The organism is Dyadobacter bucti, from assembly GCF_005869225.1.
Lineage (GTDB): Bacteria > Bacteroidota > Bacteroidia > Cytophagales > Spirosomataceae > Dyadobacter > Dyadobacter bucti.
In genome coordinates, this window is the sequence record NZ_SWFP01000003.1 from 1 (window position 1) to 57671 (window position 57671).

Sequence of the window (57671 nt, forward strand, 5' to 3'; positions counted from 1 at the left end):
AGCCAACATTCTCGTTACTTCCTGCTTAAACTCAGCATCATAACTCTTTCGGGTTTTGCTCTCTTTCTGAACTCCCATTTTGCATCATGTTGTGCAAAAATGTGTGCCGCTTTCGGGAGCCACCTCAAACAAGTATTCAGAATAACAAAATAATTAAAGCTCCTAGTTTGATGGAACTAAAGGTATCATCGATTTTATTGACAATAAAATATATAACTGTTTATAATTCAATGTTTAAGGTAAACTTCATTCGGGTTGCAAATAATTCTTTATTGCACGAATGTCTTCTTTCAAAAGCTCTATACTTCGAACGTGATCTTTTAAGATCGAAATTTGACTATCTTTTTCGGCTAACAATCGGATAAAGAATTCTGAATTAGGCAAGAACCTTTGATTCGGTATTGTTTGCTCTTTTCCATTCTCGGCAAGTAATTCCGTCAGGGAAATTTCTAATATATCCGCAAACTGATGAAGCTGGTGCATAGACGGTTGTATCTTTCCCGATTCTATTTGCGAATAATTGGATTGAGACATTCCTGTTTTCAGTGCCATATATGATTGTTTTACTCCCATTTTTTGTCGAAAATAACGTAGTCTTTTAATAAGGGTGGTCATTGCGGAGTTGTTAAAGGGTTGAAGAAGTTTTGTACGACTTAGGTAAAAATGCGATTTGTAACCCGATTGCTACTTATATTCTTATATATTTTTATTTTATATTTATTTAACGGTGTGAAGCATCGCGAAAAATATCTATAAGACTTTCTATATTGAAGATTTTTAGTTACCGATGGAGACTGACTTGGAAATTGACTATTCCCGAATCTTTGACTTGGAGCACCGTGCTTTTTTATTTTGCGGGCAGCTTTTTGGTTAGCTGTTGATGAAAGTTTCTGTCAAAACACGGTATTCATAAAGTCGTGCGGAGGAAGTTCACGGGAATTTTGATATTAGTATCGGTTTAGATGAGCCTGGGAACAAGAAAATATCAGAATGCACATTCCTGGCTTTCCGTATATTCTGGGCACGATGGATATTCCTGGCCAAATCACAATCCTAGAAAGTAACAAAGTAACGGCAGGCAATGGCGCAGTATACAGTTTGAAGCTGGCGGAAGTCAGTAATCCTGTCAGTAAAGGCTCAGGCATCCGCTATTGGTATCCCGACTAAAACCTTCCTTGTGCATTCCCCATTGAGATAATCTACCGCATGAACTGCAATAGCCTTTCCCTGATCAGTCTTAAGATTTTTGGAGATCTGATTATAACTTCTTTTGCCATCCGTCAGGATTTCAATAGCCTCTTCATAGCCCTCCTTAATTGCTGCGTTGCTTGAAACATGGATCTGTGGGAGTGCGAGTTTGCCGTAAATTAGGTTTATCGTGTGTTCGATCTCATCTTTCGTCGGCGAATGATGCTCGAAATCTTTTTGTTCTGACGAATTCATTTTACTTGTCAGGGGAATTGGTGAACAAAGTTTGATTGGAGCCGATGGACTTGATTTGAAATTACTAATATACTTGAATAGCGATGTATCCGGGTATAACCAGTCCTTGAGTTTTCTAACATTTACATTGTTTATCATTCATTAATCAATCTCTGATTGTATTGACCGCGCCGAAAAAAATCTTTTATCAATTTCCCGGTTTCAAAGGTCAGCCTGATGCCTGAGACCATTTTATTATTCAGAAAGGAATATGAGATGCCCAATAAAGCCCAGCCAGAGCAACTGCTCGACAGAAAAACGGCGGCGCGTTACCTGCGCGTATCACCCGGTACGTTAGCCGTTTGGGACTGCACAAAACGCTATGACCTTCAGCCACTCAAAGTAGGACGATCGGTGAGGTACCGGTTATCGAGCCTGGATAAATTTATCGAAAGAAATCTAATCCGATAAAAATCGGGAAAGAAAAGTTCTTCGAAAACTCTTCTTTCCCTGGGTCCGGTACCACCATATCCTTGAGAGAGCATAATGAATACAGAACTTGCTAAATCTATAGCTATTTCCGAAATATTGGGCAAGCTTAATATTTCCCCGGAAAATCCCGGTAAAAAGGAGCTTCGGTATTTCTCCCCCTGGCGAAATGAGAAAACACCCAGCTTTTATGTCAATGTTGACGAAAATATCTGGTTCGACCATGGGGAGGGGATTGGGGGCGGGCTCATCAAGTTTGCCAGTACTTACCTGGAACGCCTTGGGGAAAATCACACCAACGCAGACGCGGTACGGTGGCTGACAAACTTATCTGGCAGCTTTCCAGACTGCCAGATATTTGATCCAGTCCGAGAGAGAAACGCCGAAAAGAAAGACAGCGCCCTGGTTCTGAAATCAAACCGGCCAATCACGCATCTGGGGCTCATCCGTTACCTTGAAAAGCGGGGCATCCCGCTCAGCCTTGCCAAACAGAATTTTCGCGAAATGCATGTGGTCAACCGGAACACCGGCAAGCGGATTATTTCCTTAGGCTTCGGCAATGAAGACGGCGGTTTCGAATTGCGAAACCCGATGTTCAAAGCTTGCCTGAGGCCCAAGGCCATCAGTTTTATCCGTGGCAAAGTGGCCAAGCCTGAAAGCATCCATTTGTTTGAAGGGTGTATGGATTACGTTTCCGTCATTGCCCAACTGAACGGCAAGCCTTTGAAAGGGGACGCGATCGTTCTGAATTCCGTGGCCCTGCTTAAACAGGCGATGGCTTATATCCACAAATACGGCTACCGCACCGCTTACAGCTGGATGGACAATGACGCTGCCGGGAAAAAAGCAACCGCTGTGCTAGCGGAATTCTTAAAGGAGGAAGAGTGCCTGACACACGTCAAAATGAACAACGTTTATGCGCCCCATAAAGATGTGAATGCCTGGCATATGCACCAGTTGAAACTTTCGTGACCGTTACCAGATAACTAATCTCCCCGGTTAGCTGATACTGCATTGGTGATTTTCGACGGTTCAGGTCAATTCTCCATAAGGCAGGTCAGGATTAAAGGACGGTGATTTACCCGCCGCGCTCGTTGCACCAACAACAATTTTCGCCTGGCTTCGCCATTCCCCGCCCAACCAAAATTCTTGCCGGTTTCACTCGCTATGACGCCGGGTTGATCAATCTCCGTAATCCTAACCTACTGAGAATTGAAATGAACACTTCTATCAAAAAGACCACAAAGCGATCAGCAAAACAAAAGGAGGCTAAATTGACAAACGAAGGCCAATCTCAAAATGACATCTATTCGCGCGTCACAAACAAAATACTCTCTGACCTTGAAAAAGGCAATTTGACCTGGCGTAAGCCCTGGAATTCCGAATATCTCTCGGGATATGTCATGCGTCCCTTACGGTTTAACAACGTCCCCTACACCGGCATTAATACGCTGATGCTCTGGGGGACTGCCGCAGAAAAAGGCTATGCCTTGCCGCACTGGATGACTTTTAAACAGGCTCTCGCGATGAAAGGCTGCGTCCGTAAAGACGAGAAGGGCACCCAGGTCGTTTATGCCGATACACTTATAAAGGAACATGAGGAAGAAGGGGACACTAAAATCAGCAAGATACCGTATCTGAAATGTTATATAGTCTTCAACGTATCGCAAATTGAAGGTTTGCCAGAAGCATTTTACAAGCTTCCGCAGCCCTCCAAGGCTAATCCTGAGCAGCGCAGCAAAGAAATTGGAGACTTCTTTGCCCAGACCAAGGCGGATATCTACGTCGGAAGCCAGGCTTCTTATAGCCAAAGCACTGACAAAATCCAGATGCCGCCATTCGAAAGTTTTGAAACAGCTGCCGGATATTACGGGACACTCGCCCATGAATTAACGCACTGGACCAAGCATCCGAAACGGCTGAACCGTGATCTGGGCCGCAAGCACTACGGTGATGAAGGCTATGCCGAAGAAGAGCTTGTTGCAGAATTAGGCGCATGTTTCCTTGCTGCCGACCTTGGTTTTGAACCGATGCCCGAGCAGCAGCATGCCGCTTATATCCAGTCTTGGCTGAAAGTCCTCAAAGACAACAAGCGTTTTATCTTCTTTGCGGCATCTCATGCGCAAAAGGCAGCCGAATACATTCATGGCCAGCAATCCCGCCAAAATTGTGTTCCCGCATAAGCTAAGCTTCGGCAAAACGTATCAAAGCGTTTTGCCTTAGGATGCTGGCAGCGTCTGGAAACGGTGCCAGCTATTTACCACCCACCCAAGAAAGGAAATAACAATGAGCAGCCAAAATGAGCCAAACCCGAAAAAGCCGACCCATACCGTTTATTTCGTGCGCAACAAGGAGGGCATTGAAAAAGCCGAATGGATTAAAACAGGGGTAGCCTGGGAGCATAGCGACCATGAAGGACTTAATCTTTCCATGGATTGCCTGGGGCAGAAAGTTTCACTGACCGTCCGTAAGAACAAACCGAAACCGGAATAAACTGGCAGCCAGGCAAGTGAGAATTTGCCTGGCCATCATTTCTAAATTCATTGTACCGGTTAGCTTACAGAACGGAATTTAATATTGGAATAAATCCTTTTTTATGGATTTATTCCAATATATTTGAGCGGTTGATTTTGAAAAAAATGAAAGAGGTAAGATATATTATCGTATCGGAAGAAATGGTCTGGCTTTATTATTATGATGAATATAAATCCAAACATTTCAAAGAGCTTTTACGAAAAGAAGCACGGGAATTCATCAAAGAGCTTCAGGCCACAACCAACTCATGAAAGAAATTATCAAAACGCTTAACAATGCTATCATTCAGCTTTGGCCTGAAGCAGTATTGCTTGCGCGTCATCAATCGAATTCGGCGGAGCCAGCATCGTACTGGTATTTGCCAAATCCCTGGGCACTGGAGCTAATCAGGATTTTCCCCAGATGGGAGTGGCAAAGCTTTTATCTTTCCTGCTTTCGCAGTCCGGACCGGGAAACGCTTGAGGTATTCACGCGTGATCTGCAACGGTTTGGCAGCGACATATTGATGCTTCCCTACGGGCTGCAGAATATGGAAGTCCATCTCACAGAAGCGGGCTTTTTGATCAACAAAGTTGGCATTGTAAATACCCAAAATTCAACACTGGTGACCAGCAGCAATCAGCTCATTTCCTATGCTGCGAACGGCTTTGAATAGGATGCGGTTCATCAATCAGTCTTTTCATCAATCCCCTTCCTTTATTTGTTTTTCAATGCTTCCGTTATGACCTTTTCCTTCCGGTCATGGTTGGTTCGCGTTGCCGCAACTTTCCCAAGTAAAGTGTTCGAATGTGGCACGCACATTTTTGTCTGTAGATCACCAGCCAAATCTCCTTTCTTTCTTTGTTTTTAAATGATGTCAGCATGACCCGTCATGCCGTGATACGCTTATCCCTCTTTTTCGTTGTAAGAACGAAAAAGCTCTGGCGACTTCGTAAAAAAGTAGACGCTGCGCATCGATTTTTTTACTTCGGGGAGCTTTCACATCATCACAGGTCCTTTTGGCTTTCATCATTAACAACAAAGAAAGGAGATTTGATGATGACCTCTGATGAAACAATTGATAACCCTTCCGCACCGGCTTCTCATAAGATTTTATTACGTTGGTTCCCAAACGTAAACCAATCGGCAGTATTTGACAGAATTGGTTTGGGTTGGGAATGTGATCAGGCTGGAATAATTCGCATACGATTTCTTGTTTTGGACAGCGTGGCTAATGCATTGGTCGAAGAAGTTCCGATAGAAATATCGCCCGCGATGAACGGGATCCAAAAATTCTTATCGAGTGCCGAACAGCGTGAAAAGCCGTCGCACGTGGTGAAAATGCGTGACACTATTATCGGTATAGGTTGGAAAATAGAGTTTAATCAGAACCTGAACTTAAGGCTTCTTGTCATGGGACAAATCGTTCATCTGGTGATTGTGAAATTTTGAGTAGAATGGCTGTCTTGTTGTAATTTCTTATAAAACTACTTAATAAAACAGATGTCGATACGTAATCAAGAGTCGGGCTATCCTACATCCGATTATCGGAGCCGAAATTTTTCAGGCGTGTGGCAAAAGCACTTTATAAATGAATATGTTGATAAAACGGCTAAGGTGGGCCTAGAGGCCGCTGTCACGGAAATGGCAAATTACAAGACTGAGCATTTTCCGAAGCTTTTATATAAGTTTTTTGGTCCCTCGCATCACAGCTTGGTAAGTTTGGAAAACAATCTACTGTGGTTGAATTCTCCCCGTTCCTTCAATGACCCTTTCGACAGCTATGTGTGCATTGAAAGGATGACTTTTATAAAAAAGTATATCTTAAAGGAATTGGAAAAAATGCGTCTTATAAATAAAGAAGGAAGTATTGATACTCTCTCGAATAAAGAAATGTGGGAGATAAGGCATTCATACTCAGAAGAGGAGATTTGCCGACCAGGAAATTACTATTTGAATAGAGAATATTTCGGGAAGGTATTGAGCAGTGTTCTTTCAGGCAAGAGCGAAAATTTCAAAATATTGATTGAGAACCTGGAACTGGAAGCAAGGCAGGCATTTAGAAAAACAATCAATGCCATACGGGAGGTGGACGTAAGAATTACTTGTTTCTCCAATTTTGAGGACGAGCAAGAACTTGCGGCAAATACAACAATGTGGTCTCACTACGCCAGTAACCATACTGGATTTTGCATCCGATATTCTCTCGAGAAGACGTCCGATTTTGTAAAGACTGGCTTGTTGCCAGTAAAGTATACCAGTAATGTCCCTACATTGTCTGTTCCAAACATCCTGGAAACTCTTAATAGTAATCACAAATTCAGTTCTAACTTAAGCATAGCGAAAGCATCCAAGAAAGCATTGATCACAAAGTCTGCGTTTTGGAGCTATGAAAAGGAATGGCGACTGATGGTAGAAAACGAGCGGGTGGATTTATTAAATAATAATTGTATTGCCTTTCCGTATGCCGAGGCAATTTTTATGGGGTGCCGCATTGAAAGTAGTTTGAAATATCATCTGGTCTCATTTGCAGAAAAAAGCAACCTGAAAGTTTTTGAAACACGGCCAAACGAGGAACGCTTTGTGCTTGATATTTTTGAAACTGATCTTAATAAAGTGAAGGAGGATACATGGATTGATGAAGTTTTGCTGGAAATCGAGGGGACTGAGGATGAGCAGCGTTTGTACCGTAATAGGCTGTATAAGAGGCGATATGATCAAAATCGTCAATCTTGAACTTTTTCTTCCCGCCATTTTTTGTTCGTGGACTAAGCGAAATTTGCCGAATATAGAGCAGGCGTTGTTCGTCTGTAGATCACCCGCCAAATCCCGTTTCCTTATTTGTTTTCAAATGATGTCAGCATGACCCGTCATGCCGTGATACGCTTATCCCTCTTTTTCGATATAGAACCGAAAAAGCTCTGACGACTCCGTAAAAAAATAGATGCTGTGCATCGATTTTTTCACTCCGGGGAGCTTTCCCGTCAAGACGGATCCTTGTGTGCTTCCATCATCAACAAAAAAGAAAGGAGATTTGATGAACAATCAAAACAAGCCTATCCGTAATGTTCCTTCGCAAGCCGTCTCTGTTAAAATGCCGCCAGGGGCCGAGGATTTACCTGCCACCGTCCAACTCGCGATAGCAAAGGAAATACTCTATGAAATGATCATGTCCAATGATCCTTCTATTATATTCGGCGACGAGCAATAGCACACACGTAAAGCCTGACAGACTCAAATCTGCCAGGCTTTATATATGTTTCGATGCTTCAAGCACGGGAGCGGTTCAAACAAACTTTTGCTTTTTTATAAATACGCTCCGGGCAATAATTATTTCAGGCGGTATCTGAATCAGGCCGGTGGACAGATCTAAATGAACCCGGCCTTGGTTTGTCCGGCGGCGTAATCCTTGCTTTTCGAATGTCCTTTCAGATATTGCAAGCGGGGGGCATCAGCCTTCTGCATCATTTAAGGGCAAACTCTTTTATTCAATGGGCTATTCGGCAAACCATGGCTTTTCAGCTTTTAACGGATGGCTTTTTAAGGCAGTCATTTGGTCAGTCATCATCAAATCTGTTTTCTTTTGCCAGTTGATTGATGATGTCAGCATAGTTCAACAGTCGTGATGGCGCTTATCCCTCCATTTTATGAAATAAAATGGCTCTTCGACTCATAGAAAAAAATAGTCGGCAAGCGCCGATTTTTTTCTATTCGGGGAGCTTTCCCTCCTTTTTGAACTCTTTTGCTTCCATCATCAACAACAAAAGAAAGGAGATTTGATGATGACTGACCAAACTGAAAACAAACCTAAAAAGCCAACCCATTCTGTTTACTTCGTGAAAGACAAAGGCACTGAAAAGCCCGAATGGATCAAGACCGGCGTTGCCTGGGAACACGGCGATGCAGAAGGGCTTAACCTTTCGCTCACTGTCATGGGCCAGAAGGTTTCGGTCACGGTTCGCAAGAACAAACCGCAGGCTGAATAAATAAGTGATCCGGGCAGGTCTAAAGCCTGTCCGGATTTTATATGTATTTTTTAAAATATGGCTTCCGGTAGGTTTTAGCAATTAGCTTTATAGTAGGTTGCTTTCAACGGGTAAGCTTATATTAAAATGCAGGTCAAAAAAATCTGATACGCAATACAATATCTGAAATCCAGTATCGATAATTAATTAAAAACATAGAACTATGATAACCGGAGCAGAAGACAGAGTACCCGATTCATGGTACCATGAACGTGGCGTTGGCCGTCAAAATAAACCTGAAAACGAAATAGGTTTAATAGGAAATATAATCATGTGGGCTTTTCTGTTATCTTTCATCTATATTGTTAACCATCCAGGAGATGTGTGGTCATATATAGAAGGAAAGTTCCAATATTTTATTAGACAACTAACCGATAAAAATGCCACTTTTTACAAGATTTGTGGAGCACTTATTGCACTAGAATCGGGTTACATATTATACAAATTCAAGAAAAATAAACAAAAATACTATGGACTGGTAGAAATAGGTTTATCACTCATATCCTGCAGTGTAACTATCGACAAGTTTCTGCAAGAGGAACACCCATCAATTTTACCAATAATCGTTTCAAGCGCGGCAGCAATATACTTTACGCAAAGAGGGTTTAGCAATTACTTTGAAGGTGTAGATAAGATAAAATCTAAATCTCAACCGCCAAAAGAGATTGATCGTTCTGAACAACTAATTCATTGACTCCCACCCTGTCTATCTGTAATCACCTGGACAGACGGCGTGGAAAGCAGACACACCATCAGGCATGATAGCGCGTTGGGTCGTGGGTAGACGGGAGCGATACGAAAGCAGATGAAGTCGTGTTGCGTTAAAATCCAACCATCCCTAGCCAGAATAACAACTGGCCACATTAATTTTTATAAGCAGGCGCTAATTCCGTATTAGCGTAAGGTATTTGCTAAATCATCTGCAAACTTCTTGGTTCCGGAAGGCGTGCATTCATATTTTATTTACTATTCTTTTTTTTCCACACTGATACCAATGACAATGGCCTCTGGCGGGATGTCATTTAACACGTAACGTTCATCAATAGCGATGATTATCCTCGGAACTTGTTCGAGCATTGACATGAATAATGCCTCTAACCCGAAGCCTATAAGCTTCAGCGTAGAACCAGAAAATTCCAATCTTATTACATTTTTATCGCCCGCAACATCAAGTTCGCCGCAAACAAGATATGCGTAGTTAAAAAACATCCTTTTTCCGTCCGGCCATACCACACACAGGCTCCGGGCATGGCCGGGGCCATTGTACGAAGCTTCGTCCTGACCAGCCAGCGAGGTATCGTCCGTTTTGGTTGGATCGCCTTCGCGCATCTGGTCATACCGCAATTTAAATCCCTGGCTCATAATCGCTGTAACGTTCGGGTGAAGGTTTTTCCGGTTCTTTGCCTGCTGGTCTGTCGGGTTGTGCCCGGCTGATGTCCTGGCGGATATGATGATAAGCAGCCTCCTTGGTCTTGTTTCTGCTGCTTACCAACTCCATAGCTGATTGGCGTTCCCCCAGATCGGAAGCGTGTTCGAGCAGCTGCTCTTTGTCATCGGTATAGATACGGGCCCGGTCCCTTGCCCGTGATACGGAGACATAGAACTGCTTGGCATCGGTCGCCGGGAAGGTCGAAGCCGGTTGGGAGATGAAAACCTCGTCCACCGTTTTGCCTTGCGAAGCGTGAGAGGTCACGCAATGCGCATGGGAGATATGGCCGTAATCCTGTTTAAGCCTGTAAGTGCTTTTGCTGATAGCATTGCGCAAAACAAGGTCGCCTTTTTTATGCACCGAGACGACTTCAAGGATCTGCCCGTTATTGACCCTGTTTTTGTCCTGATCAAATCCGTTGCGGGTGATACGGATAGCGTCGCCTTTGGAAATCCCGATTTGAGTTTTGGAAAATATATCGTAGCAATTGCTTTTCCCAAGGGGCAGGGGAGCGGTATGTCCATTTTCATTGCGGATCATGACGCCTTCTTCGGAGCACGCATCCACTGTCCATATACTGCCGCGCTTGATGCCGGCAGTGTTCTGGCTGAATTGGACAGCCTGGCCTTTTTGGAAATTCCGCCAGTCGTTTTTCTGGGCTTCGGTCATATTCAGGTTGCTTAGTCTTGTCGCCAGAATTTCCTTTTTGCCGATCAATCCGGTTTTTTTTAGCTTCTGACGGATCGCCTCGGTGACCTGGTCGCACTGCTGGTGCGTCGGTGAGACGACAAGGGCTGTTTTCTTGGCCTTGATTGCTTCAACATAGTCATCCACCAGGGCCTCATTTGGTTTTAAAGGGTCGATGGCCCGGATAGAGCCAATGGTGTCCAGCTTTTGAAAGGCGCTATGGATATCGCCTTTTGACAGGTCTTCGACCGATGAGCGGAAATATTCGTTTTTCTGGCGGTAGATTTTGCTGACTTCTGCGGACCGGATGCCGCCCACCGTGTTCAGGATACGAAGGGCATCGCCCCTGATCACGCTTGAATGTTGCCTGGTATCCCCGCCAAGGATTAATCGTGCATTTTGTTTTTTGGTCAATTCGAGAAGTGATGCCATATCCTGCGTGCCAAGCAGGCCAGCCTCGTCGACCCAAAGGACCTGATTGGCCAGTTGCGCCTGCATTTTTTCGTCCGTCAAAAGTTTGGCGACAGTCTCTGCGTTTTCAAACCCTTCCTGCCGGAGCACATTTCGGGATGCCTGGGCGGTGGGGGCGACGACCGTGACTTTTTTGCCCGACTTTTCGATTAAGCTGACCGCTTCCTGCATCAGCGTTGTTTTTCCTGTTCCAGCTGCACCGCGGATGATGGATACACGGTTTGGGGTCGTCAGTACGTGGTGGACAGCTTCTGCCTGCTGGCCTTTGAGTTTTATAGCGGTGGCGTCGATGTAAAGCGGTTTAAGTTTTCCTTTGCCTTCACGCGCAAGGTTAACCATCTGCTGTTCCTGGGATAATACCTGCCGGGTTGTGCACATCGTCTTTGATTTTTCCCTGACATGGATGATCCGTTTATCCTGCTCAATACATTTGGTGATGTTGTCCAGGGATACCGAGCTGTCGCCAAAACTGTGCCTATAGGCAGCTTCCAGCAGCCGCCTGTCCTGAACAACGGATGCACGTTCGAATTTGTGCAGCAGGGCATGTTCAACGCAAAGTTCAGGGGTCAGAGGTGCTTTTTGCCGGGCAGGGGCAAAACGTACGGGCTGGTCGCCTTCGTCATCTTGATCTGGGCCGAGTTCTTTGATCTGTCGTTTCCACTCGGCTTTCAGCTCGGCCATACTCAACCCTTTTTGTTTTTTAGAACGGGTGCGGGCCCCCAGGTTGTCCAGCTCTTTTGCGTCGGTTATCCCTTTTTCTTTTGCCACGCGCCCGATTTCATCAGTGCGTTTTGAAAAGTTATCGATTACCCGCTGGGGCACACCTTTCACTTCGAAAGATTTGTCCGTTCGCCGGATATCGTATCCCAGTGTGATAAGCCGGTCGGAGAGTTTCTTGTGAAACCGTGCTTCGTAATACGGCATATCTCTTTTGATGTCGCGGAACCGCGCGGCTTTGAATTGTTTTTCCTGATCGTCCCATGTTGCGTTGAAAACAAAACAATGCGCATGCAGGTGTGGGTCGGGGGCATTGTCTTCAACAGGCCTTGCGGTCTGGTGAATAAAATCGGCCCATGCCAGCTCGCCAGTTTGGCGGTCATCATACTGGCCATTTTTGCGTACCCTCGTTTTGGTGTCAGCTTCGATGTCCTGCATGGTCTCGCGCACGCTTTCCTGGAAGGCATTGATCAGGTGATCGTCTTTGGAAAGCGCGTGCAGGATCGAGACGGATTTTGGGCAGTGGAAATTAATATCATATCCGGTGATCCGTTCCTCTTTTGTCCTGGGGGTTAGCCGTTCACCGGTATGCGGATTGATATTGTCGGCAAGGGAATGGAAAACGTCTTTGGTGGCAGGCCCGGTAATGGATAAACGTTCTGCGAGTTTTCCCTGCAGCCTGCCATTGAGTTCCTGGTCATTGATATAATAATCCGCCTTGGACAGGGATTCGGAGAAATAGTTTTTGGCGTGGGCCGCTGAGTTGCACTGGATCATTCGTATCATGACCGGGACTTTACAGGGTTTTAAACGCGATCTTAAAACTTTGGTATTTCGTTATCGCCGGTACATACACAGTAAACCTGTTTTTTTGAAAAGCTGTGCTCGGGAAGCTGTTAATGCGGGTTAAATAAATTCCATCAGACATCTGCCCTAAGCACAGCTTAGGAAGGTTATTGCGCGTCCACAGTTTCTTCTTCATCCTGATCGATGAACGCGTCGGCAACTCGGCGGCGTGCCTCTGGATCGGCGGGTCGCCTTCCGTAATAATTGACACCCCTGGTCTTGCTTGGATCGACGCCGTCAACAAAGGCATTATAGAGCTCCTGGTTGCACAGCAATTCGTCTATCTTGTCCATAACGAAATTGTCCCCCACATGGTAGGCAGCCATATAGCTCAGCGAATAAACGATGCTGCAAAACACTATAAGGATACCGACAACCTGGCCAGCCAGTATTATCAAAAGTCCGATGATCATACAGAACAAGGGCTCGCATATAGTTTCGATCTCCCTTGTCTCAACATAGTTCCCCTTTATTTTGATCGTGTAGAACAAGGGGTTTATTTCTCCGGTCGAAAGGCTGAAACGGGCAAAGTCGAACACAGAGGGCAGGCGTTTGATTTCCCGTTTCTTTAAATAGGCAACAAACACTAACACGATCAGGAACAAATACCATGTAAGGTGGTTCATCAGAAAATATTTCATATTGAAATATGACGTAAACACGGAGGTAAGCAAGCCAAAAAGCGGCAGCAAACCGGCCAGAAATAAAGCCATTATCACCGCATTGGAAAACGAGAAGTAACGCTCGCCAAAATTTTTACGGATAAATACTTCCAGCAAGAGCCGGGGCCAGGAGGCTATCGCGGTAAAAAGATTAAAAAAGAGCTCCTTGACCGGATTGGAACGGCGCAGGACCGCGCGGAAATAAAGGTTTTTTTTCATGATCGTTGAAGAGTAAAAGTGAAAGAAACATATAGATTAGGCAAGGTAATTTTGGTTGAAATTCATTTTAAGGTAGTTCTTCTTATTGAGCAGGCTGTCGCCTTGCCGGTGCATGTAGCCTTCAACTTTAAAAGTATTTTGCGGGCCGCCGGTTTTAAGGCTTATGAATTCTTCCGGCCTGACGGCAGCGGCCAGTTCCAGAGATTTGGCCTGGCTTTTGGAAAACTCCTTGGTAAGCCCCGTCGTCTCGTTTTCATTGATAAAGAAGGTCTGGCCGATCAGTTGGGAAGCGTAATTATTGGTTTCAACGTCGGCATTTGCATGGAATATTTTTGTGCCGAGTGTCCCTAAAAATCCTTTCACCCGTGAATCTGATTTGTCGCCGCCCATAGACGCCAGGTAATTGGGGATGTTTTGAGAGATATAAACGGTGGCAATCCTGCTGCTGCGGGCAGTGGCCTGATAGGTCGCGTCATGCTCATGCAGGAAATTCTGGGCTTCGTCAGCCCAGAGAAACAGGGGCCGGTTGTTCTTGCTGGTGTCCCTTTTTTCCATGGCCCGTTGCCAGATATATTTAAACATGATCTGGCAGTCCCTGCCAACCTTGTGGTAGATTTTGACCGGCAGGTTAAGCAGGATGATCTTTCCCTGTAGGCAGTCTTCCGGGGTAACAGTTGAGCCGTACCGGCAGAAGAGCGAATAGATCGGTTCGCGGAGCAAACGAAATAAAAAACCTGAAAACGAGAAATCGATGATAGACCGTGTTTTTTCGCTGAGCGTGATTAAATTATCAGAGAAGAATTGATCGACAAATGCCAACAGACGGGCTTCGGGCACGGCGTCAAACATCTTTTCTTCATAGCTTTCTGGATCTTCAATGATACGCTTCCGGTCGGCGTCCGACTGTGCACGTTCCAGGCATCAATTTTCCTGGTTACTTTTCCTAATGCAGCACTCATTGCTTTATGAAACGCTTTACGCTTGTCTTCTTCCGTGGCGGATTTGAGCTGTTCTTTACCTTTTGGTATCGACTGGACGATGTCATACATTTCTTTAACAGATACTTTGTCGTAGGCCAGCTTGCAAAGGTCAATGACGTTGAAGATGAGCATGTCCAGCGCGGTTTCCCAAAATGCGTCATCGGATTTACCGCTGTCTTTTGTTTCGCCGGCCCGGATCACGGTTTTCAGCACTTCGACGATATTTTCGGTACTGCTGCCGTCCTTATCAGAATGGGAAGATTCATACTGGAGAAAATTGAAACTATGCTCACCCCTTGGTTCCAGGATTACCAGGTCATTTTCCCGTTTGGTAATTCTGCAATACTCCTGCCATGCCTGCTTCTCATCGGCTTTGACTGTAAGGACGAGTCCACCGAACCCGGCACTTAAATACTTTAAAGCCAGCATGCGCCCGGAACCGGATGTTTTTCCCGAACCGATGCCGCCAAAAATCTGAACGCCTTCTACGGCATGGCGCAGTGTCCAGGCATTTTTGTCGGTGCTTGAAGACAGTTCAAAGATGGGGTTGTCCAGATCAAATGAAGTCATCGGGGAGAATGCTTAATCAGGTATCAGACAGAGGTTTAGCCAAATGTAACCACTATCCAAATATTTCTCCAAATAACCCAATTGGAATTTTGGTAAACTTATTAAACGGTAAAAGGGACGTTTCGAGGCAATGGGGACATGTCCGCAGTGTCTTTTCCTTCGGCCAATAATACTTCACGGTACTTAACTAGCGTAATGGCTTTATAGTCGCAGGCAGTGATATAGGAAGGCAGTTGAAAGGTATCATCCGCCATAACTTTTCTCAGCCACATCTGGGCAACGAGAGAATGTTCGAGCTTGGGTTCGTATCCCAGAAAGCGGGTCAGCCTTTCTTTTGCTTCTTGTCCATAAGCAGCAAATGTTTCCTGATAGTTCTGATATATATCTTCGTTATATTCAAGACAGGTGTTGTGTTCCAGGTCTTCATTTCGGATCAGTTTGATTTGATCGTCTGCTTGCTGGTAAAAATCGTAATCGCTGATGTTTCCCTGATCATGGCTCACAATGATCGCTCTCAGGTATGGCGCATATTTGGCAAGCGCGGCAGCGCTGGGTACATAGCCAAGGCGGGCTTCGATCAGGTCTTCACATCTCACTTCAACTTCCGGGAATGCGGTAACGCCCAGAAGCAGGTCTTCCCAGTTCATGGCATTCATTCGTGCTTCTTGAACGCCGACAGCAAAAGCCTTCTCGTAGCGTTTTTCATCGCCGCCATAAACTTGTTGAATTCTCTTTTCGCGCCAATCCATATCTTATCCAACGGTAAAACAAGTCTGCTTTTGAATGTTTATGTTAGCATAATCCTTCTGCATGTCAAGCAAATAATCCCTTTCTACCGATGGATAATTCTGATGATAAAAACAGCCGCCTAGAGGAATTCAAATCAAATTTCGACTTTCCAAAAAAAGAGGAGCCCTACCCCGAGGGCTATGAGCATGTGCAAAAGATAGTTGGTGATACCAGGGAAACATTGCGCCGGTTGGACGAAAAATATAAATATCCGCCAAAGGAGAGGGGGCCGCAGCCCCGTAATGTGCCAAAAGGTGAAGTAGCAGAGCCGAAGCCTGTATCCGGAGAAGATGTGAGACAGGAGCAACTGAAGATTGAAAAGGACAAGGTTCAGCAAAAGGCCTGGAAGGACATTGAAGATGCCACCAAGGGGGGTGATCCAGCCCTGGATGAAAAAGCCAGAAACATCAGCAGAGAGAGATTGTTCCCGAATGAATTCAAGAAGCTTGACCGGGATGCAGTGGATAATGAGCGGCCCAAAGAAAAAGATTTGGAGGTATCTCAGGATTTTGCGGATGCGCAACTTAGGGGTACCAATGAAAAACCTCCTGTTAAAGAAGAGGGAACTATGTCCCAGTCAGAAAACAAATCAGATGTGCGAGGGAAGACATCTTCAATGTCAGCGAGGTTTTCTCAATCGCTGAGCTATCCAAAACTGATGCCTGAAATCGATTCTGATAAGCAAATGCCTGTTGAAAAGGGAAAAGAAACTGACAAAGAAGCGTCGATGACGATGTCGGCGAAGTTTAACCAATCGTCAACCTATAACCGTGTTGAGGAAGGTCCAGAAGATCCAGGCGGGGGAGTGCAACAGGTCGATCTCGACCGGGACGAATAGTCATCGGTCTAAATCTTTATCGGGATCTCTATCTGGGACATGAGTTGGTTCAGGTGAATTATAATCTGCCTGCTTGTCTTGCAGACGGGAAGGGCGCAGCGACCTTAGCTGTTCAACCATATATTCACGCCTGCCATCCTGTATGCCCGTCAATCTAGAGCTTTTACCCTTGGCTCGCGATAGTTGTTCGGCAAGTTCCGGCATATGTTGTGCAATGACATAGCCCTCATTGAAGCCTTTGAGATAATCGGGATCGATGGTTTCGTCGTTTTCCATTGTTAAAAAGTGTTGCGGGCGTTCTTGTCTAAATACTCCTCAATAGAATTCCGGTCATAAAGAATGATTTTCTTTTGTGGCTGGGAAAAGCGGATTTTCCCTTCATCGCGTAGCTTCTGTAAAGTCGTTTTTGATTTGATATTCAGTAGTTGCATGGCCTGATCATCTGATAGCCATTTCTCTTTTTTTCTATCATTTGTATCTTTGAGCCGCACCACAACCTCTTCAATTAAAGTGTAGAAAGCAGCTTCTTCAAGACAGATAACCTGCATATTTTCAAATCAACTTATTAATATTAATTCCTCTCTAAGTCGCTTCTATAAGCTACGCCTAGGAATTCACAAAGAATTCGCGTACGCTCTCTAATCGAGTATGCATCATTCGTTCCTTGCTGTGACAGTCGATCAAATTCAAGATAGTCGTAATTCGCGTTTGTTATATCTTGTTCCGCTGCTCTCTTGTTATCAGAGAGCACTCCGAAAAATTGCAATAGACGTTGTCTCGTAACTAAATTTATTTCGTTATTCTCTATGGCGAGTTTTACAACAAGATAGTATATTGTTACAACTGATTGCGACCTGAGTAATACATCGGCTATTGAAAAAATATCTGACATCGCCCGAACGACTTGCAGTGACGCATTAAAATATGGCTCTACCTCTTCGAAATTTTGACCTTTAAAATTTGAAACCATCTTGTCTAAATATGGTTTTTTAGTATCCAAAAGCCTACCTGAGTGGTAGCTATACTCTATGAATAGAAAACGCGTAGCCACCTCACGGTGCTGGTATCGTTTATTTGAAAATTTTACGAGCTCTTTAAAGAAAGGCTCCTCAGCAAGTTTTCTGATGGCAGTAGCCATTGGGCCTCCAAGTGCGTTTCTTTTTTCTGCTGCATTCAGTGGTACTGCTTCATTCAGTCTAGAAAACATGTCCTCGATTAATTCTATATCACTTGTTTCAACCAGAACTATTGGGAGAACATAAGAGTCGAATCTTACCCTTAGTCTAGGAAATTCCTTAGCGAGGTCGCTGTATGTCAATCCTCTAGCTTCAAGGGTTTCATCTGAAAGTAAAATAAAGTCGTTACTCAATGGAAACGCTCCATCCATAAAGCCCCACACAGCCTCAATTCTTTGTCTACCATCAATTATTGAATAATCATAATTTTCTTCTCCGGCATTTTTTGGTAATAAATGAAAATATAATTTCGGAATGTCATAGTCATTTAAAATGGAATCAATTAATAATTGCTTTTTCTCTCTTGTCCATACCTCTCCATTTCTCTGATATTCTGGATTTGTATTTATGAACTCCTTCTCAGAATTAATTCGGAGAATAGTACTATTGGGCATTGGATATGTCTTAATTGTTGCCATTTTATAGTAGGTTAGCAGCTAAACTTTCTAATTCAGGGAATAGTTGAAACTTGTTATACCCTAGTAGCTTGAGTTCTCTCAAAATATTATCCTTTGACGCGCTCGGGATAACATACCGCCAAATATGATCAGCACTACCGCCTAAGCGAAGGTTATTGATAAAAGTGTTTTCTCTGTGGCTAATAGTAAATACACCCTTTTGAGCTTGCATTCTCTGACTATTTCTAGGAGCTATTGCGGCCATTGGATCTAATGACGTTTTGCTTTCGGCCGCAATTGTACTGGGAATGTACGGAGCTAACTGCGGATCTTCAAACGACGGGATCTCGAAATCATAAACGGATCGGTATCGGCTGATTTTATTGAGTTCAGTTGGCAGAAGGACCCACAAACACCCGTCTTCGGCTAGCTCTGTTGTTGCAAAATATAAAGACACCAAGGGGCTTTCGGACCAGTCTAACAGGCGGGTTGGAACTCCGTAGTGCTGCATCAAAAAGAGCCAATCGAATTCAGATTTGGGCTGATGGTTAATAATTAAAGATGCATCTTGTTTGAACCTTGTAAAATAGTGAGTTTCTGGTATTTGGTTTCCTCCTCGTAAAAGCTTTGGTTCCAAATTCCACAGCTGGTTTGTCTGGCCTCTGAACCAAACCGGGCCGGCATAGATGTCGATGTGAGCTTGTAACTTTTCAATTAATTCACTTACTGAATGTATCGGCTCGTCAGGATATTTCATTTGCTCATGAGGGTTGAGTAATGACTTTTTTGCTTTTGGTCAATATCGGAAGAAATATGCAAGATCATTGTATCAAGCCCAAAGACTTATTAATCAGAGCCTGAATGGTAGGTGCTTTATTAGGTTGTTGTACCTATGTTGTACCAACAAAAAAGCAGTCACAAACCAAAGTTTATAACTGCTTGATAATCAGTACCGGGGACGGGAATCGAACCCGTACGAGCGTTTCGGCTCACAGGATTTTAAGTCCTGCGTGTCTACCAGTTCCACCACCCCGGCATTAGCCATTGTTGATTACGCTGGCACTTATGAGAAAAAAAGCACCGTTTCCGGTGCTTATGTTCTCTGAGCGAAAGACGGGGTTCGAACCCGCGACCTCGACCTTGGCAAGGTCGCGCTCTACCAGCTGAGCTACTTTCGCATAACCTTTTTCGATTATGGTGGTGCAAATGTAGGTAGCTGATCTATTTGACGCAAGTATTCTTAGTAAATATTTTATAAAAAGATCTCTGATTTTGATTAACAAATTGTAAATCATCAGGGTTATAGATGTAAGTTTTTTTTCAGATCTTCAGAAGATGAGGCCGTTTCCCAGGCCTGGATGAAGAATGCGTCGATTCAGCTTAGTCTATGATTTAATTTATTGGAAAATACAGTCCGCCGTCCATACCAATTAATTTAAGCACCCTATATTTTGATTACCTTTGCTGCTTTGACAAGAATGGTTTTATCCAGGACGGAGTAATCGTAAATCTGGTCCTGCTCAATTATAGTATAAATTTTAAAGAGAGATTTTTCATGTTTTCAAACGAGGTCCTGTTTTTCGGTGGTTTTATATTGGTTATAAGCATCATGCTTCTCCTGGATCTGGGGGTTTTCAACAAGAAAGATCATGTCGTGAAGTTCGGAGAGGCGGCCGCTTGGACAGTTGCCTGGATTTTTTTAGCACTGGTGTTCTATGTTATCATCAATACACACGGAGATCTTGTTCACGGCGTCGATAATTACGCGCAGCTAGAGGCGATCAAGACGAAGTATGCGTCTCATCTGACATTGATTCCGGGCAATTTCGAGGAAAGCCTCGAGATTTACCGAAGGAATATGTCGCTGGAATTTATTACAGGTTATCTGCTGGAGTATGCGCTTTCTGTCGATAATATTTTCGTCATTATCTTGATTTTCTCGTCATTTGGAGTAAGGCCGAAATATTTTAAAAAAGTGCTTTTCTGGGGCGTTTTGGGCGCCATAGTGATGCGTTTCATATTTATTTTTCTAGGTTCGGCGCTAATGCAGCGCTTTGAGTGGATCATCTATATTTTCGGTCTGCTGCTGGTTTATCAGGGAGGGAAAATATTTTTTGAAAAGGGCGACGATGAAAAGATCGATCCAGCAAAACATCCGGTTGTGCGTTTTGCATCCAAGTACCTTCCCGTATTCCCCCGCTACGTGAGAGAACATTTTTTTGTATTGAAAAAAGGCAAATGGCTGGTAACCCCGCTGTTCGTAGTTGTTCTGATCGTTGAATTTACTGACCTGATTTTTGCGGTTGATTCGGTCCCTGCCGTTTTTTCCGTTACAAAAGACCCCTACGTAGTTTTCTTTTCAAATATTTTTGCCATTATGGGCCTGCGCTCCATGTTCTTCTTCCTGAGTAACATCATGGGCCTTTTCCGATTCCTGAAATACGGTCTTGGTGTGCTATTGGTGTTTATAGGAGGAAAAATGCTTGCGCACGTACAGCTGGAAGCGATCGGATTTGAAACTGTGTATTCTCTGTATGTGATCCTCGGAATATTGGCAGTGAGTATATTGGCATCGGTACTTATCCCTGAAAAAAAGGAAGCGCCAGAGGAAGCTTTGTCCAATAGTTAAGCAATCGTGAGCGTTTGAGTATCTATGAATCGGATTCTGAAGGCTTACCTGAAACGGCTTACCAACCTTAGCAGTCGCAACAAATCATTACTACTGACCAGTTTATCTGCAGAGCAGTTCCTGGATTTACATGATACGGATTTCCTTCTGGGGAAATCTTCTATGGAACTGATCAGGCAGCTGGTGCAGCGAAAAAGCAGGATCGTACTTTGCGATGTGTTGGATCCGCGGTTTGAGAAGGTAAACGAAGTGAGCAAGAGGCTTAGGAAAATCGCCCGGACTGAGCACTTTATCGAGGAGGAGAGAGGATCACGGGATTTGTATGTCGGATATCCTTTCGTAAAAGGCAAACTTGCCGATGGTACGCCAATTCACGCCCCGCTGCTTTTTTTCCCGGTGACATTATTGATGGAGAAGGAACAATGGTGCCTTTCGGAACGGGAAGAGAGTGCAATCCATTTCAATCAGAGCTTCGCCCTGGCCTACGCTCATTTTAATGAATCTCCGATTACCGACGATGTCTTCGAAAAGTCATTTGAAGAATTTTCCAAAGACCTGCTGGAATTCCGGACGCAGCTATATGAGTGGTTAAAGGAATCTCCATTTAAAATCAATTTCAATCAGCAGCTTTTTGAAGAAACACTGCAGCCATTTCAAACGCAAAAAAGCTCCGAACTTCAACTAAACGAGAAGAACGGTGAGCTGAAACTATTCCCCGAAGCTGTGCTGGGAATTTTCCCGCAGGCGGGCTCTTACCTTGTTCCTGATTACAATGCTTTGCTGGCAAGCCTCGAAGACGGACCTGTCAGGATTCCGTTGATCGGGAATGATGTAGAAAATAGCGATGTGCTGGCCGGAGAAGAAAATCTTGTAACAAAACGCCCGCAGATAGTCAGGGAGGAAGAGATGCTGACGCCTTTTCCAATGGACGAATCCCAGGAAGAAATTATCCTCGCCGTAAAATCCGGGAAATCTTTGGTCGTTCAGGGCCCACCGGGCAGTGGCAAGTCACAGCTGATTTGTAATCTCATGGCTGACTTTGCTTCGAAAGGCAAAAGGGTACTTTTGGTATGCCAAAAGCGAGCGGCACTGGATGTCGTATATCGACGCCTTGAAACCATTGGTATGGGCAACTTCGTGGCGCTCATCCATGATTTCAAGAACGACAGGCCGGCATTATATCATCAGCTCGCGTCTCAAATTGAAAAGGTTGAGGAATACAGACAACAAAATTATAGTCTGGATGCAGTTTTTCTTGAAAGACAATTTACCCAGGAAAGTCGCGGTATTGATAAAACCGTGGAGGATCTGGAAGTTTTCAGGAAAGCACTTTTTGACGAAACGGAATGCGGGGTCAGTGTTAAGGAACTCTATCTGACAAGTGATCAAAAAGCACCTTCCATCGATGTCCGCAGTTTTTTTAGGTCTTTCCGGATCGATAGCTACGAAAACTTTCTCAGACGTCTCAAAGTATATGCGGCTTATACCCTGCACATCCGGGCAGATCACGCGTGGGCGGTGCGGAGAAGTTTTGCGGGACTTGGCATCGCTGAGCTGCGGAGTATGGAAGATATGTTCTCGGACTGGCCAGAGGCTTATGTGAAGCAGATGCGATGGTTTGAAAGTCTGACAGGCCTTCCGGGGGAAGCTGGTTTTCTTGCAAACCGCAGGGAAGTAACGGAGCGTTTGCACAACATTTTTGAGCTGATCCAGGATGATATCACCTTCGGATTATTCAAAACATATATTGACAGCAACCGGAATGGGATCGAGAGACTGGCATTTATCAGACAAACGACGGATACTCTGGAGGGATTTATAGCTGAAGATGGGATTGAGCTGACAACCGATAAATCGGAGATCAGTATGATTATTCCATCGTTAAGAAAAGCCATAGAGGCTAAACAGTCGGCCATATCAGGGAAATGGTGGGATTTGTTTGGGAAAGAGAAAAAGGAAATTGAGAAAATAGCCAGGAACAATAATCTCTCGACCTCGGCGGAAGATCTTTCAAAACTTGAATCGAAGATCAGGAATCGTACTGAACTGGAAAGCTGGCTTGAAAACCGTCACCTTGCTTATGCTTCGGCTTACTTTAAAGATACTTCGCTATCGGCGGAAGAATATTTGGGTTTTTTCCGGCGGGCGGAGTCGGCAGCAGATGCCGTAGTGAGAGCATCGATCAATCCCTGGTTTCAGGTGATTTTCTCGGTTGCCGGACAGTCAGAGACATGCGGGGTTTTTGGAAGTATTGTTACCGATCTGATTAAATGGCTGGGCGTATGGGATCAGCTTGAAAAAGCGATGGCTCCTTATCTTCTCGCGGATCAGATTCAGGCATTGATACAGGAGCCTGAAATACAAAGTGGCCTTTTCCTGAATTCTTTGCGGAAGGATTTCGATTCGCTGGTTGACATGGACCGGTTATGGGAAGAAATGAGTGCTATCGAGCAGGACGCGACAAGATTACTGATTACAGCGAGTAGAAAAAATAATTTCACCAGACCGGAACAAATTCTGAATCTGTTTGAAAATAGCATAAGACTGGCGTGGATTGAGCATATTGAAACGAAGTATCCGCATCTGAGATCCGTAACTTCTCTGAAAATGAGGCAATGGGAAGAGCAGCTTCAGAAAAGCGTAAGTGAAAAGCAGAAGCTCAGCAGCGATATCACGGGCATCAAACTAAGAGAATCCACGTATCAGGATATAGAAAAAAACAGGCTGGGCAACAGGATTACTTACCGGGAACTGGGACATCAGGTAACTAAAAAAAGAAAGATCTGGCCGATCAGGAAGCTCGTTGAAAACTACACGGACGAGGTTTTTGCTATGGTACCGTGCTGGATGGCATCGCCCGAAGCAGTTTCGGCAATTTTTCCGATGCAGGAAGGCTTGTTCGATCTGGTCATTTTCGACGAAGCATCTCAATGTTATGCTGAGTATGGATTGCCTGCTGCATTTCGGGGGCGTCAGGTTGTTGTTACAGGTGATAGCAAGCAGCTTGCCCCGAATGATCTTTACAAAATCAGGTATGAGGAAAAAAGAGAGGAAGAGGAATATTCTGCTGCTCTTGAAATAGAGTCGCTATTGGATTTGTCTGCTCAGTCCCTGGATCAATATCAGCTAAGGGGGCATTACCGCAGCTTGTCACTGGATCTGATCGAATTTTCCAACCATCATTTTTACAAGAACTCACTGCGGCTGCTTCCGGATTTCAACAAAATAAATAGTTCGGAACCTGGTATCCGGTATATCAAAACTGACGGAATCTGGAAGAATAACACCAATCTGACAGAGGTGGAAAAGGTAATAGAACTTGTGAGGGAACATGGTATTTCAGACAAGAGTATCGGGGTCGTTACCTTCAATTTTTATCAGCAGCAGGCGATTCAGGATGGATTGGAAAGGGAGGGGGTGACGGCTACGGACCTGTTTGTAAAGAACATCGAAAATGTACAGGGAGACGAAAGGGACATTATTATTTTCTCAATGGGCTATGCTCCGGATGAAAAAGGGAAAGTGGCGATGCAATTTGGGAGCCTTAACGGGCAGGGAGGGGAAAACAGGCTCAATGTGGCTGTAACAAGAGCGCGGGAACGTATTTTCTTTGTTACCAGTCTCTGGCCATCGCAACTTATGACTGATCAGAGTACCAATGCAGGCCCTAAATTGTTGAAGGCCTATTTGCAATATGCAATGGAAGTATCGGAAGGGAAATTCACGCCAAAGCCATTCTCAAACAGTCGGCTGAAGTCAAAATGGCTTCTAAAAGACCGGTTGATCGGCCTTGATGATGAGTTCGAAAAGGAACTGCCTTTCAGTGACCTGACGGTAAAAAAAGAAGGGGTATATAAAGGTTTGGTGTTGACGGATGATGATTTGTATCATCATAGTAAATCGTCAAAAGAACCACACGCTTATCTACCCCTTCTACTGCGACAAAAGAACTGGCCTTTCCGGCGTTTTTACAGTCGCGAAATTTGGTCAGGATCGCTTGACCAGCTGGGATTACAGCTCTCTGATCCGGATGTTTCTGAATGAAACTTTGTTTCCATGATCCTGTAATGCGATTTTCCCTTTTGGAAACGCACCAAATCCTTCCCAGGTTTTGAATTTGCTGTTGGCAACCAAATTATCCCAATCAGCCCCCTGCGTCGCAAAATCCACTACTTTTTTACCATTTAACCAGCTTTCACCTTTTCCGCCTTTGACAACGATTTTAGCTTTATTCCACTGACCGGCGGGTTTTACGGCCGAAAAGTCGGTTGGAGGAAGCATATCATACAAAGAACCTGCTTTGTGATTACCGTTTTTTCCGGCTTTTGCATCCGGGTGTTTAACGTCGTCAAGTATCTGGATCTCCGGTCCGGTGGAGTATGGGCAGCAATATTTCTTATCCTCAATTACGTGATAGATGATTCCGCTGTTTCCGCCTTCCGAAATATTCCACTCCAGTTCAAGCTCAAAATCACCGTATTCTTTATCTGTTACCAGGTCTTTTCCACCTTTTTCAGAAAGAACAATTGCATCTCCTTCGATTTTCCACTGTGGAAGTACTTTGTCGGACTGCCAGCTATGCCATCCGGCAAGGCTTTTGCCGTCGAACAGTTTTACCCATTTACCTTTATTTTGTGCCTCAGCATGATTAGTAGTTAGGGTGCAAGCTATCAAAGCAACCATCGCTGCGTTACCGAATCCCTGCCATTTTTTAAAATTCATATCTTGTTTGTTAAATGTTTTGGATCGCAATATTAAGTACTTTTCTTTGCTAAATTGATTATTTCAATTGAAAGTTAACAGAACTCATTTTCCTATTTCAAAAGTTTTTAACCAGCTCAATAAATAAAATGGCATCTATATTTTCAAAAATCGTAAATGGCGAAATCCCTTCGCATAAGATAGCGGAGAATGATGATTTCCTGGCGTTTCTGGATGCTTTTCCGATCACTTATGGGCATACGCTTGTGATTCCAAAGAAAGAAATAGACTATATTTTTGATCTCGACACCGAGCTTTATGCCAATCTTTTTGTTTTTGCAAAAAGCATAGTTCCCGCTATTGAAAAAGTTGTTCCATGTCTACGGATCGGATTGAGTGTGATCGGACTGGAAGTTCCTCATGCACATGTACACTTGCTTCCGCTGAACTCGATGAAAGATGCTGATTTCAGCAAAAAAATAAAAATAACGCAAGAGGAACTGGCGACCCTGGCAGAAAAAATAAGAAACAATATTATCTGAACACCGGACCCAACGCAAAGTCTTTTCTCAACCCCAGGGAGAAGCCGTGTGTTTTTGGATACAAATCGCCAATGTCCGCGGCATAGGATCCTTTCAAAATCATTCCACCCAGAACATTCAGTTTCATATGCAGAGCTATAAGTCCGGAAAACTGGGTGGGCGTATCTGCAAACGGACCTCTGTAAGTTCCCGAATTACTGGAATAGGATAACTTTGTCTGCCAGAATACTTTCCGGAACAAGCTGCCTTTCAATCCCAAGTGCAATACCATTACCCTGTTATTGCTGGTGAAATTGTCGGAGTACTGCGGATACTTCCAGATAGTTTCGGAAGTTGGTGGAATAAAGGGTGTGCCGATAGTGCGGTCGTAGTAGGACCAGCCGTCCCGGACTTGCTGATTGTTAAAATAATCATCATTCCCCCGTAATTTCCCGACACCAATCACGAATACATCCCCGCCCTGGTTTTTGGTATAAAGTACTTCTGCCACCCCTTCTGTAACTTCAAAGTTGGCCCCATAAGAGTTTTTTCTACGTATGCGAAATCCATTCAGACCGTCGGAAATGGTAGTCATGTAGAAAAGAGAGCCATCTTCGTAAACAAATTGCCTGTAAAAAGATAAAATGGTCGAATAGGTCTCGATCTCCAATCCCATATCAATAGAACCAAGGTGGTTTCCAATGCGGCTTGTGCTATCAAAATGAATAATATCTTCCCCGGTGCCACCTACTTTCCCTAAAACAGCACTTACGTAGTTGCTAAAACCGCCGGGAAGCTTTCCGCTTTCGGACGTCAGATAGGGAGATTTGCCTCCCCATTGTACCTGGTGGTTAAAGCCTCCGTATAATCTGACCATAGAGTTCGCCTTTCCAATTCTCAAATACAAAGCTTTCTGATGCAGTTTCAAGCCACTGGTGACTGGCCGGCCTTTTTCGAAAGCCCCATCTGAATAAAATCCCTGAAAGGATACCCATCCTTTTGTGAGCGGGACAGATACAAACTGGGTGGTTCCGATGTAGATTTTAGGGATAGGCATAGCATTACCGGACCATGCATACGAACCTGTGCCCAATGTGGAATCCGCCAGGCCCAGCCATTGTTTTTTGCGGCCGACATAAAGCTCCCAGTTTTTATATCGTAAGGTTGCGTGAACCTGTGGAAGAAGAATTTTTGAATTGCTTTGGTTGACATTAGCAACTGCCTCTACTCCTGCACCCAGCCGCCAGTTGCTTCTCTGACCCTGGCTCGCAGGCAGCGCCCAGTAATGTTCAAGACCTACACGTGCACTTCCGTTGGGACTAACCCGAGAAACAGTTCCGAACTGATTGGCTTGTATCCAGAACGGTGTACGTGAATTATTACTTCCCAGACCTGAAATTTCAACGTAATTTAAGGTAGAGTCGGAATATACAGATGGTGATACGGATTGCGAAAAACCGGCCCCTGAAATAATGTTAAGAAGAAATATACTGTATATATAAAATCGCATAGACATACCCTCAAACTTTTTTAATATGTGTATAATGTTTCGTTTTGGCAAAAAACAAAAATAGGTATAACTTTTCTGTATTCATATTGTATTCTATCACTACCAATAACCAGCGTTCTCAATCTAAAAAGCCATTTTTTCGGATACCCACAAGTAGTCCGGAGGAGTTGGGATATAGTTCGCCAAAGTCGGAACTGATGGATGAATAAATACTACAACCCTTCAATGCTTTAAGATTTCTTTCCGCAGAAAACAGAATGGATACCTGTTGCTCAGTAGAATCGAATGCGCTTAAATAACTTCCGGAATTACGGGAATATGTTGCTCTTAAACTTAATTTTAGTCTGAGCCAATTAGCAACCATGCCAGTATGGAACGCCCAGAATTTGTTATTATTGGTAAATTCCGAGTCATTTCTTGGCAATGTATTCTTTGTAATTCCTGATTCCGGTATCAGAGGAGTACCGATTCCCTTGCCTCGATAAGACCATCCCGTCTGATAAATATAGCTATTGAAATAATTCCCGTTTTGATATACGGCCAATCCGGACAGCGGAGATTTGTTGATTTGGCTTTGAGTGCCAATTACTTCCAAAAGAAATGATTGTAATTCAAATTTTTTCGAGCCTGCGTTGTACCGAGCATTTCTTTTGACCCTTAGACCATTCAATCCGTCCTGAAAATTAATCACTTTGAAAAGCGATCCGGTTTCGAAAATATTTTGTCTGTATAAAAAATAGGACCATTGTTTGCTTTTCCACTCGCCGCCAACGTCGATGGTACCAAAATGATTACCCGTTTTTCTGCTGTTAAAAGTCTTACCGGAGATTGTGTACCAGTAAGCTTTTTCTGGTTTCAGATCATGAAGAGGGTCTATTTCATCTTCACCTCCCCACATTGCCTGGTGGTTCATACCTGCATAAATATTCAACTTATGATGGATATTTCCGAATTTGAGGTACAAGGTTTTTTGGTGAAAATAAGTACGGTCGACATACGGAGTACTGCCATAGTTGACGCGGCTTCCACGGAGCAAACCGTCAGAATACGACATTTTGATGGACACGAAATTATTTGTGAAATAGAGCGGAGTGTAATCAGGTATTGATATCTGCAACCGTGGAAATGGTCTGGAATTGCCTGCCACCGAGAGAGAGCCGGAAGTGAGGGTGGTGTCCATTAAGCCGGTGACATTTTTTTTCTGACCGCCAAGGATCTCTACAATTCCTATTTTAGCTGAGATATACATGTCTGATGCAAATATCTTTTCAGATTTGGCATAACTTCCGACAATCTCTGCCCCTGCGCTCCACTGAAAAACTCTGGGATTATTGGGGTTATATACTTTATACAATGCCAAATTTCCCAGAGCAAAATTGCCATCCATTGGAATATTTCCATTTTGATTGGCATGTACCCAGAAAGGAGACTGGTCAGTTGCGCCCGATAACATCACGGACGCTTTGTAATAAACGGTAGAATCTTGTGCGTGGACGGAAAACGCAATACTGAAGGCTAATAGAAAAAGGCAAATTCGCATCTAATCAGAGGACCGGCATTAAAGTGTAAAATTACTCGGAGATCAAAATAGTTTGATATTCTCAAAGTTATTTGATAAAACCGGATTTCCTCCAGCCCAACGATAAAGCGGTACTATTAGGATATAACTTGCCCAAATCAGCAGCTAAACTTACATTCAGGAAATTCTCGCCCCAAAAATGGACAGGCGCCTCAACTTTGAGCAAAAGAGAGGTTTGTTGTACCGCAGGCCTGAATTCGGACTGATAAGTACCGAAATTTGTAGATCTGGTGCCTTTGAATAGCATATTAACTTGTTTCCAGGAAGCATCAATTCCAATGTGATAGGCATAAAGCCTGTTATTGGTCGTAAACAAAGCACCAGAGGATGTTAAGTTTTTACGAAACAAGGATTGGGGGGCAATTAAAGGTGTGCCAAGCGTCATATGCCGGTAAGACCATCCCTGATTATAAACATAGTGGTTAAAATAATTATCCCTGCCGAAAGTGCCGGTTCCGAAGTCAAAATCACTTCCTCCTTGATTCTTCGTGTAAATGAATTCCAACAGGACTGTGTTAACCGTAAAATTTTGGTAGGGGGATTTTTTTATTCTCTTAAATCGCAGTCCGTTCAGCCCATCTGCAATACTGGACAAATTACTCAGAGAGCCGTCTTCATAAATGGTTTGTCTGTAAAGAAAAATATTCCAGTTTTTTGCCTTCCACTCCCCTGCAACATCAATAGTTCCCAGGTGGTTGCCTACACGGCTGCCACCCCAGGGCTTGCCAAAAACTACGTAATTATAGGCTTCGGACGTTGGCAAACCGCCTGAGAAGATTTTTTGCTCGCTTCCCCACATTACCTGGTGGTTAAATCCGGCGTATAAATTCAATTTATGCCTGCGACCACCAAGTTTTATATACAGTGATTTTTGGTGCAGGTAAACGTCTGGTACCCAGCTCACATTTCCATATCCGATATCGGCCCCGCCAAACAACCCATCTGAATAGGAAAATTTAACCGAAACTATATCATTTCCGGGTAACAGATTTACGAACCTCGACGTTGAAATCTGGATTTTTGGGTAGGGACGGAAGTTGGAAGACATGGCGACTGAGCCCATCGTCAATACACTGTCGGCAAGTCCCATGACATCTTTTCTCTGGCCGATGGAAAGCTCTATCGGGCCCGCTCTGCCGGAAATGAAAAGGTCTGAAAAGAACGCAGAAGATTGTTTTCCTCCGTTTGCAACCAGCTCAGCACCTCCGCCCCATTGAAAAAACCTCGGGTTATTGGGATTATAAAATCTTTGAAAAGAAGCTTGTGCCAGCAGAAAGGAGCCTTTTACAGGAACAACTCCGTTCTGATTGGCATACAACCAAAACGGAGTTTGAGGTGTGGATAAAGTTCCCTGCAAACGGGTATCAAAAAAAAAGGTTGAATCCTGAGAGTATGCCAGGTTGGGAAATGTTAACCACGACAGCAGCAATATAATTGAATTCCTCATTCAGGATTTAAAGATGGTTCCGACAAATCTGTTCAGAAGGGGATTTATCTTCCCCTCTTGCCAAAAATGACGACAGCGGTCAGGAGTATTATTTTGAGCTCAAGAAACAGGCTCCAGTTTTTGATATAATACAAATCGTACATCAATTTGTGCCTGGCATCATAAACTCCCGCTCCGTATGAATACATGACCTGAGCATAGCCTGTAATTCCGGGCTTGATGTTATGTCGTACATTATAATAGGGGATGATTTCTTCAAAGGATTCTGTGAAAACCTGTCGTTCAGGGCGGGGGCCGATCAGCGAAAGATCTTTTCTGAAAATGTTGATTATCTGCGGCAACTCATCGATTCGGCTCAGCCGCATGAACGACCCGTAGGAAAATGTTCTTGAATCGTTTTTCTTGGAAAAAGAAGCTCCATTTATTTCCGCATCTATACCCATGGATCTGAATTTGATACAGTCGAATGGTACATTGTTGATTCCAACACGTTCTTGTCGATAAAAAACAGGGCCGGGGGACTGCATTTTAATTCTGAAATAACTTAAAATCCAAAGTGGGATTGTCGTAAAAAACAATACAACAGATATAGTAAGGTCGATTATTTTCTTGGGGTATCTTACGCGTTTGCCGAAAGTAGGAAGATCTGAAAGATTAGGATTCGTTTCAGAAATATTCTCAGGAATGTAAACTTTTTTCAGGTATTTCTCACAGAAGTCGTAAACCGTAGTAATTCTTATGGACTTGTTTTTCCTTACTACGAACTCATATATAACTCTGTTTCGTTTGTCATACTGCGGGTTTGTAACCAGATGGATTTTCTCAAATTTATCCAGTAACGGCCTGACGGTGTGATTTAACAAATAGTCGTCGTTAGAAGAATTTGGAATCAGGATAACTTCTTTGTACCGTTTTAAGAGTAATGCTAGGTCATATTTCTGGAGAAAATAGTCATAACTTGTTACGATCAACGCTTCCTCGGTTCTGGAAACTTTGCTTGGTAGACGATGTACATACTTACGATGGGAAACAGAAGTTTGGTTCATAGGTGTGCGGCAATGTTAAAAATGTATATGTGTGTTAAAAATATGTTGCAAGTTTAAAGATAAAGTTTTAATAATAAAAGTTATAATTTTAACAAGATGTGATGCCATCTTGACGGAAATTAGCTGCTACACCTTATATTTCCCTGCAATTGGAACGGTCGGAGCCGGGTTTTTTGTCCATTCACAAGCAATTAAAAATGACTTTTTATGACGTTATCACGGGTATTTCCTTGCCGTGTAATTTATCAGCGAAATTTTAGCCAACCATGCTACAAATTTCGATCAATTCATTTGATAATCTACGTATATTAAATACAAAACGTAATCTTATTTCAGACCTGTTTTACCGACACAATCCACATAAAAATCGTAAATCATTTGCCAGAGCTTTTTTTGCTCAAAATTGGTTGTAATGAAGTTTTGAGCCGCTTTGGCCATGATAATTCGCCCCTGCTCGTCATCCAGTAATTGACTGGCGGCGTCAACTATTGCTTCTACACTTTTGGGTTCAATTAATATTCCGGTCTTACCATTTTCCAGGATCTCATTACAGCCATTAATGTTCGTTGCAACACTTGGCAAGCCCATCGCACTAGCCTGCATCAGTGCCTGCGGAAAACCTTCACGGTAACTGGGGAAAACAAAAATGTCGGAAACTGCCAGGAATTTTCTTACATCTATTTGATGGCCGACCGAAATAATATCCTTGTTATTTATAACCTCGTTTTTAGTGGATTCTTTCAAAGGGTTCAATTCCTCCGGCGCACCAATGAGCAGCAGTTTAAGATTAGAGTATTTTTTTTGAAGAATTTGAAAAGCTTCTACCAGTTCATTAATGCCCTTATAAAAGGCCAGCCTGCCCATAAAGGTAAGAATCGTGTGTTCTTCGGTAATCCCATGTTCCTGGCGGAATGCTTCCCCCTCTGCCAGTAAGTCCTGGGTGATTGAAAAATAAGCCAGATCCATGCCGTTACTGCTCCCGTTTCCCATGACCTTTACTTTGGAGGGCCTGGTAAAATCATGATCTAGAATAAACTTTTTAAGTTCTTGCGAGTTAGGCAGAACCCAGTCGGCGCACCAGTACGTGAATGATTCAACGAAGTTGAGCAATTTTCTTTTGGCACCTGTGACCTCCATTAAGGGCAGACCGGCAACTGTATGTATTTTAACAGGCACGCTGCATAAAAATGCGGCAAGCATGCCTACCACGCCTGCTTTTGGGGAATGTGTATGGACGATCTGAGGCTTTAATTTTTGTATCAGACGAATGGTATGATACAATGCGATAAGATCTTTGACCGGAGTCAGCTCGCGCGAAAGAGGTAGCGGGAAGAATTTTGCGTTTTGTTGCTCTTCCAGCGCCGGTACATGGGCATCAGGAGTGCTGGCCATGTACACTTCCAATCCCTTTTGCGACATGAAATTGAGCTGGCCTTTCAACAATATATGCATCGAATAAGTCTCTGTTGTTATTCTCAGCAGCTTTATTTTATGCATGAAATGAATATTAACAAGACGGTTAGCTAGGTTGTTGATCCTGAAAATAGGCGATTGTTTTTGCTAGCCCCTCCTTGAATAATATGTCAGGTTCGTAGAGTAGGACGGATTTTGCTTTCGCAATGTCCGCAAGGCTATGCTTTACATCGCCGCTTCTTTCAGAAGTATATACGGCTTCTACCGAACTTCCTAATTCTTCGGCAATCGCATAAACAAGTTCTTTCAGAGTTGTTTGTTGATTACAGGCAATATTAAAAACTTCGTGCCTGGTGATATTTCCTGCCAGCAGGGCCTTTATATTGGCCTGTACAACATTTGAAACAAACGTGAAATCCCGGGACGTTGAACCATCACCGTTAATAACAGGGTATTCATTATTAAGGATTTTTGTAATGAACAGCGGGATCACAGCAGCGTAGGGTCCGTTGATATTCTGTTTTGGGCCAAATACATTAAAATACCTGAGTCCAACACTGTGAAAACCGTAAACTCTCGAAAAAACATCTGCGTAAAGTTCATTTACGTATTTGGTAACAGCATATGGGGAGAGGGGATTTCCAATAATTTCCTCCTTTTTAGGCAATGACGGACTGTCGCCATATGTTGAAGAAGAGGCTGCATAAGCCATTCTTTTCACACCCGATTCCTTAGCTGATTGAAGAATATTCAGGAAACCTGTGATATTAACTTCATTGGTAGTAATAGGATCGTTTATTGAACGGGGCACAGAGCCGAGGGCGGCCTGATGCAGCACATAATCAATGTTTTGCATGGCAGACTTGCAAGTATCGTAATCCCGGATGTCGCCTTCGATAAATTCGACCCGGCTGTCGGACAAGTATTTGCTGATATTTTCCACATATCCTGTGGAAAGATTGTCCAGTATCACTATTCTTCCGGCATTATACCGAACAAGGTAGCTGACCAGATTGGACCCTATGAAGCCTGCTCCTCCGGTTATCAAAAATGAAAACTCAGAAAGATCCTGATCATGATATTTGCTGGATGTCATAAAAACAAAGAGTATAGAACGTTGAGAGGGATATGACGGACGGTATCGGTTCAAAGCCTGGCGTCAACCTTTTCTTTCGGGAAAATCCCCTTTACATCATAAACAATGGGATGATTCTCGCCGGTAGGAATATCGAGATCAAGGAATTCTTGATGACCAACGGCGGCTATTATTCCCTGATACTTACTGAAATCGTCAATTTTTTCGACCAGATTAAGGCCATATTCATGATAAACCTCCTTCTTATCGGCCCAGGGATCATACACAAAAATGTTGACCTCATAGGATTGTAATTCTCTGATGATATCAATAACCCGGCTATTACGGATATCCGGGCAATTTTCTTTGAATGTTATGCCCAGTATAAGTACGTCCTGTCCTTTGATCTTTCTTTCGCTCTGGATAAGAAGTTTAATGAATTGAGTGGCGACATAGGCGCCCATCGAGTCATTGAGACGGCGGCCGGCCAGGATAATTTCGGGATGATACCCAACTTCTTTGGCTTTTTGCGCAAGGTAAAATGGATCAACACCGATACAGTGCCCACCTACGAGTCCGGGTTTAAAAGGAAGGAAATTCCATTTGGTTCCGGCAGCTTCAAGTACCTCGGTGGTATCTATATTCAGGAGGTTGAATATCTTGGCCAACTCATTGACGAAAGCAATATTGATATCTCTTTGCGCATTCTCGATAACCTTGGCGGACTCTGCTACTCTGATACTGGATGCTTTGAAAGTACCGGCCGTGATAATAGAGGCATACAAAGCATTTACCTCTTCGGCAATTTCAGGAGTAGAGCCAGAGGTGACTTTTCTGATTTTCGTCAACGTGTGATGCTTATCACCGGGGTTGATGCGCTCGGGAGAGTAGCCGCAGAAGAAATCCTTGTTAAAGGTCAGTCCGGAAATTTTTTCAAGAATGGGGACGCAGTAATCTTCGGTGACTCCGGGATAAACTGTTGATTCGTAAATGACGATATCTCCGTGTTTCAGATTGTGCGCAACGGTTTCAGTTGCTTTACGGACCGGCGTGAGGTCCGGATTGTTGAACTTATCAACCGGCGTGGGGACAGTTACAATAAAAATGGCAGCTTCATGGATTTCGTCCGGGCTGGCAGTGTAACGTAGCTTTGAGGCTTCCAGTAATCCGGCGTTGTCTACCTCAAGTGTGCGATCAAAGTGATTCTTTAATTCATTGATTCTTTGCTGGTCAATATCGAGTCCGATCGTATCAAAGATTTTTCCAAATTCGACTGCCAGCGGAAGGCCCACATAACCCAGGCCGATTACACAAATCGTTTTATTTTTTACGTGCATATAGTTGACTATTATTTATCGTTGGGGCGGTCAAAAATAGTCGATCCCGATGACTTATAGCTCTTGTTATATGAAAAAATCTTACCGGCTAACTGCTACTGGCAAATAATTGATAGGTTTATTAGAATAAATATCGAAGTTCTGCAACTCTATGGTTCTACTGTCCAGGTGCCTGATATATCCTGTATAAACCAACTGTTGTCAGTAGATTTTTTTAATGTTATGCGGCTGCCTACTACATTGCTTGTCAAGTATTTTCCATTTACATTGGAAAGCGGTACGATATTATCTGTTGCATGAGGTACAATGCGGATGTGTTGAGGTGATCTTACTTCAACCGTAACTTGCGGAAAATTGGCATTAACTTTTGCCATGATAACAGATCTCGTTGCGGTTGAAGTCTGATTATGATATAAGGAAACATAATACGAATTATCCAATGGTTTGTTATAAGCGCCAAAATCTACTGCTATCACATTATAAATGTCAGTGACTGTCACCTCCGCATTTATAATGGACATTTTGCCAGGATAAAATGTACCGGACTTAACGGGTTCATTTACACTACAATTTAAAATTCTGTTGGAACTGGCAAGATCCCTGAAACTAAAACCAAACGATATCCCTTGCGGGCTGCGCGTATCAACAATTTTAGGCCGAAGAATGTGAACATTCCCGATATTGCTGTCTCCGGTATCTGCCGCATCTCTATAAACCAGAAATACGGCGCCCGCTGTCGGAGATGCGGATAACGCAATATTAGGATTAATTGCGGTGGGATTGATAACCTCAATTGCGCAAGCCCTCGAACCCCAATTGCGCGCTACAAATGCGTTGTATTTAGAGTTTTTCCATGTCGGATTCTCAATATTTATTGACCCTGCCAGTTGTCCTTTTACCGTTGTGGCTAAAAATCCATAGGTACTTCCATCATCTATGTGATTTGAAACAACAACGTCAATTAGTCTGTCGGTCCCTGCAAGCGTACCTGGGCTGATAAGGATACCAGGCCCGGCATTAGCAATTGTTCTGGGATTCTCAATACGAATTCCTTCTAAAAGGTGCTCTGTCAGACCAGGTTCCAGGTCGATTCCCGCAGCAGGGGCCTGGCCATTTGTATTGGATACAATAGGATTAATAATGTCAATGTTTTTCCCTGAAACAAGAGAGATGCCTTGTCTCCTGTTGTTTTTGGCCTGAACGTTTATCAGTTTTACATTCTCACAGAATTTTTTTGTTGAAGCTCCGCCCAAGTAAAAGCCGTCACCTCCACTGTCATTTGCAGACATACCCTCTATAACGGCGTTCGTAATGCCCTCCATTGAAAAAATGTGTCTGTGTTGGCCGGATGTATAGTTTTCCCGATGGTCCTTGAATGTGACATTGTACCCTCTGATAACAATGTCACTTGCATCGTACATAAAGATCATTCTTTCGGTAGCGCCCAAATTACCCATACCTTCCACTACGGTCCCCTCTTCAAAAGTTAGGGTGCGGCCACTTGAGACACGAATACTTCTTATTCTGTAGGAAGCTGCTGACTTCGGGAAATGTATTTTTCGATAAAGCCCGTTATTTAGTAAAGTCTGCAAAGCTGCCGTCTGATCGTTAACGCCGTCTGCTACCACCCCGAACCAGTTTACGTTAACAGTACCATCGTAAACGCGCTCGTATCTGCGACCCGAAGCAACGATCGTCATTGCTCCGTCGTCGGCCAGGGAGGATGCAGCGTTATATCTGAACATACCAAATCTGCCAGGGTCGGTGATGAAAACCGCTCCTGCCGTGTCGGCGACACCTGCACGTAGTTCAGCAATAGTAATATAAGGGATGTATCCAGGTGTTTCAACAAGCGAAATTCTTGCGTTTGAATTGTTTTTGTCAGTTACTTGGTCATCTATCTTGTAGGAAATCTTTGAAACTTGCACGAAGGTTGCCTGATTATTAGCCTTTTCGTGGCTTCGCAGCAATTGAAAAACTCCATCGCCGGAAGCCTTGGTAAATTTTCCCCTCAAAGTGTATTCAGCGTAAGGGTTGGAAGGAGATAATTCGGCCCCTACAAAATCGGAGAATGTTCCTCCGGTTTTCTCAAAGCCCTCGGGAAGGATAAGTTTTAACCTGAACGTGTTGGCCCCTTCAAAGACGAACGCGGTATTAGCGGGGATATACAGATAGCTGGCTCTGATATTTATCTCAAACTCCTCATTTAAGGTAACATATGCCGCGTCCGTACTCATTGAAAATTTAATAGGATCAATTTTCGGATCGCCAAATGCCGCCATTTTTCCAACTAGCGGATATATTAATAAGATTGTTATGAGATTTAATATAAATATTTTCACAGTTGAGTGGGTTAAATTTGAACAATTTTAACTAAAAAGTGAATATAATTCATTTGAAAGAAAAAATTCTACAAATTTTATGTTATAATTTGTAGAATAAATGTGCGCGCCCGTGAGCGTCATTTAGATCTACAACGCTGGTATACAGGTGGGAAGGATTTGCGGGGAAAATCTATTTCTCTAACTCTTCAACGAGTGAATCTGCATATCGGGGTTTTTGCAGGAAATTTTGGTGGCAATTAACGGATAGCCTTTCATAGAGAGATTCGTCTACGACTACCTCGTAAATTTTTTTCATATCGCTTTGACGTCGGTCTTCACTAGAGATATCAATAAATATGGCCGACTCCATATCTTTCGCATAATGGACGATTTCCCCCACCGGGGAAACAACGCAGACCAAACCATGCTGCATCGCTTCTGCAACGCTCATTGCCATTCCTTCAAACGTACTAAGTTGTATGTAAAAATCATAGCGATCAAATAACGACATTCTCTCTTCCATACTGACCTCACCTTTAAACTGGATATGATCCTGGATCTTCGCTACATCAATAGCTGCAATCGTTTCGCTGATGTCACCGTCGTTTCGTCCGTACACATCCAGAGTGGCTGCCACTCCTCTATCTCTTAAATATCTGATTGTATCAACTACCAAAGGCAGGTTCTTCACTTTATTGATTCTGCCCAGAAACATAAATTTTACCTCCCGGGCAGGACCTACTTTACGGTTTTTAATAAAGGTAGGAGTGGGGTTTGTCAAAAATGATACCGTCCTGATCGGCGCTCCGGGATTTAGCTTATCCCGAACGAAATCCCTGGTGGCAATGCCGTCTGTCAAAATAACGTCAGCCGTTTTTGCCGCAGCCCGTGTGAAAAATGCTGAAAGTTTGTGCGGAAAACGTGTACTATGGTTAAATGAAAAGAACTTTATTTTACTGTTGAGCCTTTTTACAAACACACCAACAAGGGACGCTCTCCAAAGCGAGCACACCATGATTTCCGGGTCAAAATCCAGTATGGCCCGGATAATTCTAGGCAGAACAAACGGATATAAGTAAAATGGATAATTGAAAGAGACAAAAGCACGCTTTTCAGTCTCAGTAAAATTATTTATAAGATCCTGATTTACAGTTCCTAACACAATAATTTTTAGAAAGTATTTTTCATTTAAAGCAGGGACAGCAGATAATAGTGCCACCTCAGCACCGCCCAACGCGATGTCGTGAAGGACATATACAAGTTTCTTTTTGTCTTTCAATGGATTGACGTGGCTATTTAATGAGAACTTTGTTTGTACTCTTCATGATATCTCCAATACGGGTATCCTGAAGTTGATTTGCTTTGCTGTAAGATTTGCCCTGGTTTACTAACTTCAAATTGGTAATCTTATATTTAATTCCACCCTCCAGTAGCTCTTTGTTGCCTTGGATGAAATAATAATCTAAAAGTCCTTTTTTGGTATTTCGTGTAAAAGTAGGATTGATCAGCTCGAATTCGCCGGTTATTTTGTCTGTATTATAAAAATGTGATATTTGTTTTAGGCCGATAGTAGAAACATCGAATGTGGCTCCATAACAAGCCGGATCATCTATCAGATCTTTCCAGTTGTTGATTTTCACACTAATTTTGTTTGGTTCGCATTTATTTTTACTATCTGTGAATAACGCCGAGAAATTAGCAGTAGCAAGTACCGGGCCTAAATTATTTTTTGTTTCTAGATTATTGAAAACACAATTGACATATTTGCTGGTACAATCGTTTGGTTCGAACGAAACAGCAGTCTGTGGTTTCACAATATTAGATTTTATCTTTTCGCCTGTTTCTTCGATGTATACATTATTAAATCGTCCGTTAATTATACCGGTGATCAATATTCCCACTCGCGTGGAATTTAGTATTTTCAAGCCATTGATAGTAATGTTTTCACTTTGTTTACCCCAGTTGGTCCTGACAGTCAAGCCATCGCCGGAACTTTTTGTAATTGTTGCGTTTGATATGATCACATTGCTTGGGGCATAAAGCGCAATTCCAGAACCATATTCCGATGTCACATAGCCTTCGTTAGCTTTACTTCCTTCTATATTTATTCCGTCAATAAATACATCCTTCACATCTCCGTAAACGAACAACATGTATCCATTTGTTTTCATGCCAGACGGACATTTTAGTTTACTTCCTTTTGGAAAGTACAACCTGTTTCCCGAATTAATATTCAGATGGTTTCGATTATTATTCCGAAGTGAGCTGTCGATTCCGATAGTAATTGCATAAGGTGGAAATTTGACGTACTTGTGCTGTTTTAAAAATTTGTTGATGTAAGGTGAGTAGTTAAAATCGGGTACTATTTTATTTTGTCCGTTAATTCCCTTCAAATACGGTTCAATACTCACACCGTATTTGATAGTGCTATCCCGCAGTATTTTCTCTCTGTTAAGGTTTTGAGATACTACGGTAGAGGAAATGAAACAAGCCATAAAGGCATAAAGAATTTGCTTAAACATATCGTAATGATTTAAGTTTTAAAGTTGACATGGCCCGGGCCAGACGTCCGGATTCGTAGCGGGAGGGAATACCTGTAATTTTCTTGAAGGCAGGTTCACTAGGAAAACGACTGCCGCCTAGTATTATTCCGCAACAACTTCGGAAAACGTGTTCCAAGACGGTCAAATATCATTATTCAATAGTTTATCGAAGTGATTTTTGTTTTTAACTAACTCATTATTAGGGAGTTTTAACTTTTTTATATTTGACCTAAATCTTTTGTAGTCTTCAGTATCAATACCATATCGCGCAACCTGCAAAATATATTCGTTTAGTTCTGCTGGTGTATCAAAAACCATTCCAATGCCCCCGACAGCATTCGAATAGTAGTCGAAATAGTCATTATGAACGTATAAAAAAGGTAGTTCAACGTTTACTGCATCCCAGAATGCACCACTCGCGCACAAAGAATAGTTGGCATTACTATAATAAAATACCGCAAAGCTGGACTCATCAAGCAGGCTGTCTAATTCTTCCCTTGTATAATATCCAAAGTCTTGTTTGTAGTGAACATAATTGTTTAAATGCCCGTCCATATCCCTATATACACGCCCACAGATATTAAACTTGCAATTGTTTTTAAAATCTGTTTTCATAACCTGCTCAGCTACTTCAAACAAATATTGCGTGTATTTATGAATTGTCGCAACTCCAATTGAAGAAAAGACAATTCTCTGACTTGTGATTTCTTTCTCGGCTTTATCTGTAAATGGGTAAGGGTGATCTATAACAACACTAGTTTGACCTGTGAAATCGGGCAACACTTTTATAAGGTTTTGATAAATGCTTTCACCAAGGATAATATAGCTTACTTTCGTTTTATGGATTTGCATGGCTTGTTTGAGAAACCATCCCCATATTTTGTTCAGAAAGTGCTTGTTAAATTTAAGAGACTCTAGCTCCCCATGCATTACCAGGGTGGTTCGTACATTTGATTTGCAAAAATTTTTGAATAGGAAGTGTGCGAACGGATGAATTAATAAAACAAATAGATGCCTTTCATTTTTGGCTTCCAGCTGTCTGATAATAGTTTTAAGGGATTTGAATTGTAAATAGGCTCTAATAAATTCTTTAAGTCCTCCTCGCCGATCGTATATATTTATTTCTTCAAATTTAATATTATCAAGTTTATTCTTCTGAAATTCAATGTGCGTAGAGTCTGCAAAAAATGTGATCGGTTCTTTGGGATTCTCCTGTTGAAGTAGGTGAATGAACGAGGCATTGAATTGCTCATGCTGAATTCCAACAGATGATATATCAGCTACATAAATCATAATTGCGGTGTGTAATTACTTACTAAAAATAGTTTTATAAGGAATAAATGTTCCGTCCGAACCATTGAGGGCTGTAGTGAATTTCAGGAGCGAGAATGCTGAAACTACAATAAATATTATTATTTTATATATACGTTTGGCGTAGAGATAAGCTAGCGGTAATAATAATATCTGATAAATGTCGTAGTAGCGGGCAAGTCTTCCAAATATCAAACTGATTGGTGAGAAGATACTGAAAATGATAATACCGAAGACATATAAATTGAAAAGTCCGTTAAACATTTTCCTATCCTCATTATTATAGTCTACAAAACCGACCAGGATAGCAAAAAATAATATTCTTCCCAAAAGGCCTTTTATCAAAGTTGTATAAGGGTTCGCCTCAGTTTCCATTCCCAAAGTCATGTAGAGTTCTACTTTTCTCGCTGAAATCAGAGTGCCAAATGTACTCATGATCCTCTCAGAAAATAGCACGCAAAAGAGTGTAAATACAACTATGGATAGTACTTTGATGGTATCCCACTTGAAAGTATACAACCAGTATGCGGGGATGAACACGATTGCGGAATTGTGTATGAGGGAGGCTAAAAGTACAACTACAAGGAATTTTAAAAGAGACCTTTCAACGACAAAAATTAGAGCAATCAGAGTTAAAGCGATAGAAAGATCCTGACGTACACCAAAGCCACTTCCCACGAAGCTGTATGATAAAAGGAGAAAAAGGGAAAATAAAGGGAATGGACTGTATTTGAATAAAACAAAGTATGTAAGAACGATAATGTAAATAGCACAAAAGAACAGAAAAGGGGTATAATTCGAGCTAATGAGTAATTTGAAGCTACGAACCAACATTTCATATCCTATCTCCATTGCTGTTCCGCCGATCGGACGGATATCTATTATTTTGAAATAGTAAAGATAGTTTTCCCAGTCAGTTCCCGTTTCCCAGCGAATGCCTGCAAATATAACCATGGTAATGCCGAGGAGCGCCATTAAACTAATTTTAATAGCCTTTCGTCTGTCCACGATGAATAAATCCCAGGCAGAGAAAAGAAAAAAGAAAAGATATACAGCAAAGTATATTCCCATTTTGTGTTTGTTGAATATTTACAAATCAGCCATGAGCGCGGCCACTTTCTTGGTTTGATTTCGTCTTGAGTACTTCGTTATGTTAGTAAGGCCCTCGGGAATCATTATTTTCCCGTTTTTAATGTATTCCTCAATCTTGGAGCTTAACTGGGCGTATACTTCATCCTCGTTGTCACAAAAAAATCCTAGCCCTGTTTCCGTGAGTATTTCTTCGACTACATCCCCGTCAGAAGGGCAACATAGAACCGGCTTTTGCATGGCAACGTAGTCGAATATTTTGCTGGTAGTTAAACCTTTAAAATTTTTGCCAAAGGAAATAAGCAGGGCAATTTGAGATTTGTCTATCTCTTTAAACAGTTCTTCTTTAGGAATTCTGTCCGTGCATGTGTAGTATGGCTCGTAGCCTCTTAGAAGTTCAGCAATTCTTTCCTTTGACCCAGGTTTGTAAGTGACACCTATAAATTTGAGATTCAGATGTATGATGTTTTTATATTCATCCGCAGTTCTTTTGAAGCCATTTAGGAAAATCTCGATATTTTGCTGAGGGTATAGCGAACCGTTGTGGACAATTGTGAATTCTGTGGGAGGAGTATTTGTAATTCTTTCAGATGTTGTCACATTATAATCTTCTTCGAAAAAGCCGTTGTAAATTGTAACTCCGGGGACAGATACGAATCTGGATATTCTGTTTGTATATTCGTCTGATACAGAGGTAACCACCGAGGCAGTCTTAACCCATTTTTTTTCCATCTTGCTTGTGATCCATTGAACAAGCTTATGCAGACGTGTAGGTTTGAAATTGTAAGTATCGCTTACCTCTCTTGTGTTCCAGTCATCCCGGTAGTCAGCTATCCATTTTACACCAAATTTCTTATTTAAATAGAAACCGGTGTAAAAGAGTGGATACGGGTCCGTGATTACCAGCGCTTTTTTTATAGACGGATCAGCACTGACAATTTTAGAAGCCTGTTCGATAAATGATCGAAACTCATTAAGCTGAAATATACCAAAATACATCAGGATATAATCCAATAAGTTGAAAGCTTTTCGTATATAGGAATGTTTGTTTTTAAAGTTCTTGTTGATTCTTAATTTTAAGATGTTTTTATATGGCAATGTATGTAGTTCATAGTTTTCATGTATTTCGTGTTCAATTCTTTCTCCCACCGGTACATACAAGTCTTCAAGGGATTTTAAAGGATGGCCCCAGTTTCTGGTTACGAAAATTGGGTAATACCCAAATTCTTTTAAATACTTTGCCAAAGCCCATGTCCGTTGCGTGCCAGTTTCATCTGCCGGAGGAAATCGATAAGAAATTATTAATATCTTCTCCATTAATTTCTTTATTATTTTGAAAGCGGGTTATTCAATTTATGGGTGAATTATTTGCCCGGTGCGACCGACCAAATAGATATTCATTAGTGAGGATAGAAAGAATATTTTTATTAAATAAGGCATATCCGATTAAATAGCTGAATGAAAATATGGCAAAGTTTGACCATATATTTCCTGCAATATGACCCAGGTATATTCTGACATATGTTAGTAAAGAGAAAATAACAACTGAATAAGCCAGCGGATACGCCATGACCGTAAAATATTCTCCGTATTTTAAGGGATTTAGAATTTTCTGAATTACAATCCGCCAATATAGATTATAAAATATCACAACGTAGGCAGCTTGCGCAATTACTATTCCAATAAATCCGTATTGGTATCCGATGGCAATGAACACTGGGTTAGCGACGACACGGAGCATTGTCCATCTGAATCCTAATTCTGTCCGCCCGGTTGCGACGATTAATCCACTGGCTGAACTCATTACAGAAATAATACCTCCCCAAAGGCAGAAAATTTGTAAAACTAAGTACGATTCCTCAAAGCTCTTTCCATAAATTATAGTTAGAATTTCCTTTGCGGAAACGGCCATCAATCCATAGATAGCAAAATTTATTAGCGAAGTCAGCTTTAACATCTGCAAGAATTTCTCCTTTAACAAGGGGAGATCTTCGTTGAGGGTTGCGAGAATTGGTATTGAAACTCTGGTGATAATAGGGTTCAGTAGCCCGTAAATTCTCATAACCAGCTGTTTGACCAGGTTGTAAACGCCCAATTCAGCGGTTCCCATCACCTTGCCTATGATTAGTATATCCAGCTGGGAGGCCACATAGTCCAGTATCTGAGACCCGGTCTGAAACAATCCGGTCCGGTAAAAAGATCGACCTTCTCTAAAGTTAATATAAAACGATAGCGGATGGGATTTTAAGCCAGAAAGTATCAACAAGCAAGAAGAGGTGAAGGATGCAAATAAGGTGGAATAGACAATGCTCCAAGCCCCGCCTCCTCTGTAGGCAACTATTACTGATACGATCAGTGACAGCAGGGTAGTTGTTACATCAATTATAGCTAACGACTTGAACTTCATTGCCTTCTGTCGGAATATCCTGAATTGCCGTCCGGCTGTTGTGAAAATCAGGTCAAGGCTCATAACGGGAATTAATGCGTACAACTCCGGCTGGTTATAAAAGTCGGCAATAAAAGGTGTAAAAATGCAGACGATGCCATAAAGACAACCACCCAGAAGCAGCGAGACCCAATACAGGCTGCTGTACTCGTTTTTGCTGATATCGTGCCGGGAGAATAAAGAGACTGAAATTCCCAGATCAGTGAATATCTGCGTGAAACCAAGTATCAGTACCACTATAGCAACTAGCCCGAAATCTGACTTTTCAAGAAACCGGGTTAAAATGGACAACCTCAGGATTTGAATAACAGCCTGTACTGCGGAGGCTACCGCGGTCCAGAGGGTGCCTGATATTGCTTGTCTTTTGATACTCATCTAAACGCTTTTTTACTGGAAAAGGACTTTGGAATACAGCGGCCACTCTCCTATATCAATCCATGATTTTTCGCTGATAGGAAAAACGCCCACTTTGCCGTCCCGCTCTTTGATCTTCTCGATGAGATGAGTAATGTGGAAAAATGTGTCTTCGGGAATTTCTTTTAAAAGGTGAGGTTCAAGAAGATACATTCCACAATTGATCATAAAAGTAAGCTCTGGCTTTTCTTTTAGCGATAACAGTTCTCCATTTACACCGCTTTCTAAGGTTCCATATGGAATATTATACTGCTTCAGAGACGCCACCAGAGTCAATTCATTGTGATGTTTTTTGTGATAGTCGTAAACTGCGGAGTAATCCTGATCGATCAGTATATCGCAATTCGAAACAAAGAACGGGGTGGTCAATCGATCCTGCAGAAGCCCAAGGCTCCCGGCGGTACCCAGCGGCTTGTCCTCGCTGAACAAATTGACATCATAATCTTTTTCGCCAAGACTGTCCAGATAGAATTGGATCAGTTCGGCTTTGTAATTAACCGAAATGTGGAAGTCTGTACAGCCGAATTTCCGGAAACGTTCAATGATATTTTCCAGGATCGTGGTTTCTCCGTAAGGTAGCAGCGGTTTTGGAAGAATATTCGTGAGCGGCCTAAGTCTTGTTCCAAACCCTCCAGCCATGATGACGACCGGAAGGCCGATCTGATTATTGACTTCAACTGTATCCGGAGCGATAATATCTTCCCAAAAGATCACATCCACGACTTTTTCATCGAAATTCAATACCGGCATGTATTCAAGCCGGTACCTTAGTATTTGTTTTTTTATGTTGTCGATATTATCGGTAGACCTTGCAATGCGCAATTTTTTTCTTACAAACTGAGTTGCAGGCGAGTGAAGTCCCGCGTCTGCAATAATTGCCCTTTGGATATCACCGATGGAAAGAAGTCCGTGAAAAGACAGCGTTTCATCAGCGATAATCAGCAATTTGTGCCCGATTTCATCCATTTTCCTCAGAGCGGCGGATAGAGAAGTATCAGGGGCGACGATCAGTTTTTGAATTTTAGTGTCCATCCGGGTGTTATATTCGTTTTTTGTACTCGATTAGCATGCGAAAGCTATGCTTGGTTTGCTTGAGGACCGGAGCTAACGGCTCCACAATGCAGTAACTTTTGGTCACGAATTAAAGGGCTTCTTTCAATGAGGAGTTAGTAGTCAAAATGACAGCGTATACAGGGATAATTTCCTGTTTTCAGACAGCTGCGTTATATTCATTAAGCAAATTATACCAATCGTGAATGCACACAGACCATAGCGAATTTTCAAATTTGTCCGGCGTATTTGCAGCTTCAACTTGCTTTTGCAAGGTATGGCGGTTTTTTAACACCTTGCCAATTTTTTCGGGCAATAGGTCTATCTTTTCAATTTTTTCAAGGATGATCCCTTTTTCTGTCAGAGATTCATACGGAAGCCAGGCACCTGTTATAACAATGTTTCTGCAAAACAGATGTTCCTGCATGGAGCCAGAAAAGGCATCCGTTTTTTGTACCTGAACCAGAATGTCCGTTGCTTTTCTGATCAATACAATATCTTCATCAGACAGGAAACTTTCAAAGACTTTGTATTTCAGTCCCGACTCTCTTAAAGCGTTGATAACCTGATCTTTGTATTCCGGCGTAGCTCCGTAGGTCATGGGGAAAATCATCAGATGATTTTCTGGAATTTCGTCCTTATTTTTGACAAGGCTGTGGATAATAGCCAAATGTTGCTGATGACGATGCCCATTATAACCACACGCAATTACAAATGTATGTTCTCCAAATCCCAGTCCTGTTTTTGCGTCTTTCCTAGAAATATGCTCAGAAGAGAATAATAATTCCAGTGGTTTGAGACCAAACTGACAATTTCTCAGTTTAGAGATAGGAACGTCAATTTCGCCTATCAGGTCGTTCCGCATCGACATCGTCGAAAGACTGATTCTGTCACAAAGATTCAGGGCAGGCAGAAGTATCCGCTCGGTATTATTTTCCTTTCGTTTGTAAAGGTCACTTCCCCAAAATGCGGCTACTATAAATGAAGTTACTTTGGGAAGCCATTTTACGATCCGACACTGGGTTGCGAACAAGGCATGTACACATGCTACATCATAAAACTGCTTTTCAACCTTCATCCTTACCAGCCTTTCCGTAAAAAGTCTTACCACACCCCGTACCCCGGGGATTTTATTGATGAGGGGTATTTTTTTATAGTAACAAAATATTTTGTCATAAGCAGAACCTGATTTCCTCTGTATGCTTACTATGTCCTCACTGCTGTTCGTATTTAAGATATGAATTTGGACATCTGTGTAATACTGTTTTAAATACAAAGAAAAATTTAAAACAAACTGACTCGTAGCATCTCCGACGACTAATAATTTCATAGGTGATTGTTTTTCTGGGAGATCAGTTTACACGGATTGCCGACATAAGTTCCTGCGGTAGTAATTGAATTTGTAACTGTACTACCGGCTCCTATTATTGTATGGCAGGTAATCTCAATATGGTTACAAAGCACACTATTGCTACCGACAAATACTTCATTCTCAATTTTCACGCTTCCGTTCACAATCGCAGCCGTTGAAATATGAACATGGTCACCGATTATCACTTCATGTTCGATCAAAGCATTTGAATTGATTATGGTATTTAAACCGATAATCGCCCTTGCATTGATAATTGCTCCATGCATTACAACGGTACCTTCGCCAATAAACGAATGTTTCGATATATATGATCTCGGTGAAACAATTGTCGCGATTTTCGCTCCGTAGGCTTTTAGATTTTCAAAAATCCTTTTTCTTATTCCAGCTGATTTGATTTGGCCAACGGTTATAAGAAAATGAAAATTCTTTTTCACTAAATCTGCGACAAGGGTATCAGTACCAATAACCGGATAACCAAGAACCGTCCTGCCAATCATCTCTTCCTTATCTAAAATCCCCTCAATCACATATTTATCCTCAAGCTCGATTACGTCGATACACGCCATACAATGGCCACCTCCGCCAATCAGTATCAATGGAATTTTGTTCATGGTCTGAAGCTACTAGGAATGTTCACAACTCTGTCCGCCAGCCACTGACTATTTTCAAGACCGTCATGTTCGCAATCGTTGAACATGGGGAGCCTGTTCATAAGCTGCCAGATCGGGCGGGTCATCACTCCATTGGCGTTTGTGAATTCAAGAAATTCATTTCGTCCTTCCAGATCATCGAGAATAACCGCATTTAGCCAATAGTTCGCTTCGCTTCCTTGCATTTCCCTATGGGTGGGCATACCCATTTGTGCAAAGAAAGCTTGGTATCGATGGGCAAGTTCACGCTTATTTTTAAGGAAAAAGGGCAGTTGTTCCAATTGTGCGCAGGCGAGAGCGGCGTTTAGGTTAGGCATACGGTAATTGTATCCGGTTTCATTGTGATAAAACTCCCATTGATGTGCTACTTTGGCCTGGGTAGAGAGATGTTTGGCTTTTTTTGCAAGCTCGCTGTCGTTTGTAATCAGCGCGCCTCCACCACCACAGGTAACGGTTTTGTTACCATTAAAACTGAAAGCACCTGCTTTTCCTATAGTGCCTGTGTGTTTTCCGTTAAATGTGCTACCCAAAGATTCTGCCGAATCCTCCACCAGTACAATGTTCCAGGATGAACAAATGGCTGCGATTTTATCTATACGCAGGGGCACTCCGAAAGTGTGCATTGGCAGACAGGTTGAAATTCTCCTGCCTGTATTCTTATTATAAGTGAAGCCGTCGCTCCTTTTTTCAGCATTCTTTTCCAGAAAGTTCGATAAAGCTGAAGGTGACATACCCATTGTATCTTTGTCTACATCAATAAAGACGGGCTTTGCGCCTGTATAACTAATTGCGTTACAGGTCGCAATGAATGTCAGAGCCTGGGTCAGGACTTCGTCATTTGGTTTTGTGCCACAAACGATCATAGCTAAATGAATAGCATTGGTCCCGTTGACAATCGCTACTGCATGCCGGCAGCCGGTGATCTGACAGATCAGCTCTTCAAATTTATCCACATAGGCACCAATGGAGGAAACAAATGTGGAATCGATGGTGTCAAGGACGTATTTTTTCTCATTTCCACCAAAATAAGGGACATGCAGCGGGATGAACTCTTTACCGGGAAACTGGTCTTTAATAAATGTTACTATCTTTTCATTACGCTCTTTCGATTTCATAAATTGTATATATCTGCTTTATAGTGGTGTAGGTTGTCTTTGTTCTGAAACCATGCGATTGTCTCCGCCAAACCTTCCGAAAAGGTATATTGCGGCTCCCAGGATGTGAATTCCTTGATTTTCTGACTAGAGCCAAAAAGCCTGAATACCTCTGATTTCTGAGGCCGGAGGCGTTCCGCATCTGAAATGATCTTTGCCGCCGGATTAATCTGGTCAATGAGCTCCTGAGCCATGTCGCCGACCGATATCTCAGACTGCGTAGCTATGTTACAGTCCTGCCCGATGAGTTTGTCAGATTTCGCAATTTCAACAAATCCGGCAGCCGTATCTTTGACAAAAACCATGTCCCGGGTAGGGGATACATCCCCGAGTTTGATCTCTGTTTTTCCATTCAGCAGCTGCGTGATGACCGTTGGAATTACAGCCCGCGCCGACTGTCTCGGCCCGTAGGTATTAAACGGCCGCACTATGGTCAGCGGAAGATCGAAGCTGCGATAAAATGATTCAGCTATGCAATCAGCGCCAATTTTTGAGGCAGAATAGGGGGATTGCGGCTGACGGGCGTGAATTTCATCTATTGGTACATATTGCGCGGTACCGTATACTTCCGAGGTAGACGTAACCAAAACACGTTCAATCCCTAAATCTTTTGCAGCCTGCACTATATTCAAGGTACCCTTGACATTAGTATCAATATATGAATCCGGAGAGTGGTAGCTGAAAGGGATTGCGATCAATGCTGCAAGATGGAAAACAACATCTATATCCCGCATTGCCGTCCTCACGCCATTGGGATCCCTTATATCTCCGGTAAATACTTCTATTTTTTGCAGGGTTTCTTTTGGAAGAGAGTCAAGCCATCCCCAGCTGTTAAATGAATTGTAAAAACAGAAAGCCTTTACTTTGCAACCTTCTTCCAAAAGCTTTTCGACCAGATGGCTGCCGATGAAGCCATCAGCTCCTGTAACCAGTACCCTTTTGTTTTTAAGTTCCATTGCAATTACCTCAGATTGTAAATTCTTTCAATGATATCCACTACTTTCAGGCCTTCCAAAGCGTTGGTTGTGATCGCGGATCTTCCGTTCAAAACATCTACTACATTATCAATCACAAAATGGTGGTTGGCTGCCGAACCTTTGTACGCCCCATAATCATTACCGGGATTCGTGGGTGCGAGTTGCGGCATTTGGTAATCTTTTACATTACAAATTTCAACCTTGTCCATATATTGGCCACCGATCTTCACAGAACCATTTTCGGCTATAATCGTCATCGAGCTTTCCAGATTCTGGTTCCATATCGATGTCGAGTAGTTCAGGGAACCCATTCCACCGTTGACAAAATCAAAACTCAGGAAGCCGCTGTCTTCGAAATCAGTGAGGTCCTGGTGGTTAAAATCATTGAATTTACCCTGGATATTTTGCACATCTCCGAACAGCCAGTACATGATATCGATGAAATGAGAGAACTGCGTAAAAAGCGTTCCTCCATCAAGCTCTTTTTTTCCATGCCAGCTTTCCGGTTTGTAATAACGGGCGTCACGGTTCCAGTAGCAATTCAGCTGCACCATATATATTTGCCCAAGAATCCCACTTTCTATGAGATCTTTAATCCAGACTGAGGGCGGGGAGTATCGGTTTTGCATTACAGCAAAAACATGCCGGTGTACATTCAAGGCCTTAAAAATGATTTTTTCAGCGTCATGTTTGTTCAGGGCCATGGGTTTCTCAACTACAATATGTTTCCTCGCTTCAAGCGACTTCATCGCATGTTCTGCATGGAACCCATTGGGTGTGGCGATATTGATTACATCTACTTCAGTGCCTGAATTCAGGAAGTCGTCAAGGCTGGCAAATAAAGGAGCATCGTATTGGTCAATGCCCAATTCTGCCCTGGGTTTAACATCAATAAGCGCGACCAGCTCGGCTTCTTCATTTCTGGTGATCATTTCGGCATGTCTTTTCCCGATATGACCGCAGCCGATTACTGCAAATTTCTTTTTGTGTTCGTGTATAGCCATTTATTCCGTTAATTTTTTTACCTGATTATTCTCAAGCCTGTATTTTTCTCCGCTTTCAGGGCAAACAGCGGTTCCTTCCGGATCAAATTCCAAACGATGTCCGTATTCACTGATCCAACCGATTTTCCGGGCAGGATTGCCGACAACCAAAGCATAGGGAGCGACCGTTTTGGTAACTACTGCACCCGCACCTATGAATGCGTAGTTACCAATGTCGTGACCGCAAACAATTGTAGCATTTGCCCCGATCGACGCTCCTTTTCCGACATGTGTTTTTGCATACTGACCTCTCCTGTTAACAGCGCTTCTTGGATTGGTAACATTTGTAAAAACCATTGACGGGCCGAGAAACACGTCGTCGTCGCAGGTTACGCCCTCGTATATGGAAACATTATTTTGTATTTTGACGTTGTTGCCCAGCACGACTCCGGGTGATACTACCACATTCTGGCCGATATTGCATTTTTCGCCAATGATACAATTGCTCATAATATGAGAGAAATGCCATATTTTCGTGCCGCTTCCAATGGTGCAGGGAGCATCGATAATAGCCGTTTCATGGGCGAAATAATCTTCTCCTGCCATGTTATTTCCTAAATGATTTTATACCTGCAATAATATAATCCTGTTGTTCAGTCTCCATCTCGGTATGAACCGGTAAAGATAACACCTGGCTGCAAAGTCTTTCGCTTACAGGGAAATCACCCTCATTATAGTCTGGAGTCTTGAATGCTTCCTGCAGATGCAATGGTATCGGATAGTAGACCATTGATGGGATTTCAAGCGATAACAGATGGTCCTTCAAAGCATTCCTATCGACGGGATCGACCAGTTTTAGAGTGTATTGATGGAAAACGTGTGTGGAATTTTGATGTCTTTTCGGAATTTGCAACCAACTCAATCCAGCCAAATGTTGATCGTAATAATCTGCGGCATCTCTGCGCGCTTTACAATATTGATCCAGTTGCCTTAATTTTATTGATAATATTGCCGCCTGAATCGTATCAAGTCTGGAATTTACACCAATCACTTCGTGGTGGTATTTTTTTGCTTGTCCGTGATTGGCAATTTTCCTGATCAGCGTTGCAAGTTCGTCATTGTTTGTATACAATGCACCTCCATCGCCATAACATCCCAGGTTTTTCGAAGGGAAGAAAGAAGTACAGCCGATATCCCCAATCGTCCCGGCCTTTTTTGAGGAACCATCAATACCGACATACTCTGCACCTAGGGCCTGGGCAGTATCTTCGATTACATACAGCTTATGTTTTCTGGCGATAGCCATAATTGCCGCCATGTCCGCTGACTGTCCAAACAAATGAACCGGTACGATCGCTTTCGTCCGCGGGGTAATTGCCTTTTCGATCAGCTCTGCTGTAATGTTGAACGTGTCCGGATCTACCTCCGTAACCACAGGTTTCAATTTAAGAAGGGCAATCACCTCCACAGTTGCCACATAGGTGAAACATGGAACAATAACTTCGTCCCCCTGCTCCAGCCCTAGTGCCATCAGCGCGATTTGAAGAGCATCTGTTCCGTTCGCGCAGGTAATGACATGTTTTACGCTCAGATATTCTGCAAGGTCCGCGGAAAATGTTTTTACCTGGGGGCCATTTATAAAAGCGGTTGTGTCAATTACATTTTGAATAGCCTGATCGACTTCAGGTTTTATTTTGGCATACTGACCTTTCAGGTCAACCATCTGTATTTTCATCATGACAAGCGTGTGTAAATAGTAAGGTAACCTAGTCCAATAGTCTGTTCATGACTTGTTCTCATTGATGATCAAAGTTAAATCCGGGTTTATGCCTCCGATAAACTCAAAGAAGCTTCAGGTGCAATTTCTCTCTGAAAAAAACGATATAAAACAATGATAGCAACCCGCCAGCAATAGCAAAGATAATGCCCGACAATAATCGTTTCGGGCCACTTTTGTTCAGGGGTACCTTAGAGGGTTCAAGTACTTTAAATACGGGTTTTTCTTCTTTTACTTTCAGTTTTGCCTGTTCGAGGCGGAGGGATAGATCGGTATAAATTGATTGCGCAAGTGTATACTCGGATTGAAGCCGCTGTTCTTCAATTCTGGCCACGTTCAGAAACGCATTGCGATTGCGGTCGCGGTAACTCTGGAGGGCAAATTCCGCGCTTTGCTGACGTTTTTTTGCTTCCAGGACACGCTTAGTTAGGAAATTAACCTGTTCAGTGGTTTTTGAAGTCCGGTATTCCTCAACGTAGTTGACAAGATAATTTTTACTTGCCTCCACAAGTATCGCGGCAACGACAGGATCTGTCATTTCACATTCCAAAGTAATGATGCCGTTTCTGGTATCCACATTGGCAACAATCAATCCCATTGCACCCCGTATATAAGCTTCCTCCTGACTCGACAAAACGAGTACGTTGGAAAGCGTAGGTGTATTCGGTTTGACAGTCTTCTTTGCCGGCGCGGGACTGGAACTGAAGATCGACATTATCCGCGATAAAAAGCTTACGGAAGTATCCCGCTCCAAGTAGCTTTTAAGGGAAGGATACATTTTGTCAGTTACATCTACCACAGGTACAGTCAGAAGATGCCTGCCGAAAGGCACACTATTCAGGATATTGGGATACAGGTCCGGGACTAGTTTTTCGGCTCCGGAATTCTGGGAACCCATCGCCATACTGAAAAAAGAGTTATTGTTACCCATGCTATATTCGGGCAGGAGGATCGTCTGGGCAGTAAATACCTTCGGACTGGTATAGCTATATGCAATTCCAATGATGCCACAAATAGCCGAAACCGCTACCAGAACCAGAAAATACTTCTTGACGAAAAGAATCAAATCGCTGAGACTTATTTCAAGTGTCTCGTTTTTTGATGTACTTTGATGATCAGGCATATTTATAAAATACGTATCAGCGTAATCGCTAATGTTGTAAACAGTGATATAATAGCCAGTCTTTCGCCTCTGGACATGGGTTGTTCTACCCTGGCTTCCTTTACAGGGATGGAAACGGTTGATCCGGGTTCTACTTTTGGATAGGAACGGAAAAAAAGGAAATGCTTGGTTCTGTGTGTCCTTCCGTTGGGATAAGAAACATAGATCCGTTTTTTTCTGGCTTGTTCAGTAAAACCCCCGGCTTGAGAAATGTACGATCCGAGTGAAAACTGCTTGTCAAAATTGACTATGGATGGATTGTAAACACCGCCCTGAATACGTACTGTTTCCATTTTTCTGGGTATAACTAGCGTGTCGCCGTCGAGGAGTAACACATTGGATGGAAGCGTCGGTTTTGCAGTGATGGCACTCAAATCCACGGCTACTAGTTCGCGATTTCTATAAAATCGTGCCCCTTCCAGGTAGGCGTCCCGTTTTAAGCCGCCAGCCTTCGGGAACAGATCGGAAATTCGCTCTGAATCGGTCCTGATGGTATAATTGCCGGGATAAGTGACTTCTCCCAGAACAGTGACCACCTTTTGTGCTTCATATCTGGGTGATTTCCTGACAGTAACGATATCTGAAGGGAACAATGTGAATTTTTGGTCCTCCTCATTCATCTGTAGATTATCTGCCACATCCAAGGTGAAAATCCGTACATTTTGAGTAGAAGGCAGATCCAGCGTGTCAGTTTTAACTCTTCTCGACACCTCAATCCGGTAGGGAATACCTCCTTCGGTGTAACCTCCTGCCTGGAATATCAAATCGGCAATTGTAATGTCTTTGTAATAGTAATAATTCCCGGGGTTGATAACAGAGCCTGAGATCGACAGAAATGTAAATTCTTTTAAGTCTTCAACTGACTTGATCGTCAGAATATCACCCGGTAAAAGCACAATGTCCTTGATTTCGCCGCTCATTAGTTTTCGCAGGTCGAATGCTACAATGCCTGTTTGGGTATCTCCGCCAGCTCTTTCGAGAATTGCACGGTTCAAAAAGGCTCTTGGGCTAAGTCCTTGTGCCATTTGAATAAGCTGAAGAACTGTATTGCATCTTTCTTCCAGCGCATAAACACCGGGTACTGTCACAGCCCCTCTGACTTCAATCTGATTGCTGATAACATCAAGTATTTTTTTGACGTTAAAAATATCTCCGTTTTTTGGTAAAAAGGATTCAATCTGAGCGGAATCGAGACTTCCGATGACGTAATTTGCACCCGTATTACGCTGATATGTAAACATTCGTGTGTAGGCTTCCGGAGTGAAGCCACCGGCATAGCCTATCAAACGTTTAATAGTTTCTCCTGTTTTTGCTTCAAAAATCCCGGGACGTTTTATCTGTCCGGAAAGCTGGATCCTGCTCTCAAAAGGACGTATCAGAATGATATCCTGATCCTGCAAAGCAATATTGTCATTCAAATCGGCATCGACCAGAAACCGGTATAAATCAATCTTTTTGATGATGGCGTTATTCCTGATGACCTCGATGTTTCTGTACGACCCGTTTCTGTTGGGTCCACCCGACAGCGAAAGTGCATTAAAAGCGGTGGCAAGAGAGGAAACTGTATAAGTTCCGGGCCGCGCTGCTTCGCCTGTGATCATCACACGTATACTGCGGACATTCCCAAGCGTGATCGAAGAATGGGTGCCTGAACCGGGTCTGTCCAGAGTGGAATATCCTTGTCTTAACCTGTTTACAATACGCTCTTTCGCTTGTTCGATTGTTAATCCGTTGATATAGACCGGCGCGAGGTTCAGCATTTTGACAGTACCCTCCGGACTGATCTTCATGCGGAAATTATCAACAGAATTGCCGTAAATATCTACTACAATTTCATCTTCGGGCCCGAGGATATAATTTCTGGGGGTTGCGATTCTCAAATTTGGTTCAAATGTAGAAGACGGGCGGGAGAAAAAAGATGCACCGAATGGCCTGTTTAATCCTCGGCCGCCTGCTCTTCTTGCATCAGCCGAATCTCTTGAATTATTATCTTCTTCTTCCAGTTCCTGATCGCGCGTTTCGTCTAGTTCGTCGCGGTTGGGATCAGCAGCCTGCTTTTCCTCGGGTTTTTGCTGAATTCGTTTACGCATGGCCGAAATCTGGTCCAGCGTGTAACCTCTCTGAAGGGCTGCCCGTTCGATTTCCATATCCGACATACCGGAGGATTTGGCCTGATTGTAAAAATCAACAGCCTGCTGATTGGTAACCTGTGACGGATCTACTTTTTGACCTTGTAATACAGGGGTTTGATCCGTTTGTGTGGGTAGCGTGGGAATTTGCGGGCTGGTATCTTGTGCAAAAACGCTGAGATTGATGAAGCAGAATAAAAATAAAAAGATACCTCCTGTTATGTATCTTTTCAAAATTGATTGATAGTGATAATGCATGCAGAGTATTTAATTACATGAACATCCGTATTGGGATCCGCAATGTTCGATTGAATTATTAGATATGTAAATCGGGTAAAACCAATGCTTCCTGCCTTACCCGATTTGACTTAATGCCTTGTAATATAACAAGTTTTAATTTAATTGATTTACCTTAATGGCTAATTCCTTTAACTGATTTTCAGATATCACAGAAGGGGAATCGATCATCACATCGCGGCCCGAGTTGTTCTTCGGAAATGCTATAAAATCGCGGATCGAGTCGGCACCTCCGAAAAGAGAGCAAAGCCTGTCAAATCCGAAAGCTATTCCTGCATGTGGAGGAGCACCGAATTCGAAAGCGTTCATCAGAAAACCAAATTGTTCCTGAGCTTCTTCTGGTGAAAATCCGAGTATGCCGAACATCTTTTGCTGAAGTTCCTTTTCAAAAATCCGTACCGAACCTCCGCCAACTTCAACGCCATTAATAACCATATCGTATGC

Annotated in this window: 53 protein-coding genes and 2 tRNA genes (1 of these 55 running past the window's edge); 15 read left to right on the forward strand and 40 right to left on the reverse strand. The window is 42.9% G+C overall.

Translation table 11 applies throughout. The features are described from left to right. Positions 1-246 precede the first annotated feature (246 nt). Both FBF61_RS10085 and FBF61_RS10090 read right to left on the reverse strand, forming a co-directional pair. The gene (locus FBF61_RS10085; RefSeq protein ID WP_138477115.1) at positions 247-615 is read right to left on the reverse strand and encodes a helix-turn-helix domain-containing protein; all 369 of its coding nucleotides are present in this window, start codon (positions 613-615) and stop codon (positions 247-249) included. A gap of 522 nt (positions 616-1137) precedes the next feature. Beyond that, positions 1138-1443 (reverse strand): hypothetical protein, encoded by a 306-nt coding sequence (locus FBF61_RS10090; RefSeq protein ID WP_138477116.1) that lies wholly within the window; start codon positions 1441-1443, stop codon positions 1138-1140. 216 nt (positions 1444-1659) lie between these two features. Here FBF61_RS10090 and FBF61_RS10095 point away from each other — a divergent pair, with 216 nt between their 5' ends. The 11 genes from FBF61_RS10095 to FBF61_RS10135 all read left to right on the forward strand — a co-directional run bounded on the left by FBF61_RS10095 (position 1660) and on the right by FBF61_RS10135 (position 9144). After that, positions 1660-1893, forward strand: coding sequence for a helix-turn-helix domain-containing protein (locus FBF61_RS10095; protein WP_229214993.1), 234 nt, complete (start codon positions 1660-1662; stop codon positions 1891-1893). A 75-nt stretch (positions 1894-1968) separates the two neighbouring features. Then, a complete protein-coding gene (locus FBF61_RS10100; protein WP_138477117.1) occupies positions 1969-2883 on the forward strand; it encodes a DUF8464 domain-containing protein in 915 nt (304 codons plus the stop codon). 245 nt (positions 2884-3128) lie between these two features. Continuing rightward, positions 3129-4094 carry an ArdC family protein gene (locus tag FBF61_RS10105; RefSeq protein WP_138477118.1) on the forward strand — a complete coding sequence of 322 codons (966 nt, stop codon included), beginning with the start codon at positions 3129-3131 and terminating at the stop codon, positions 4092-4094. A gap of 103 nt (positions 4095-4197) precedes the next feature. Next, positions 4198-4404 carry a hypothetical protein gene (locus tag FBF61_RS10110; protein WP_138477119.1) on the forward strand — a complete coding sequence of 69 codons (207 nt, stop codon included), beginning with the start codon at positions 4198-4200 and terminating at the stop codon, positions 4402-4404. A 146-nt stretch (positions 4405-4550) separates the two neighbouring features. Continuing rightward, positions 4551-4697: a hypothetical protein gene (locus tag FBF61_RS34575; protein ID WP_166444496.1), complete on the forward strand. Its 147-nt coding sequence runs from the start codon at positions 4551-4553 to the stop codon at positions 4695-4697. Further along, positions 4694-5101: a hypothetical protein gene (locus FBF61_RS10115; protein ID WP_138477120.1), complete on the forward strand. Its 408-nt coding sequence runs from the start codon at positions 4694-4696 to the stop codon at positions 5099-5101. Before FBF61_RS34575 ends, FBF61_RS10115 begins: the two co-directional genes overlap by 4 nt. 206 nt (positions 5102-5307) lie before the next feature. Continuing rightward, positions 5308-5877: a hypothetical protein gene (locus tag FBF61_RS10120; RefSeq protein WP_138477121.1), complete on the forward strand. Its 570-nt coding sequence runs from the start codon at positions 5308-5310 to the stop codon at positions 5875-5877. A gap of 51 nt (positions 5878-5928) precedes the next feature. Next, positions 5929-7161: a DUF2971 domain-containing protein gene (locus FBF61_RS10125; protein WP_138477122.1), complete on the forward strand. Its 1233-nt coding sequence runs from the start codon at positions 5929-5931 to the stop codon at positions 7159-7161. 301 nt (positions 7162-7462) lie between these two features. Continuing rightward, positions 7463-7636 carry a hypothetical protein gene (locus FBF61_RS34580; RefSeq protein ID WP_166444497.1) on the forward strand — a complete coding sequence of 58 codons (174 nt, stop codon included), beginning with the start codon at positions 7463-7465 and terminating at the stop codon, positions 7634-7636. A 568-nt stretch (positions 7637-8204) separates the two neighbouring features. Then, the gene (locus FBF61_RS10130; protein ID WP_138477123.1) at positions 8205-8411 is read left to right on the forward strand and encodes a hypothetical protein; all 207 of its coding nucleotides are present in this window, start codon (positions 8205-8207) and stop codon (positions 8409-8411) included. 202 nt (positions 8412-8613) lie between these two features. Further along, complete coding sequence (locus FBF61_RS10135; RefSeq protein WP_138477124.1) at positions 8614-9144, forward strand: hypothetical protein; 531 nt, start codon at positions 8614-8616, stop codon at positions 9142-9144. Positions 9145-9416: 272 nt separating this feature from the next. Here FBF61_RS10135 and FBF61_RS10140 read toward each other — a convergent pair whose 3' ends face one another. From FBF61_RS10140 to FBF61_RS10165, 6 genes are all read right to left on the reverse strand, one after another. Further along, the gene (locus FBF61_RS10140; RefSeq protein WP_138477125.1) at positions 9417-9812 is read right to left on the reverse strand and encodes a hypothetical protein; all 396 of its coding nucleotides are present in this window, start codon (positions 9810-9812) and stop codon (positions 9417-9419) included. After that, on the reverse strand, positions 9796-12540 hold the full coding sequence (mobF, locus tag FBF61_RS10145; RefSeq protein WP_166444498.1) for a MobF family relaxase: 2745 nt from the start codon (positions 12538-12540) through the stop codon (positions 9796-9798). Before mobF ends, FBF61_RS10140 begins: the two co-directional genes overlap by 17 nt. Before the next feature lie 167 nt (positions 12541-12707). Beyond that, on the reverse strand, positions 12708-13481 hold the full coding sequence (locus FBF61_RS10150) for a hypothetical protein (RefSeq protein ID WP_138477126.1): 774 nt from the start codon (positions 13479-13481) through the stop codon (positions 12708-12710). Positions 13482-13517: 36 nt separating this feature from the next. Further along, positions 13518-14330, reverse strand: coding sequence for a TraM recognition domain-containing protein (locus FBF61_RS10155; RefSeq protein ID WP_138477127.1), 813 nt, complete (start codon positions 14328-14330; stop codon positions 13518-13520). After that, positions 14264-15031 (reverse strand): type IV secretory system conjugative DNA transfer family protein, encoded by a 768-nt coding sequence (locus FBF61_RS10160; protein ID WP_138477128.1) that lies wholly within the window; start codon positions 15029-15031, stop codon positions 14264-14266. The genes FBF61_RS10155 and FBF61_RS10160 overlap by 67 nt, the downstream gene beginning before the upstream one ends. A 101-nt stretch (positions 15032-15132) precedes the next feature. Continuing rightward, positions 15133-15780 carry a hypothetical protein gene (locus tag FBF61_RS10165; protein WP_138477129.1) on the reverse strand — a complete coding sequence of 216 codons (648 nt, stop codon included), beginning with the start codon at positions 15778-15780 and terminating at the stop codon, positions 15133-15135. 89 nt (positions 15781-15869) lie between these two features. On the opposite strand from FBF61_RS10165, the gene FBF61_RS10170 reads away from it, so the two are divergent. Further along, positions 15870-16658, forward strand: coding sequence for a hypothetical protein (locus FBF61_RS10170; protein ID WP_138477130.1), 789 nt, complete (start codon positions 15870-15872; stop codon positions 16656-16658). Here the strand turns inward: FBF61_RS10170 and FBF61_RS10175 are convergent, their stop codons facing one another. The 6 genes from FBF61_RS10175 to FBF61_RS10200 form a co-directional block, all read right to left on the reverse strand. Next, complete coding sequence (locus FBF61_RS10175) at positions 16659-16934, reverse strand: hypothetical protein (RefSeq protein WP_138477131.1); 276 nt, start codon at positions 16932-16934, stop codon at positions 16659-16661. Positions 16935-16936: 2 nt separating this feature from the next. Beyond that, positions 16937-17206, reverse strand: a complete 270-nt coding sequence (locus FBF61_RS10180) for a helix-turn-helix domain-containing protein (protein ID WP_138477132.1) — start codon at positions 17204-17206, stop codon at positions 16937-16939. A gap of 23 nt (positions 17207-17229) precedes the next feature. Further along, positions 17230-18312 (reverse strand): DUF262 domain-containing protein, encoded by a 1083-nt coding sequence (locus tag FBF61_RS10185; RefSeq protein WP_138477133.1) that lies wholly within the window; start codon positions 18310-18312, stop codon positions 17230-17232. 1 nt (position 18313) lies between these two features. Continuing rightward, positions 18314-19048 (reverse strand): FRG domain-containing protein, encoded by a 735-nt coding sequence (locus FBF61_RS10190; protein WP_138477134.1) that lies wholly within the window; start codon positions 19046-19048, stop codon positions 18314-18316. Between the two features lie 193 nt (positions 19049-19241). Then, positions 19242-19327, reverse strand: a tRNA-Leu gene (locus FBF61_RS10195). A 69-nt stretch (positions 19328-19396) separates the two neighbouring features. Further along, positions 19397-19469 (reverse strand) — tRNA-Gly (locus FBF61_RS10200). A gap of 377 nt (positions 19470-19846) precedes the next feature. Here FBF61_RS10200 and FBF61_RS10205 point away from each other — a divergent pair. Together FBF61_RS10205 and FBF61_RS10210 are read left to right on the forward strand one after the other, a co-directional pair. After that, positions 19847-20920 carry a TerC/Alx family metal homeostasis membrane protein gene (locus FBF61_RS10205; RefSeq protein ID WP_138477135.1) on the forward strand — a complete coding sequence of 358 codons (1074 nt, stop codon included), beginning with the start codon at positions 19847-19849 and terminating at the stop codon, positions 20918-20920. Between the two features lie 24 nt (positions 20921-20944). Beyond that, a complete protein-coding gene (locus tag FBF61_RS10210; RefSeq protein ID WP_138477136.1) occupies positions 20945-24964 on the forward strand; it encodes an AAA domain-containing protein in 4020 nt (1339 codons plus the stop codon). On the opposite strand, the gene FBF61_RS10215 is transcribed toward FBF61_RS10210, so the two are convergent. Further along, the gene (locus FBF61_RS10215; RefSeq protein WP_138477137.1) at positions 24932-25642 is read right to left on the reverse strand and encodes a 3-keto-disaccharide hydrolase; all 711 of its coding nucleotides are present in this window, start codon (positions 25640-25642) and stop codon (positions 24932-24934) included. The two genes, FBF61_RS10210 and FBF61_RS10215, sit on opposite strands and share 33 nt — an antisense overlap. Before the next feature lie 128 nt (positions 25643-25770). On the opposite strand from FBF61_RS10215, the gene FBF61_RS10220 reads away from it, so the two are divergent. Beyond that, positions 25771-26163, forward strand: coding sequence for an HIT family protein (locus tag FBF61_RS10220; RefSeq protein WP_138477138.1), 393 nt, complete (start codon positions 25771-25773; stop codon positions 26161-26163). Here the strand turns inward: FBF61_RS10220 and FBF61_RS10225 are convergent. The 25 genes from FBF61_RS10225 to aspS all read right to left on the reverse strand — a co-directional run. Continuing rightward, positions 26156-27652, reverse strand: a complete 1497-nt coding sequence (locus tag FBF61_RS10225; RefSeq protein ID WP_229214994.1) for a capsule assembly Wzi family protein — start codon at positions 27650-27652, stop codon at positions 26156-26158. The two genes, FBF61_RS10220 and FBF61_RS10225, sit on opposite strands and share 8 nt — an antisense overlap. 118 nt (positions 27653-27770) lie before the next feature. Then, positions 27771-29192 carry a capsule assembly Wzi family protein gene (locus FBF61_RS10230; RefSeq protein ID WP_229214995.1) on the reverse strand — a complete coding sequence of 474 codons (1422 nt, stop codon included), beginning with the start codon at positions 29190-29192 and terminating at the stop codon, positions 27771-27773. A gap of 67 nt (positions 29193-29259) precedes the next feature. Beyond that, on the reverse strand, positions 29260-30678 hold the full coding sequence (locus FBF61_RS10235) for a capsule assembly Wzi family protein (protein WP_138477141.1): 1419 nt from the start codon (positions 30676-30678) through the stop codon (positions 29260-29262). A gap of 44 nt (positions 30679-30722) precedes the next feature. Beyond that, positions 30723-31724 (reverse strand): sugar transferase, encoded by a 1002-nt coding sequence (locus FBF61_RS10240; RefSeq protein WP_138477142.1) that lies wholly within the window; start codon positions 31722-31724, stop codon positions 30723-30725. Positions 31725-32051: 327 nt separating this feature from the next. Then, entirely contained in the window at positions 32052-33221 is a 1170-nt protein-coding gene (locus tag FBF61_RS10245; RefSeq protein WP_138477143.1) for a glycosyltransferase family 4 protein, read from the reverse strand. A gap of 22 nt (positions 33222-33243) precedes the next feature. Continuing rightward, positions 33244-34233: an SDR family oxidoreductase gene (locus FBF61_RS10250; RefSeq protein ID WP_138477144.1), complete on the reverse strand. Its 990-nt coding sequence runs from the start codon at positions 34231-34233 to the stop codon at positions 33244-33246. A gap of 50 nt (positions 34234-34283) precedes the next feature. Beyond that, a complete protein-coding gene (locus FBF61_RS10255) occupies positions 34284-35549 on the reverse strand; it encodes a nucleotide sugar dehydrogenase (protein ID WP_138477145.1) in 1266 nt (421 codons plus the stop codon). Positions 35550-35698: 149 nt separating this feature from the next. Then, entirely contained in the window at positions 35699-37786 is a 2088-nt protein-coding gene (locus tag FBF61_RS10260; protein WP_138477146.1) for a right-handed parallel beta-helix repeat-containing protein, read from the reverse strand. A gap of 277 nt (positions 37787-38063) precedes the next feature. After that, complete coding sequence (locus tag FBF61_RS10265; protein WP_138477147.1) at positions 38064-39152, reverse strand: glycosyltransferase family 4 protein; 1089 nt, start codon at positions 39150-39152, stop codon at positions 38064-38066. A 13-nt stretch (positions 39153-39165) separates the two neighbouring features. Continuing rightward, positions 39166-40395, reverse strand: coding sequence for a right-handed parallel beta-helix repeat-containing protein (locus tag FBF61_RS10270; RefSeq protein ID WP_138477148.1), 1230 nt, complete (start codon positions 40393-40395; stop codon positions 39166-39168). A gap of 162 nt (positions 40396-40557) precedes the next feature. After that, positions 40558-41709, reverse strand: coding sequence for a hypothetical protein (locus tag FBF61_RS10275; protein WP_138477149.1), 1152 nt, complete (start codon positions 41707-41709; stop codon positions 40558-40560). Between the two features lie 15 nt (positions 41710-41724). Next, on the reverse strand, positions 41725-42798 hold the full coding sequence (locus FBF61_RS10280; protein ID WP_138477150.1) for an EpsG family protein: 1074 nt from the start codon (positions 42796-42798) through the stop codon (positions 41725-41727). Positions 42799-42816: 18 nt separating this feature from the next. Then, a complete protein-coding gene (locus FBF61_RS10285) occupies positions 42817-44133 on the reverse strand; it encodes a glycosyltransferase family protein (RefSeq protein ID WP_138477151.1) in 1317 nt (438 codons plus the stop codon). Between the two features lie 31 nt (positions 44134-44164). Further along, complete coding sequence (locus tag FBF61_RS10290) at positions 44165-45637, reverse strand: MOP flippase family protein (RefSeq protein ID WP_138477152.1); 1473 nt, start codon at positions 45635-45637, stop codon at positions 44165-44167. A 12-nt stretch (positions 45638-45649) separates the two neighbouring features. Then, positions 45650-46708, reverse strand: coding sequence for a nucleotidyltransferase family protein (locus FBF61_RS10295; protein ID WP_138477153.1), 1059 nt, complete (start codon positions 46706-46708; stop codon positions 45650-45652). A gap of 178 nt (positions 46709-46886) precedes the next feature. Next, positions 46887-48056: a glycosyltransferase gene (locus FBF61_RS10300; RefSeq protein WP_138477154.1), complete on the reverse strand. Its 1170-nt coding sequence runs from the start codon at positions 48054-48056 to the stop codon at positions 46887-46889. Then, positions 48053-48709 (reverse strand): acetyltransferase, encoded by a 657-nt coding sequence (locus FBF61_RS10305; protein WP_138477155.1) that lies wholly within the window; start codon positions 48707-48709, stop codon positions 48053-48055. Before FBF61_RS10305 ends, FBF61_RS10300 begins: the two co-directional genes overlap by 4 nt. Continuing rightward, positions 48706-49863, reverse strand: a complete 1158-nt coding sequence (locus tag FBF61_RS10310; RefSeq protein ID WP_138477156.1) for a LegC family aminotransferase — start codon at positions 49861-49863, stop codon at positions 48706-48708. The genes FBF61_RS10305 and FBF61_RS10310 overlap by 4 nt, the downstream gene beginning before the upstream one ends. Beyond that, complete coding sequence (locus tag FBF61_RS10315) at positions 49860-50858, reverse strand: NAD-dependent 4,6-dehydratase LegB (protein ID WP_138477157.1); 999 nt, start codon at positions 50856-50858, stop codon at positions 49860-49862. The genes FBF61_RS10310 and FBF61_RS10315 overlap by 4 nt, the downstream gene beginning before the upstream one ends. 5 nt (positions 50859-50863) lie before the next feature. After that, complete coding sequence (locus tag FBF61_RS10320) at positions 50864-51883, reverse strand: Gfo/Idh/MocA family protein (RefSeq protein WP_205748270.1); 1020 nt, start codon at positions 51881-51883, stop codon at positions 50864-50866. Further along, positions 51884-52468 carry an acyltransferase gene (locus tag FBF61_RS10325; protein ID WP_138477158.1) on the reverse strand — a complete coding sequence of 195 codons (585 nt, stop codon included), beginning with the start codon at positions 52466-52468 and terminating at the stop codon, positions 51884-51886. 1 nt (position 52469) lies between these two features. Then, a complete protein-coding gene (locus FBF61_RS10330; protein ID WP_138477159.1) occupies positions 52470-53600 on the reverse strand; it encodes a DegT/DnrJ/EryC1/StrS family aminotransferase in 1131 nt (376 codons plus the stop codon). A 103-nt stretch (positions 53601-53703) separates the two neighbouring features. After that, complete coding sequence (locus FBF61_RS10335; RefSeq protein ID WP_138477160.1) at positions 53704-54762, reverse strand: Wzz/FepE/Etk N-terminal domain-containing protein; 1059 nt, start codon at positions 54760-54762, stop codon at positions 53704-53706. 2 nt (positions 54763-54764) lie between these two features. Next, entirely contained in the window at positions 54765-57164 is a 2400-nt protein-coding gene (locus FBF61_RS10340) for an SLBB domain-containing protein (RefSeq protein ID WP_229214996.1), read from the reverse strand. Positions 57165-57323: 159 nt separating this feature from the next. Next, positions 57324-57671, reverse strand: the end of a protein-coding gene (aspS, locus tag FBF61_RS10345; RefSeq protein WP_138477162.1) for an aspartate--tRNA ligase. The gene runs 1419 nt beyond the window's last position; the window shows 348 of its 1767 coding nt (coding positions 1420-1767); its start codon lies off the right edge, out of view — the gene reads right to left on this strand; it ends in the stop codon at positions 57324-57326.

Coding starts and splice junctions, on each gene's coding strand:
- FBF61_RS10115 (WP_138477120.1), top strand. CDS start 4,694: ATGAAAGAAATTATCAAAACGCTTAACAATGCTATCATTCAGCTTTGG.
- FBF61_RS10220 (WP_138477138.1), top strand. CDS start 25,771: ATGGCATCTATATTTTCAAAAATCGTAAATGGCGAAATCCCTTCGCAT.
- FBF61_RS10295 (WP_138477153.1), bottom strand. CDS start 46,708: ATGGACACTAAAATTCAAAAACTGATCGTCGCCCCTGATACTTCTCTA.
- FBF61_RS10110 (WP_138477119.1), top strand. CDS start 4,198: ATGAGCAGCCAAAATGAGCCAAACCCGAAAAAGCCGACCCATACCGTT.
- FBF61_RS10090 (WP_138477116.1), bottom strand. CDS start 1,443: ATGAATTCGTCAGAACAAAAAGATTTCGAGCATCATTCGCCGACGAAA.
- FBF61_RS10310 (WP_138477156.1), bottom strand. CDS start 49,863: ATGAAATCGAAAGAGCGTAATGAAAAGATAGTAACATTTATTAAAGAC.
- FBF61_RS10235 (WP_138477141.1), bottom strand. CDS start 30,678: ATGAGGAATTCAATTATATTGCTGCTGTCGTGGTTAACATTTCCCAAC.
- FBF61_RS10180 (WP_138477132.1), bottom strand. CDS start 17,206: ATGCAGGTTATCTGTCTTGAAGAAGCTGCTTTCTACACTTTAATTGAA.
- FBF61_RS10100 (WP_138477117.1), top strand. CDS start 1,969: ATGAATACAGAACTTGCTAAATCTATAGCTATTTCCGAAATATTGGGC.
- FBF61_RS10305 (WP_138477155.1), bottom strand. CDS start 48,709: ATGAACAAAATTCCATTGATACTGATTGGCGGAGGTGGCCATTGTATG.
- FBF61_RS10300 (WP_138477154.1), bottom strand. CDS start 48,056: ATGAAATTATTAGTCGTCGGAGATGCTACGAGTCAGTTTGTTTTAAAT.
- FBF61_RS10210 (WP_138477136.1), top strand. CDS start 20,945: ATGAATCGGATTCTGAAGGCTTACCTGAAACGGCTTACCAACCTTAGC.
- FBF61_RS10155 (WP_138477127.1), bottom strand. CDS start 14,330: ATGTTTGACGCCGTGCCCGAAGCCCGTCTGTTGGCATTTGTCGATCAA.
- FBF61_RS10245 (WP_138477143.1), bottom strand. CDS start 33,221: ATGCATAAAATAAAGCTGCTGAGAATAACAACAGAGACTTATTCGATG.
- FBF61_RS10120 (WP_138477121.1), top strand. CDS start 5,308: ATGACCCGTCATGCCGTGATACGCTTATCCCTCTTTTTCGTTGTAAGA.
- FBF61_RS34575 (WP_166444496.1), top strand. CDS start 4,551: ATGAAAGAGGTAAGATATATTATCGTATCGGAAGAAATGGTCTGGCTT.
- FBF61_RS10230 (WP_229214995.1), bottom strand. CDS start 29,192: ATGCGAATTTGCCTTTTTCTATTAGCCTTCAGTATTGCGTTTTCCGTC.
- FBF61_RS10085 (WP_138477115.1), bottom strand. CDS start 615: ATGACCACCCTTATTAAAAGACTACGTTATTTTCGACAAAAAATGGGA.
- FBF61_RS10215 (WP_138477137.1), bottom strand. CDS start 25,642: ATGAATTTTAAAAAATGGCAGGGATTCGGTAACGCAGCGATGGTTGCT.
- FBF61_RS10285 (WP_138477151.1), bottom strand. CDS start 44,133: ATGGAGAAGATATTAATAATTTCTTATCGATTTCCTCCGGCAGATGAA.
- FBF61_RS10190 (WP_138477134.1), bottom strand. CDS start 19,048: ATGAAATATCCTGACGAGCCGATACATTCAGTAAGTGAATTAATTGAA.
- FBF61_RS10225 (WP_229214994.1), bottom strand. CDS start 27,652: ATGCGATTTTATATATACAGTATATTTCTTCTTAACATTATTTCAGGG.
- FBF61_RS10175 (WP_138477131.1), bottom strand. CDS start 16,934: ATGGAAAACGACGAAACCATCGATCCCGATTATCTCAAAGGCTTCAAT.
- FBF61_RS10095 (WP_229214993.1), top strand. CDS start 1,660: ATGCCTGAGACCATTTTATTATTCAGAAAGGAATATGAGATGCCCAAT.
- FBF61_RS10205 (WP_138477135.1), top strand. CDS start 19,847: ATGTTTTCAAACGAGGTCCTGTTTTTCGGTGGTTTTATATTGGTTATA.
- FBF61_RS10185 (WP_138477133.1), bottom strand. CDS start 18,312: ATGGCAACAATTAAGACATATCCAATGCCCAATAGTACTATTCTCCGA.
- FBF61_RS10275 (WP_138477149.1), bottom strand. CDS start 41,709: ATGATTTATGTAGCTGATATATCATCTGTTGGAATTCAGCATGAGCAA.
- FBF61_RS10325 (WP_138477158.1), bottom strand. CDS start 52,468: ATGGCAGGAGAAGATTATTTCGCCCATGAAACGGCTATTATCGATGCT.
- FBF61_RS10135 (WP_138477124.1), top strand. CDS start 8,614: ATGATAACCGGAGCAGAAGACAGAGTACCCGATTCATGGTACCATGAA.
- FBF61_RS10170 (WP_138477130.1), top strand. CDS start 15,870: ATGGATAATTCTGATGATAAAAACAGCCGCCTAGAGGAATTCAAATCA.
- FBF61_RS10335 (WP_138477160.1), bottom strand. CDS start 54,762: ATGCCTGATCATCAAAGTACATCAAAAAACGAGACACTTGAAATAAGT.
- FBF61_RS10255 (WP_138477145.1), bottom strand. CDS start 35,549: ATGCACGTAAAAAATAAAACGATTTGTGTAATCGGCCTGGGTTATGTG.
- FBF61_RS10330 (WP_138477159.1), bottom strand. CDS start 53,600: ATGATGAAAATACAGATGGTTGACCTGAAAGGTCAGTATGCCAAAATA.
- mobF (WP_166444498.1), bottom strand. CDS start 12,540: ATGATACGAATGATCCAGTGCAACTCAGCGGCCCACGCCAAAAACTAT.
- FBF61_RS10280 (WP_138477150.1), bottom strand. CDS start 42,798: ATGGGAATATACTTTGCTGTATATCTTTTCTTTTTTCTTTTCTCTGCC.
- FBF61_RS10315 (WP_138477157.1), bottom strand. CDS start 50,858: ATGGAACTTAAAAACAAAAGGGTACTGGTTACAGGAGCTGATGGCTTC.
- FBF61_RS10290 (WP_138477152.1), bottom strand. CDS start 45,637: ATGAGTATCAAAAGACAAGCAATATCAGGCACCCTCTGGACCGCGGTA.
- FBF61_RS10105 (WP_138477118.1), top strand. CDS start 3,129: ATGAACACTTCTATCAAAAAGACCACAAAGCGATCAGCAAAACAAAAG.
- FBF61_RS10125 (WP_138477122.1), top strand. CDS start 5,929: ATGTCGATACGTAATCAAGAGTCGGGCTATCCTACATCCGATTATCGG.
- FBF61_RS10150 (WP_138477126.1), bottom strand. CDS start 13,481: ATGAAAAAAAACCTTTATTTCCGCGCGGTCCTGCGCCGTTCCAATCCG.
- FBF61_RS10140 (WP_138477125.1), bottom strand. CDS start 9,812: ATGAGCCAGGGATTTAAATTGCGGTATGACCAGATGCGCGAAGGCGAT.
- FBF61_RS10320 (WP_205748270.1), bottom strand. CDS start 51,883: ATGGCTATACACGAACACAAAAAGAAATTTGCAGTAATCGGCTGCGGT.
- FBF61_RS10130 (WP_138477123.1), top strand. CDS start 8,205: ATGATGACTGACCAAACTGAAAACAAACCTAAAAAGCCAACCCATTCT.
- FBF61_RS10260 (WP_138477146.1), bottom strand. CDS start 37,786: ATGAGTACGGACGCGGCATATGTTACCTTAAATGAGGAGTTTGAGATA.
- FBF61_RS34580 (WP_166444497.1), top strand. CDS start 7,463: ATGAACAATCAAAACAAGCCTATCCGTAATGTTCCTTCGCAAGCCGTC.
- FBF61_RS10240 (WP_138477142.1), bottom strand. CDS start 31,724: ATGAACCAAACTTCTGTTTCCCATCGTAAGTATGTACATCGTCTACCA.
- FBF61_RS10250 (WP_138477144.1), bottom strand. CDS start 34,233: ATGACATCCAGCAAATATCATGATCAGGATCTTTCTGAGTTTTCATTT.
- FBF61_RS10270 (WP_138477148.1), bottom strand. CDS start 40,395: ATGTTTAAGCAAATTCTTTATGCCTTTATGGCTTGTTTCATTTCCTCT.
- FBF61_RS10160 (WP_138477128.1), bottom strand. CDS start 15,031: ATGACTTCATTTGATCTGGACAACCCCATCTTTGAACTGTCTTCAAGC.
- FBF61_RS10165 (WP_138477129.1), bottom strand. CDS start 15,780: ATGGATTGGCGCGAAAAGAGAATTCAACAAGTTTATGGCGGCGATGAA.